Consider the following 57,671-nt stretch of genomic DNA (forward strand, 5'->3'; position numbering starts at 1 on the left):
GTAACGCAATAAAACTGTCTAACATTTCTTTTGCTGTATCTTGATTTTGATTCGCTCGTTTAAGTGCTAGCTGCCAGTCGATAGAGGGAAAGACGATTTCACCGGGCTCAACATTGTGGCACCACGAATTGATAAGCGTAATAAGTAGCTCAACCTCAATAGGCTTAGGTAAGTAATCGTCCATGCCAGAGGCAAGCAGTCTTTCTTGCTCTTCTTTAAACGCGTGGGCTGTCACTGCCACTATTGGGGTACCCATATTCAACGGTGATTTACGAATTTCTCGGGTGGCCTGCAGTCCGTCCATGCCTGGCATCTGAACGTCCATGAGAATTAAGTCAAACTCTTGAGTCTGGCACTGATTGACGGCGTCTTGTCCACTGATCGTTGTGGTTAGCTCGACAGGAGAATGATCGAGCCACGTATGCAGCAGTTTAAGATTCATTTCCATGTCATCAACGGCAAGAATTTTAGCTTTTGGTAGCGTGCCTATTTTCTCTTGCATCGCATTTTTAGCTGGCGTTGTATGGTGGTGCACCAGGCTATCTAACTTGGTAAGCGTCATCGGCATACGCGCTTGTGAATGGAAATGTTGCGACAGGCTTGGGTATTGCGCAAAAGGTTCAGGGCCGGAATACCAAAGTATGCGCTTTTGCGCAGGGAATTGTACAAAACGACTTAAATAGGTATCCCGCAATCCCATCTTACTTACCGGCACAGTTGCCATGAAAAAGTCGTACTGGCCTTTAAGTGACATCAAATAATCTAGTGATTCAACAGAGGTAACCTGCGCACCCAAAATCGATAACATGCTTGCACTTGAGCGGCGTGTTGCAGGTACCGGATCGAAAATAACCACGTTCTTACCTTTCCAGTCTTCACTACTAGTTAACGCATATTTCTGGCTTAACTGGTTCATACGTAGTGAGACGTTAAACGTAGAGCCTTGGCCTAATACACTTTTTAGCGTTAGATCACCGTTCATTAAGCGAACCAGCTCTCGACTGATCACGAGACCTAATCCAGTGCCTTGGTAATTACGGTTAAGGGCGTCGTCTACTTGCGAGAAGGCGTTAAATAGCTTTTTTCTGTCCTGTCGGCTTATTCCGATACCTGTGTCTTCAACGGTAATATTTACTTCGTGAATACCATGAGGAAGCGAGCGTCCGCCCACCGAAAACGTAATGGTACCGCTGGACGTGAATTTAAGTGCATTACTTAACAAGTTATTGAGCACTTGCTTAATACGAAACACATCGCCAATGAGCTTTTCAGGGAGCGGGTGCAAATCAAATACAAATTCGATGCGCTTGCTGTGGGAAGATTTAGCCATGATAGTGACCATTTCTTCGAGCAGCTTATTGGGCGAGAAAGGCTGATTATTAATTTGCAGTTTACCGGCCTCAATCTTAGAAAAATCGAGGATATCGTTAACGATTGTTAGCAGGTTATCCGCAGCCGTGTTAACAATTCTGACTTGCTCTTGCTGGTCAGTGGGCAGCGACGCATTGTTCAACTCTTTGCTGAACCCCAAGATAGCATTAAGAGGTGTGCGAATTTCATGGCTCATGTTGGCCAGAAATTGAGATTTAACGTTACTGGCTTTTATCGCATCTTTGCGCGCGATATCTAAACGGGCATTCTGCTCTTCAATGAGCTCCATATTGTTGCGCAAATCATTTGTTGCTTGCTCAACTTCGCTTTCCAGCTGGCCTCTGCTTTTCTCCATTAATGCAAAGGAAAAGAGCCCTGCTTCTAAGAAAACACCCACCTGAAAACAATAGGTGGTGAAGTCGTTGGAAGGTAAAATTCCGATAAGGCTTAACATACCTATAATTGCGCCGGTGGCGAGCATACTCCATGCAAATATGAAGTAACGCGCGGGCTTAAACTTATTGAAAAATGCTTCGATCCCGGCGTAGATATAACTCAATATCGCCACAAGACCCACGCCGTATACTAGGTTGTTCTTCCAAATAGAAGGAAGCAGATCGACGAAGCACACCAGCCCTGTTAACGCTTGGCAAACCAACAATAAGTTAATGACAGGATGTGCCGTGGGAGAGTGCTTTTCCGTTTCCAAAAACGTCTTGGTAAAAAAGCCTGAGCTTATACCAATAATTACGAATATCAGCTCGGAATGCCCAACCAGCCAAGAGGGGATCCCCTGACTAAACAGCAAGTGCGTATGGCCGCCCCACACAAACTGCCACAAAATAACCGCAGCGATATAGCCAACATAGGCAATCAGACTCTTTTCCCGCACGCCAAAAAATAGAGCAAGATTATAAATAGCGAGAATAAGCAATCCGCCGTAGAAAAAGCCCCAGAGCAAGCTGTCCATTTGGAAGTAGCTGCTATGTAGCGGTTCGGCTTGAATTCGAAGTGGTGCAATTAGGCTAGATGAGCGACTTTCAATGCGTATGTAAAGGTCGACAGGATCGCTATCAGGCAGCTCAACACGAAAGGTTGGAACACGAAAACGCTGTTCTTTTTGAGCTTTCCCCTGATGGCTTTGCTTTATTACCTTGCCGTTTTGCACCAAATAAAAATCAACACTGTCGAGTTGGCTGAAATTTATTGAGAACACCCAGTGTTTATCGTTTGAAACATTGGCAACAGAAGTGAGTAGCCACATGCCATTATTACGAAACCCAAAGTTAGGGTTGTCATGGGGATGCATAAGGAAGTCATTGCGTCTTCGTGATACATCGCTGATAGTAAGCTGATAATCGGTTTCAAATAAAAAATACAGAGAGTCTGATAAATCTAGCGTACTTTCTTCATCGAAGAGCTGCTCGATATGCTGCGCGCTGGCATTCGAAGGCAGGTAACTGCCTACAACAAGAAATAAAAAAAAGAATACGCGAAAGATAGCCATGATTATCTGTACTTACGTTACCGTTTGATTAGGGGCTTTATTATTTTTTAGTTTTACTCGTAAGAGTGAAAATTGAACGGCAAATTTCACCCAATGCTATTTAACCACTCTCTTTGAAGAATAACAAAACAAACCCTCACCCCATACAATGAGTAAGACCCAAAAGTCGCGACAATTGGTTTCAAGGATTGCACACAAATGCGGTTTACCCCACAATAGCCTTTAACGCTCGCGAGCTTTCACTAAGTGGTGCGCTAAATTGACCACAATAGACAGCCTAACTAGCACGAGCGCATTGGTATTAATAACAAAACGAAAAAACTATCATGAGTGACGAGATCATCATTAATCGCGATGGGGTAGAGCAACTTCCTCTTCGACGTTTCACCGAAGACGCTTATCTAAACTATTCCATGTACGTCATCATGGACCGTGCACTTCCACATATTTCGGATGGCTTAAAGCCTGTTCAGCGACGCATCATTTATGCGATGTCAGACCTAGGGTTAAATGCAAACGCCAAATATAAAAAATCGGCGAGAACCGTAGGTGATGTGCTGGGTAAGTTTCACCCTCACGGCGATTCTGCCTGTTATGAGGCGATGGTGCTCATGGCTCAGCCTTTCTCTTATCGCTACCCTTTAGTAGATGGTCAAGGTAACTGGGGTGCGCCGGATGATCCGAAATCGTTTGCTGCCATGCGTTATACGGAAGCTAAGCTCTCGCGCTTCTCTGAGGTGCTGCTGAATGAACTTGGACAAGGTACGGTAGATTGGGTACCTAATTTTGACGGTACGCTAAACGAGCCTAGCGTGCTTCCAGCTCGCTTGCCACATATCCTATTAAATGGCGTGACAGGGATTGCCGTTGGCATGGCGACGGATATTCCTCCTCACAACGTGAGAGAGTTGGCCAACGCGTGTGCCATGTTGTTAGACAACAGCAAAGCCGAGCTTAGCGATGTGCTAGAACACGTTAATGGACCTGACTATCCTACCGAAGCTGAAATTATTACGCCAAAGTCTGATATTCAAAAACTGTACGAGACTGGGCGTGGTTCTATAAAAATGCGCGCGGTGTATATGGAAGAAAACGGTGATGTTGTTATTACCGCTCTACCTCACCAAGCGTCTGGTGCCAAGATACTAGAGCAAATTGCCGCGCAAATGCAGGCGAAAAAGTTACCTATGGTAAGCGATCTTCGAGACGAATCGGATCATGAAAATCCAACTCGTTTGGTGATTACGCCTCGCTCAAATCGCATTGATGTAACTCAGCTGATGCAGCATTTATTTGCAACTACCGACCTAGAGAAAAACTACCGGGTCAACTTGAACATGATTGGCCTGGACGGTCGCCCTCAGGTGAAAGATTTACGTACGATTTTGTCTGAATGGTTGCAGTACCGAAAAGATACCGTGACGCGCCGCTTGCAATACCGTTTAGATAAAGTGTTAGCGCGTTTGCATATTTTAGAAGGTTTATTAATTGCGTTTTTGAATATCGATGAAGTTATCGAAATTATTCGCACGTACGACAAACCAAAACCAGAATTAATGGCGCGATTCGGTTTAAGTGACACACAAGCGGAAGCTATTCTGGAATTGAAGCTTCGTCACTTAGCCAAGTTAGAAGAAATGAAGATTAAAGGCGAGCAAGATGAACTTGCAGAAGAGCGCGACAAGCTTCAGCAGCTTCTAGGCTCAGATCGCCGCCTTAAAACCCTCATTAAGAAAGAAATCCTTGCAGACGCTGAAAAGTACGGTGACGACAGACGCTCACCTATTGTTGAGCGTGGTGAAGCTAAAGCGCTGTCTGAAAAAGAGCTGGTACCTGCTGAGTCTGTAACTGTTGTGCTGTCAGAAAAAGGCTGGGCACGCTGTGCAAAAGGTCATGATATCGATGCGGAAGGTTTAAGCTACAAAGCTGGTGATGCCTATTTATCCAGCGCCGAAGGCAAGAGCAATCAGCCTGCCGTGTTTATGGACAGTTCAGGTCGTACTTTCTCTTGTGACGCTCACGGGTTGCCGTCTGCACGAAGTCAAGGGGAGCCGCTAACCGGGCGCTTCAGCATAGTTGGTGGCGAGTCATTCCAACACGTCATTATGGCGCAAGACGAAAGCAAATTCTTAGTAGGTTCTGATGCAGGTTACGGCTTCGTCGGCACATTTAAAGATATGGTGAGTAAGAACAAGGCGGGTAAAGCCTACTTATCATTGCCTACTGCGGCGAAAGTCATGAAACCAACACCGGTTACAAATCCAGACTCCGACTGGTGCCTAAGTATTTCTAATGAAGGTCGCATGCTCATGTTCCCACTACGCGACTTACCAAGTTTAGGTAAAGGGAAGGGGAACAAGCTTATCAATATTCCTTCTGCAAAATCGCAATCTCGAGAAGAGTACGTGAAGGTGCTTGCTGTTGTACCTGATGGTGCCGCAATTAAAGTGGGAGCCGGTAAGCGCAACATGACACTGACGGCTGACGACCTTACCCACTATCAGGGAGAAAGAGGCCGAAGAGGGAATAAATTACCGCGAGGACTACAGCGGGTTGATACGGTTGAAGTTGTCTTACCCAGCAAGGACGAAACATCTGAAGATTTGTCATAAAGTTTAAGTTGTTCTTATGCTTAGGTGAACTACACTCAAAAAGGGATTAGATGAGGAATTTACATGCTAGGCATAGTTTTTACATCGTTAATCGATATGCTCGAGGAGAAAGTTTCTCCTGAGTTTGCTGACGATGTCATCATGGAAGCTGGGTTAGAAAACGACGGCGCTTATACCGCAGTGGGCTATTACCCGTTTGAACAAATGCAACGCCTGTTAGGTGTGCTGGTGGAGAAAACGGGTAAGTCAGCTAACGAGCTACTCTACGATTTTGGCTATTACTTATTTGGTAAGTTAGGTGCAGTACATGGCGACGTGCTAGCCAATACAGAAGGCATGTTGGATATGCTGGAGCACTTGGACGGCGACATTCATGTTCAGGTTAAGAAGCTCTACCCAGACGCCGACCTACCCCGATTTACGGTGATATCCAGAACCGATAACACCATGCGCTTACAGTATTATTCTGAAAGAGAATTATATCCTTTAGCAGAAGGCTTGATGGACGCAGCCGCAGCTCATTACAACTGCACCCTGGAAAGGGAAACCCATCAACTAGATACGCCTCATACCTACGAATTTAGTATATCTCTCGTTTAACGGAGGCATGTTATGTCAGATGGAACAACGCATAGCACGCCTTCTGGTAGCGACCGTGCTGCGTTACTTGAAAGGCGTTTAAAGCGAGAGCGAAATGCGAGAGAGCAAGCCGAAGCTTTGCTGAGAGAAAAGACGCAAAGTTTGTATGCTACGCTTCAAAAAAGCCAAAGTGCACAGAAAGATTTGGAACTTGCACTATGGGCGTCGCAGGAGTCTTTTTGGAATTGGTAGGCAGAGAATGACATTATGGAATTTCGCTCATTCTCACTACATTCTGAAAGTGTATCTACCTGGTCAGGCACCTTAATTGAGCTTCTAGAGCGGGTACATGAGGACGATTTAGACGGTCTGCAGTTTCACTGGAGCATGGCGCTACACGGCAATCGTGACCGTATAGAGTTTTCTTTTCGCTTAAAGCTCGACAGCGATTTTCAGTGGGTAAGGCTGCGCGGGCGCGTGCTGAAGCGCGGAAAAGCGGGTGAAGCGCTTCATATTGTTGGCACCACAAAAGACATTACTCAGCAGCGCAAAGCCGAACAATCGTTTCACTTAATGGCCTCTGCTTTTGCGAGCTCACGTGAGCCCATGTTAGTACTCTCACCTGATCTTGTTATCACAGAATGTAACGATGCATATATTCAGCTGATTGCTGCGCCTTTCAAAGAGCAATGCATTGGTTTGGATTTCAACCAAATATTCATTGCTGAGAAAGTCGATAAAGTGCAGTTGGCGCTTGATAAACAAATTCGCTTCGAGTCGAAAGTGAAGACGCAAAACGGTGAAATTAAGGTTGTCGATATCTCGGTGGCTTTGTTTGAGACCTACCAGCAAACGTCATCTTATTTGATTGCCACAATGCGCGACATCAGCGATAGAAAACGCAACGAAGCCAAACTACGTCAACTGGCATTGCACGATGAGTTAACCGGCCTTTCCAATCGCAATTCGCTGCGTGAGTCCATCTCCGGGTTAGTACAAAAAGAACAGCACTTTGTTTTGGTCTTTATTGATCTGGACGGGTTCAAAGCAATTAACGATAACGCAGGGCATGAAAGAGGGGATATTGAGCTTCAGCGCGTAGGAGCGCTCCTTACTGCCATATTCGGCCCAATAGGGGAAGTCGGCAGGTGGGGTGGTGATGAGTTTATTGCCGTATTGCCTAATCAGAATGTTGAGGAAATTGCTGAACGTTCTGAGCGGCTTATCAGCCAGATAGAAGAAGACGCCATAACCGTAAAAACTTCGGAGCTTAGGCTGTCTGCCAGTATTGGCATTGCTGAATTTCCAGAACATAGTGATAACCTAGAAAGCCTGGTGCAGTGTGCCGACGCCGCAATGTACCGTGCGAAAGAGCTGGGTAAAGGGCAGGCGTTTATTTACGAGTCAGGTCTCTATGAGAGCATGACCCAGCAGGTCAGTATGGTGAATGACTTGCGCAGAACGGTAGAGAACCACCTTCTCGATTTCTATATTCAGGGTAAATACGATCTAAACGGTGAGTTAAAAGGCGGTGAAGTACTGTGTCGCTGGATTTCAGGCTTGCACGGTGTTGTATCGCCAGCAGTGTTTATTCCCATAGCAGAAGAGCACAAGCTGGACAGCGCCATTGGTCTTCAAGCGCTGGAAGCGGCATGTGATTACATTTCAATAATGGAATCGCAGCAGGGTGATGCCATTCCTTTGTCTGTGAATATCAGCGCTAATCAGATGCTTGACCCAGAATTTCCAAATCAGGCAATGTCTATCTGTATGGATAATGATGTGTCTCCCGAATTTATTGAGCTAGAGCTCACTGAGTCGGTCTTTATTCGCGATGAAAAATCAGCACTTAGAGCATTAAACACGTTGAGAGATCATGGGTTTAGACTGTCTCTGGATGATTTTGGCAGTGGCTTTTCATCTCTTAGCTACTTGCGAAGTTTCCAGTTTGAAGTGGTTAAGGTGGATAAAAGCTTAATTCAGGGTATTCACCAAGATAGCAAAGCCAATGCGCTATTTAATGGTTTGATAGCGATGTTAAAGAGTTTGCAAATAGATGTGGTGGCTGAAGGCGTAGAGTTGGAGTCTTATTTGCCTTTCATGGAGCAGGCCGACATTCAGCTAATGCAGGGGTTTTACTTTGATAAACCAATGCCTTACGATCAATTCTTGGCAAGGCATACTACAGAGCCTAATCGGTAATGTCTTCAGCTAAGCATAAACAAAAAAAGCCCTATCGGGCTTTTCTTAATGACTAAGCAAGCTCGTTACTTAGCATTGGTGCTTTCAAAGATTTTATCTGCCGATGCGGCAACAAAGCCTTTGTAAAGCTTACCATCAGGCATTTCATAGCGTTGTGCAAACTCGTAGAAGCAGCTTGGAATTGCCACAGTTTCGTCGCTAAACGCTACGTCAGCACGGTCAGCCATCGTTGATGATTGCGCTAAAAATACGTCTGGCCCACCTTTAATTTCGCCACCTGAGGTGTTCAGCACAAAGCCTGCTTCTTTAAGCAATGTGTTTACGTCGGTAAGCTCGTCAGTACGGGTTAAGTGATTAACACTTACCGTAAAGTGGTTAGCACGGAAGCCCCATGCTGCCATCCACGCCGCGTATTCTGATTCGTTAAGCAGTGTGTCGTATTCTGCTTTAGTAACGTCCCAATGTTTACCCGAGTACAAGAAGTTATCTGCATCCACTACAGACTCAGGCATTTGATCAACCATCTTCTTGATAATTGCTTGAGCAGTTTCAGAAAGCTCATTTACACGAAGCTCACTAATAAATACTTTTGGTTTAGTATCGTCAGGGTGCTCGAAATGCTTTGCAGTAAGCTTTTTCGCTTCAAAGTCATAGTCGCCTTTAGCTTCATAACCCAATGCTAAGAAGTGCGCAGCAAGCTTGTCTAAGCGGGTTTTATCAAGAGCAAAAGTTCGAAAAGCTACATGGTCGTTAACGATGTCGTTCGTGTTTTCTTCACCCGCTAAAAGTGCATGAATTTTGTGCGCTGAGGGAGTGATGGTAACGTAATCGTCCCACATGTTGCTAAACAACGTATCGATGTTGCTATGCATGGTGGTAGGGTCCTTTCTGTCGTTGACTATTTTTAAACGAATAGTTCGTATAGGGTTGGTACTAAACTGGCCGACACAAAAATCATGTCGGCCTTTTTATAACGTGAAAAGCTTGGGTTACATCGACAAGCCTGGGCTTAATTTGCCCGGCATAGTAACTTTATCAAGCTCAACTGAAGCAACTGGGTATGCACAGTAGTCGGCTGCATAAAACGCACTTGCTCTGTGGTTACCGCTGTCGCCCACGCCACCAAATGGCGCTGCGCTGCTTGCACCTGTAATAGGTCTATTCCAGTTTACGATGCCCGCGCGAATGCGTGCGAAGAAGTAGCGATAATCTTCTTCGTTGTCGCCTAGAAGACCTGCTGATAAGCCAAAGCTGGTGTTATTTGCTTCTGCGATAGCTGCGTCAAAATCGCTGTAACGAATCACTTTAAGTAGTGGACCAAAGTGTTCTTCGTCAGGCAGTGAAGCAAGCATGTCAGTTACATCAATGATGCCTGGCGTAGCAAAACCTTTGCTCTCGTCTTTTTGTTCAAGGCGAACTAGTACTTTACCACCAAGGTTTTCAAGCTCTTGCTGTGCTTTTACCATCAGTGCAGCGGCATTGCTTGAGATCATTGCGCCCATAAATGGTTGATCTTCAGCGTCATAATCACCTACCTTAATATTCTTGGTCACTTCGATTAAGCGAGCAAGGATTGCATCACCCTGTGCATCGGCTGGTAAGAATAGGCGACGTGCACACGTACAGCGCTGACCGGACGTAATGAAAGCAGATTGAACGATGTCATGTACGGCAGCATCAACATCAGCCACATCTTTAACAATGAGTGGGTTGTTACCACCCATTTCAAGAGCCAGAATTTTACCTGGGTGACCTGCGAACTGCTCGTGCAAGATTTTTCCTGTACGCGAGCTACCCGTAAAGAAAAGACCGTCGATATCGTTATGCGACGCCAAAGCCTTGCCAGTTTCAACTTCACCTTGTACTAGGTTAAGTACGCCCGCTGGCAGGCCAGCAGCATCCCATAGTTTCACCATTTCTTGTGCAACCATAGGCGTCAAATCGCTTGGTTTAAATACAACCGTGTTTCCTGCAATAAGGGCTGGAACAATATGTCCGTTTGGCAGGTGGCCAGGGAAGTTGTATGGGCCAAATACAGCAACAACGCCGTGAGGCTTGTGTCGAATGAAGGCTTTACCTACAGGCATTGGGTTTTCAACGTTACCCGTGCGTTCAAAATAGGCTTTTTCAGAAATACCAATTTTGCCCATCATGGCGCCAACTTCAGTGGCAGTTTCCCACTCTGGCTTGCCCGTTTCTTTAGCCATAACTTTGGCAAGGTGCGCTTTAGCTTCTTCTAGCTTAGTGCCATAAACCTTAATAATTTCAAGACGCTCTTCAACGGTTTTCATGCTCCATGCTACAAGTGCAGCACGAGCAGCGTTAATTGCGTCATCAATTTGAGAGGCTGTCGCAGACTTACCTTCCCAAATCACTTCGTTTTTTGCAGGGTCAATTGACGCTAAGTCATGACCTTGTCCGGCAACCCATTCACCGTTGATAAAATGTGTATGTAGCATAGTGGGTGTCCTTTTAATCTCTGAATGTAACGGGGGCGAAGCGTACGTGCTCTCCCTCTTTGACATTCAATGCAGCAGCGGCTTGGCGAGATAGCACGGCAACTTGCTTTTCTTCGCTTACCGTCACCTCGGTGGCAACTGCACGAAAATCAGATACTGATGTATTAATGATGTAGTGCGTTTGCCCTTGGGCAGCAGCGCTATCGTCAATCACTACAGGCAGTTTTAAACTCGACTGAGCCGTGCGGATGTGGCTTAAGTTTGCTTCTACCGTCGGGCCTGCGTCGAAAATGTCTACGTAGCCGCGGCAAGAAAAGCCTTCTTCTTCAAGAAGCTGAAGAGCAGGGCGTGTTTTGTCATGGACTTCGCCAATGACTTCCTGCGCTTCTTTGCTAAGCAGATTTACGTATATCGGGTACTTCGGCATAAGTTCAGCAATAAACACTTTATTACCAATGCCAGTTAAGTAGTCGGCAGTAGGAAAATCCATAGAGAAGAAATGGGTTTCCAACCACTCCCAAAACGGTGAGCGTCCTTCTTCGTCACTCACACCGCGCATTTCAGCAATAACTGTCTCTGAGAAGCGTTCACGGTGCTCCATCATGAACAAGAATCGAACCTTTGAAAGGAAGCGGCCGTTTATGCCGCCGCGGGCTTGTTCGCGAAGAAACAGCGTACATATTTCAGTAACACCGGTGTAGTCATTACAAAACGTTAGAATGTCTACCGTGTTGTGAATGTTAAGCTCGCGCGAGGCGTGCACTACTTTGCTTAGGTGGTAATGATAGAACGCATCGTCTATACCAACAGCCGCTTCAATACCTGTTGTTCCCACTACCTGTCCGGTAGTGGTATCTTCCATTACAAACAAGTATGACTCATCGCCAGGTTCGGTTACGTTTGGTTTGTTAAACGCAGTTTCTGCACGATCAATTTTACGCTGCAGCAACTCGTCGTTGACAGGTAAAGACGTAAAGCCAATACCTGATTCAACGGCGATTTCTTTAAGCGCGTTATAGTCGGCCTTCGTGATAGGGCGAATGATATTCATGTTCGCTACTCGTGTTGTAATTATTCGGCGTTTACAACGGCAGCAACGGCGCGTTCAAAACGTGCAAGACCTTCTTTGATGTCTTCATCAGGAATAACCAGTGAAGGTGCAAAACGAATAACGTTCATGCCAGCAACAAGACACATAAGGTTCTCTTTCGTTGCAGCCATCATGAAGTCACGTGCACGGCCTTGGTATTTCTCATTTAACGCACAACCTAACAGCATGCCTTGACCACGTACTTCTTCAAATACGTTGTACTTTTCATTGATAGCACCTAGTAGTTCACGGAATAGGGCTTCTTTCTTAAGTACACCTTCAAGCACTTCTGGCTGGTTCACGATATCTAACGCTTTTTCCGCAACAGCACAGGCTAGTGGGTTACCACCGTAAGTACTACCGTGGGTACCTGGCTTAAGGTGTGCAGCGATGTCTGCTGTGGTAAGCATGGCACCAATTGGGAAGCCGCCACCAAGAGATTTAGCGGTTGTTAGGATATCAGGTGTTACGCCAAGACCCATATAGGCATAAAGGTGACCAGTACGACCAACACCCGACTGAACTTCGTCAAAAATAAGTAATGCGTTGTGCTTGTCACAAAGCTCGCGAACGCCTTTTACGAAATCTACATCAGGTGGAATAATACCGCCTTCACCCTGAAGCGGTTCCATCATTACCGCGCAGGTTTTGTCAGAAATTAGCGCTTCAAAGGCAGCTAAATCGTTGTAGTCACAGTGGTCAACAGCGCCTGGCTTAGGACCAAAACCGTCAGAGTAAGCAGCTTGACCACCTACTGTTACGGTAAAGAAGGTACGGCCGTGGAAACCTTTGTTGAAAGCGATGATTTGATTTTTGTCTTCACCGTGCTTGTCCAGCGCCCAGCGACGAGCTAGCTTCAATGCTGCTTCGTTCGCTTCTGCGCCTGAGTTTGCGAAGTAAACTCTATCTGAAAACGTTGCGTCATTTAGCTTTTTAGCTAAACGAAGGGCTGGCTCGTTAGTGAAAACGTTGCTTAAGTGCCAAAGCTTGCTGCCTTGTTCATTAAGAGCTTTCACAAGCTCTGGGTGACAGTGACCTAAAACGTTAACTGCAATACCGCCTGCAAAGTCGATGTACTCAGCTCCATCTTGGTCCCATACGCGTGAACCTTCACCTCGAACAGGTACCATACCTGCTGGGTTATAGTTAGGAACCATTACATCATCAAATGTAGCGCGAGTTACGTTCATCTTTGTTACCTCTGCGTTGGGCGCCAATCACACTGTGTGATTTGGCCTATCGAATCTATGAGCACATTTTAGTACTACTTTGGTCGATAAGCGTTAATTGGGCGCGTAAAAACTAATCGGATTTGTTCAACAGTATGCCATTTTTTTTAACATTTGTCTTCTATGCAAAAGGCTGCAGCCCTTTATTTATAAGGACTGTGGCTTAATTTGCAGGAAAAGTGAATAACTATTAACTACTGGGCTATATCAATTAGTAATAATCAATTTTTGCGCTGAGAAAAGGGCTGCATACGGGTTTTAATGCACTGTGAAGCAATAAGAAAGGGGGGATAGGACTGGAAGCCTTACCTGTTTAATGTCGCTAAAAACGGGCAAGGCATTGAGCAACCGTCAATAATTTGGGGCATCATGCACATGAAATGAAAAAGGTGCATAACGAGTGCATGAATATCCACTAAAAAATTAATTATTCTCTTCGTTTTTCACCAAAGGAAGGGTGAAAATATCAATGGTTTTGAGTTTTTCGAGTGCACCTGCAGGGTAGCGTTGCTCCATGAAAAGCGGCTTTACTTCTTTCATTTCAACAAGCTTTAACTGATGTAACATCCGAATTTGTGTGTAGGTTCGGGCTTGATGAAGTACCTTACTGAGCGTTTTAGGCTGTGCGGGAACTTTATCGGCACACGCTCGCATCGGTTCTGCAATAGGCAAGCGCATTAAATGCATCCACTCCAGAATATCCGCGCTGACTGCATCTGCGAATTCTTGCTGTAGAGCAATAAGGTGGTTGGCTGAAGGAGCCACTTTGAGTAGCGCTTCATGTCGCTTTTGCTCTTTGTCTTTCTGGCATTCTTGCAACAGGTGTAGCTGAATTTTATCGAACAGTTTGAAGTAAAGTCTTGTTACGACACAACGCCCCAAATTACTGAGCATCGCAAGGGTATAAGCCTGGTTTTTGTTTAAATCCGTAAGTGCTGCAAGGCGTTTCGCCGTTATGGCAACGCCAGTCGTATAAGGCGTAAGCTTTTGTTTAATTAGCGGGTAAGGGTCGGTAATCTGAGGCATAGCGCGCTTTAAAATGAGCGACGGTATCAATGTGCGTAGGTTTTCAATACCCAAAAAGCTCAATGCTGTGCGCAGTGTCTCTACCACAATAATACGCCCACGGGAGTCTTTGCGTCTAAATTGTGGAGTATTCACCACAACGATTAGTTCATCATAAAGCCATGGCATGGTTGCGGCAATTGGCTCTAGTTTCGAAACCGAGCATGCTTTCACGGAAAGTGCATCAAGAAGCTCGCCGATATTTTCGGGCAAGTTAAGTACGTTTTGAACGAGCTCGTCGGTATAGCTTAGCTGCTCTGTTAATTCACCTAGAAGGATCTCGTGAAGATGGTGACTCACTGATTCAAGGTATGACGCTTCGGTTTTCTCTTGAAGGCGCTTGTTTTCAATCGCCACTTTTTCAACGTGCAGTAGCAGCCTGCGCGCATCACCTTGCTCCGATTGCTCGAAGCTTACTTCTCCCACCTTGCACCTTCCTAGCATTTCCAGCACTCGCTCTGGCGATATGATCATATTTTCAAAACGATCATCTATCGTGGGCGGTGTGGTTGCCCCCATTGTCATATTAAAAGCACTCCTGCTCATAACTTTTTGGTGAACGGCAATATTATCGTACATCAGGGGCCTTTATTACTTTCGCTACGGTAATGATAAAAATGGTAGATACTGCTTGAAAGCAAGCCTTATTTACCCTGCAACTGTTGATATTGCGTGTGCGATGCTTCGTATAATCTTTATTCAGCGCATTGGCTAAAACGAATAATGAAAAGTTAAACGAAAAATCAGTGAATTGCGAGTAATTCTGGCCTTCAAGCGTAACCTTTTACGCTATAAAAGCGTATCGGCATCAAACTCGTATACTTAAATTGATTTAAACTGAAGAAATGCATCCAGTACGCTATGACCGTGTTCGGTAAGCAGTGACTCGGGGTGGTACTGCACGCCCCAAATAGGGTGATGATTATGGGAAATTGCCATGATTTCCTTTGTGCCCTTTGCGGTTTCACACCATGCATCAACACTCAGTGAGGCAGGTAGCGATGCGGGATCTAAAACCAATGAGTGGTAGCGCGTCACGTTAAACGGGTTAGGTAAGCCTTTGAACAGGCCACTATTGCGGTGTGTTAGGGGTGAAATTTTTCCATGCTTAATCTCTTGTGCACCTACTACCTTGGCACCAAACACTTGACCTATAGCTTGATGACCCAGGCATACACCTAAAATAGGAATCTTGCCTGCAAAATGTTCAATCGCAGATAAGCTGATGCCCGCTTCGTTAGGCGTGCATGGTCCCGGTGAAATAACTAACTGTGAAGGCGCTAAGCGAGATATGTCGTCTAAGGTCAGTGCGTTATTTCGCACCACTTCAACGTCGACGCTGAGCTCAGTGAAATACCGAGCGAGGTTATGAGTGAACGAATCGAAGTTATCAATTAACAGCAACACAGCAGTGCTAGTCCTTGGTATTTCTAAGTTGCGAAGGTTTTAGCCATGAAGGATTAAATGAACCCTTCATGGCGTGTAGCAAGATGTTGGAATTCGGCTGTTATGGCTTTGGAATAAAGCCGACCGCTTTGTATACTTTAGCCAAAGTTTCAGCCGCTCGCGCTGACGCTTTCTCAGCACCCTGACGCATTACGTCGTCAAGATATGCTCTGTCTGCGCGAATTTCAGCATAGCGGGCCTGAATGGGTTCAAGTAGAGCAACCACAGCGTCTGCAACATCACCTTTAAGGTGGCCATACATTTTGTCGGTATATTCAGGCTCAAGCTCTTTAATTGATTTACCCGTCGCAAGCGAAAGTAGGGTCAGTAAGTTAGACACGCCTGGTTTTTCAGTTGGGTTAAAGTAGATATTAGCTTGCTCGTCAGAGTCGGTCACGGCACGTTTGATTTTCTTGGCTAACTTCTTAGGATCTTCTAATAAGCCGATGAAGTTATTCGGGTTGTTGTCAGACTTAGACATCTTCTTTTCAGGCTCTTGAAGGCTCATGATGCGCGCGCCAAAGTCTGGGATATACGGGTCAGGTAGACGAAATACATCGCCGTATAGATTGTTAACACGTGTAGCAATGTCACGAGTCAATTCAAGGTGCTGCTTCTGATCTTCACCTACCGGTACTTTATCTGCTTGGTATAGCAAAATATCTGCTGCTTGGAGTACAGGGTAGCTGTATAAGCCTACATTAATGTTATTTTCGTTCTTCGCAGACTTATCTTTGAATTGAGTCATGCGATTAAGCTCACCCATTTGGGCGTAACAATTCAATACCCAAGATAGCTGTGCATGTTCAGGCACATGGGATTGCAAAAACAGAGTACTTTTTTGTGGATCAATACCGCAAGCAAGGTAAAGAGAAAGGCCGTCTAGACAAGCTTCAGCAAGCTGCTTAGGGTCTTGTCGTACAGTAATAGCATGCAAATCCACTATCATATATAAGCAGTCGTGGTCGTCTTGCATGGAAACCCACTGTTTAAGTGCACCCATGTAATTGCCAAGGGTAAGTTGTCCTGAAGGCTGACAGCCACTTAATACAACGGGTTTATTACTCATTTCTTTTTACCTGTAATACGTTAAATACTGTGAAAATAAAGCTTCAAAAATTATGCTTTAGACATTGACGCTAGTTCATTGCGCATTTGCTCAATGACATCGCTGTAGTCGGGTTGAGAAAAAATAGCCGAACCAGCCACAAACATATCCGCGCCCGCTTCCGCTATTTCGCGAATGTTATCGACTTTTACGCCACCGTCAATTTCAATTCGAATATCGTAGCCGCTTTCTAATACACGCTGTTTCACTGCGCGCACTTTATCTAAGGTGCTAGGAATAAACTTTTGACCACCAAACCCTGGGTTAACCGACATAATAAGAATGTGGTGCAGTTTGTCCATGACGTGGTCAAGATAATGTAGTGGCGTTGCTGGGTTAAATACGAGCCCCGGCTTGCAACCTGCATCGATAATAAGCTGCAGAGAGCGGTCTATGTGCTCAGACGCTTCTGGGTGAAAACTAATATAGCTAGCCCCTGCATTCGCGAATTTTTCAATTAAATCATCGACGGGTTTCACCATTAGGTGCACATCAATGGGAGCGGTAATACCGTAGTTTCTTAAGGCCTCGCAAATCATTGGCCCAAACGTAAGATTGGGTACATAGTGGTTATCCATTACATCGAAATGCACCACATCAGCGCCAGCCTCTAATACCTTTTCTACGTCTTCGCCAAGTCGAGCGAAATCGGCCGATAATATTGATGGAGCAATTAGGAATGGTTTCATTGCATGTCCTTTCATTCTAAAAACAACAAGGTGCGTTGCCACTTACGTTTCACCTTTGCGAAAGTTTACCCAAATCCGTGCTTCTTTACTATGCAAAGGGTTAATCAGCGTTAATTTCGCGGAAATTTAAGATAAACGGACTTTGTCAGAGCATTGCCCAATTTTGGTGAGCGCGCGTTATGTTGGTGCATTTTTATGCAGCGTTTTTTTGTTTCGGTGACAGCGGATGGATTTTTTAAGAGAAATAATGCTCTAAATTTCAATTGGTTAATTTATTTTTTGCGAGTTTTTTTGATGAACCATAAATGGGCATCAACTTTGCGTTATCCAGTCCAAAAAAGAAAACACAGACAGAAAAAACGAATTACAACAAGTTTGAATTTGACTGGAGAACACACATGAAAACATCTACAAAAAGAACAATACTTGCCGCTGCTATTTCTTCAGCGTGTCTGTTAACAGCCATGCCTAGCTATGCAGAAGGTTCATTCACTGCTAACGCTAGTGCAACCAGTAACTACATCTGGCGTGGTCTAACACAAACAACTAACGAAGCCGCAGTACAGGGTGGTATCGATTACGCGCATGAAAGTGGTTTTTATGCGGGTACGTGGGCGTCTAACGTGAACTACGGTGCAGGTGACGAATATTCATATGAGCACGATATGTACTTCGGTTTTTCAGGTGAGTCTGACGGTATTGCGTACGACTTTGGCTACCTTTACTACAACTACGATGACGAAGCGAACTTCGACTTTGCAGAAGTTTATGGGTCTGTAGGTATGGGTGGGTTAAGCCTTACGGTATACCTTTTAGCGCACACTGAAGCTGACGAAGGCGAAGATCAGGACTTTGGTTTTGCTCAAGCGTCTTATACGTCTCTTGGTTACACTACAGAAATCCTGAATGGCACTGAGCTTGGTTTCCATGTGGGTTATCACGAGGGTGACTTCGCTGAAGCGTTTAATGGCGTGGAAGGTTATATGGACTATGGTATTTCAATAGCAAAAGACGGCTTTAGCTTCGCCATCACCGGTACCGACCTTGACGACATGGGCGGTGACGACGAATTTGATAACGACGCCGTTAAATTTACCGTAGCGTATTCAGTAGACTTCGAGCTATAAACTACTTTGTAGGGGCCATTGGAAGGCCTTTGTCATAACGTTGAGTACTAAAAGCCTAATGTGTTTTCGTTAGGCTTTTCATTTTTTACAAGCAACGCATTTTTAACTTGTTCGTAACCTGCTTTTGATTATAATGAGATTAATTTTTAAACGAGTGTAAGGAGTATTCAGGATGAAAGTTCTTCCATTTTTTGCGATTTGTGGAGCGGTAGCGCTTGTTAGCGTTGCGGTTACAAGTACGCCAAATTCACACTCGTCAGTATGCGAATTCCAACCCGTTACGGAGTTCAACCCCAAGTTGCCCGCAAGCCATATTCAAAACCAATGTGCCCGTCATCAAGAGGGTGTTGAGGAAGTAAGTTGGCTGTCATGGATAGCGGGGAAATCATCCTCTTTCCAATTCCACTTTTTAGACCTACTTGAGTTGATGCACAGCGACGAAGGTAATCGAGATTTCACCTCACCTGCTAACGATACTTAGGGGAAAATTATGCAGTCTGGTACTGGTTTTTGGTCAGTTCTAGGTAGTGTAGTTGCTAGTCTATTTGGTGTTCAGAGCCATAAAAACTACGAACGTGACTTTACTAAAGGCACTTTTATCAGCTTCGCCGTCATTGGCGTAATCTTGGTTGTGCTGTTTGTTGTTACGCTTTTTATGTTCGTTAAATGGTATACGGGCTATAGCGCATAGCAATTGCGTGAATACACATTAAAATCGTATGTGGGTAAGGCGGTCGATGCGCTACCTATAAGACGTTTTTTAGGCTCCACACACTAAACTGAAGGGCGGTGAAACGTCTTCTTTTTTCGAGTCTTTCGCTTTGGTGCGATGTTAGCTGGAGGGAAATAAGCCAAAATTTCATCCACAGGCTGTCGCTTTGCACCGTTTTGACTTATCGAACGCTTAACTGACAGCATACTGAAATCTGCCCCGTGATAAAGCGACCGAGTTAGCGGTAAGTCGTGATTTGAGATGAGGACGGGTATGCCTCGCTTTTTTGACGCGCGGGTGGCGAGCTCAGCCAGCTTCTCTTGAGATTCTTGTCCGAAGCTTCGCGCGGCATAGCTGGTAAACGCTGCAGTCTTGCTGATAGGAGCATACGGTGGGTCACAATAAATAACATTGCCACGCCTAGCTCTAGAAAAAATCTTTTCAAAAGGAAGACAAGTAAACGTCGCTTTTTGCGATTTTTCCGAAAACACAAACATCTCGTCTTCTGGAAAGTACGGCTTTTTATAGCGGCCGAAAGGTACGTTAAAACGCCCTTGAAGGCTGTAGCGGCATAAACCGTTGTACCCATGTCGGTTTAAATAAAGAAAAAGAATCGCTCGGTAGTATTCATCTTGCGTTGCGTTGAACTCTTCGCGCAAGTCATAGTACATCTTTTCTTCATTGCGACTTCCATCAAAAAACGCGCGTGCATCGTTAATCAGTGCATCGGGCTGCGCTTTAAGGAAATTGTATAAGTTGATGAGATCAGGATTGATGTCATTGAGCAGGTAGCGTTTGTATTGCGTATTCAGAAATACAGATCCGGCACCAACAAACGGTTCAATGAGTTTATTGGCTTGCGGTAATCTGGCCTGAATATGCTCAACCAAGCTGTATTTGCCACCGGCCCATTTTAAAAAAGCCCGGTTTTTTTTCTGCATCATGCTTAAACGTTACTACCTAGACGGAATGAAGACGGTGGTTTTTCCGTGCGCCGCCGTTCCAAGGGAAAGGGTCGTCTTTATACTTTTATGCTGATCAGTATCAGATATCACCACACTAAAGGTAGATTGTAACTTTCATCAGTAAAACGGACAACCAACAAGTGTCGCAAGAACGGAATTTTGCTCATTTACTGGAAATATTATGACCACACGGTTGTGAAATGACTTAATTTTGCGCTTTGCTCATCTCTGAGAGGATTTGGTTTCCTCGCTTTATAAAAGCATTTTGTTTACCTGGATATTCGGGTAAATTTGTTCGTGCTTGTTGCGCTTGAGATAACGACGTGTAGATTTGCTTGTTAACTACTACAAACCAGTCGCCACCATAGCGCGTCGTTTTATAAATTCGCGTTTGCTCAGTTAGATTGTTTTCTCGTAGGAACTCACTGAGAACAGACTCATTTTTCATCGCTAACAACTGTATAGCGTAGTCATTTTCCCCAATCCAGCCTTCTTGACTCGATTCACTGGCCACTGTGGTTGGCGCTACATTATCGTTGACGCCGTCCGAGTTTGATTTGGCACCTTGAGCAGGTTGTTGATCACGTAGCGCACCGTTGCTAACCACCTCTGAACCATTGGAGTCAGTGGTATTATCTCCAATCGGGGCATTCTCAAACTGGTTACTGTCTGCCTGTTCTGAAGATGGCGTAACTTCAGGTAAGGATGAAACCGCATTTTCCCAATTGGTAATCAACGGACCGTTATCTGACGATTCATCAATTAACGAGCCACCAACGTCTGCACTATCATCATTGGGCGCGGAAACAAGTTCTACGTTGCCTATTTGGTTGGTTGCTTGAGTTGCTGAGTTTGATGCTGTTGTTTTGCTTTCATCGGTTTCACCATTGCCTATAAGCTTGTTATAAGCAGAGCCGGGCTCAACCTGGGTTCTTTCAGGTTCTGGCGAAGGTTGACTAATAGGCGCAAAAATCGATGCTAATTTATCACCGTATTGCCAGTAAATAAGGCCAGAAAACGTAGCAAGGAACACGCATATAACAGCGATATAAAACCACTTAGACTTTAACGGGTTGATAAAAGTTTGCGTATTTTCACGCTGTCTATTTTCTAAATGAGCCTGAAAAGCCTCGCGACGTGAAGCAATCATTTTGTCGAGCTCTGACTCGAAGCTAGGCTGTTCGCTAATGACTGACTGGCTGCTAATTATTAGTGGGGTTTCTGTATTTTTTGCAGGAAGCCACTGCTTGGCGCGCTCAGCCCATTCGTTATTCGCGAACAAAAGCACATTTAAATGCTGTTTGTTACCAGCGAACCGACTTTGCAACACCAAGTCCCATAGTTCTTGCAGTAGTGCATCAGGAAGATTGTGGGCTTGGGTGATGGCTATAAGAATTGGACCTTCGTGACTATTAAGGTCGGAAAGTAGTTCGTTTAGAGGCCTAACGAAGCTACCCACCACTTGACCAAGAAGCTGCCGACAAAGTTGTCGACGGTAGTCAGAGGGCTCCATATTTTCTTGCGTAGTTAAATACGCAATCTCGGTATCATCGTGCTGCTGGAAGACAAAGGCTTCAAGGGTCTTTTGTTGTTGAGCAATAGACTCACCACTGACAAAAATCAGCTGAGAAGAGTAATTGACCAAATATTCCAAACGTTCATGCAGTTCACTTTGCATGGGAGTTTGCCCTTATTCACCGTTGCTTTAAAAACTGTCCTGCAACGCATTTCTTCATGATTCCAACTAACGTAGGGAAGTCAAGATAGACGCGTTGCCTGGTTCTCGCGAGGGCTAATGACTAAGAAAGGATGTCAGTAAGAATGGCGTCCGTGACGTCCTTGGTAACAACCGCTTTGCCTATGCCTTGAGGAAGTACAAATCGAATACTGCCAGCTTCCACTTTTTTATCGCGTTTCATATGCTTAACGTAGTCATTCTTTGTCATACTATTTGGGCCTGCAACCGGTAAAGCAAATGCTTCAAATAGCGACGATACGCGTCGTGTTTCTGACGCTTCAAACCACGTTAATGCTTCAGCAGCTTTACAAGCAATTATAGTACCAGCGGCTACCGCTTCGCCATGCAGCCAGTTACCGTAGCCTTGCTCGGCTTCAATAGCGTGACCGAACGTGTGGCCTAAGTTAAGAATGGCGCGTAAACCACCTTCACGTTCATCTTTTGCTACCACGTCTGCTTTGATTTCGCAGCAGCGAGAAATAGCTTGGGTAAGAATTTCAGTATCAAGCGACGTAAGTGCATCTACATTACTTTCAAGCCATTCAAAAAACGGTGCGTCGTAAATGATACCGTATTTGATGACCTCTGCCATGCCAGCAGCAAACTCTCTCGCGGGTAATGTAGCGAGGGTATCAGTATCAATGGCCACATAAACCGGTTGGTAAAAAGCGCCAATCATGTTTTTGCCGAGAGGATGATTTACCGCGGTTTTTCCACCTACTGATGAGTCGACTTGAGAAAGCAAAGTCGTAGGAACTTGAATGAAGGGCACACCGCGTTGGTAAGTTGCCGCAACAAAGCCAGTAAGATCACCAATTACACCACCGCCAAGTGCGATAAGTGTCGTATCTCTTGCAGCGTTTAGCTCAAGAAGGCGTGTCATAACCACTTCGAATTGAGCAAGATTTTTGTGTTGCTCGCCGTCCGGCAAAATAATGGTTTCAACTTGAACATTACCACACGCCGCTTTAGCGGTTTCTAAATACAGTGGGGCAACAGTTTCGTTGGTAACAATGACGGCAAGTGGGCCTTTTATATAGGCACTAAAAAGGCCAGGTTGCGAAAGCAGCCCAGCCTCTATCTGTATAGGATAGCTACGTTCTCCAAGTTCCACAGTTAAGGTTGACATTGGCGTAGCACCTCCTATTACATATTTAATTTATAAACCAATTTTACTGATAATCTGATTCGCTACAGCACGCGCACTTTGGTCGTCTGTATCAACAATGTAATCAGCAACTTCTTCGTAAAGCGGGTTGCGCATTTCTGCAAGATCGCGAAGTACTTGTTCTGGATCTTCGTTTTGTAGCAAAGGACGACGTTTGTCACGTTGTGTACGGGCAACTTGCTTATCGATTGTCGTTTGTAGGTAAACAACGATGCCGCGGGCAGATAAACGATTACGCACAGCTTTAGTTACAATAGAACCGCCGCCAGTAGCAAGTACAATACCTTGCTTATCTGTCAAATCGTTAATGACGTTTTCTTCGCGTTTACGGAAACCGTCTTCGCCTTCAAGGTCGAAGATCCAGGCAATGTCTGCACCCGTGCGGCGCTCAATTTCCTGATCCGAATCAAAAAAGTCTAGGTGAAGTTCGTCTGCCAGATGTCTACCGATGGTACTTTTGCCAGCACCCATTGGGCCAACTAAAAAGATATTACGTTTTTCAGCCATATTTGCTTATATCACAACTTAATCATGTTAGGGGCAGTGCACTGTTGCCTTACCAGCCTACCCATTGACTCGTGCCTATTTAGTGTCCAATAAGCACCACTCCTTAAACCTCGCTTAAATTTCGAGGCGGGGATTATCTCAGTTTCATGCAAGGCGTTGCAAGTTTTGTTACTAACAAATAGCGTATACCTGTAAATTTAGTTACAAAAAAAGGCTGAAAACCAAAAAAAGCGCACAAAAATGCGCTTTTTTGAAGGCTAAAAATGAGGATTATGGTCTTTCAGTGACTATCTTGGGTGTCACAAAGATAAGTAGTTCTCGTTTTTGCTGAAGTTGTGACGAGTTTCTGAAAAGGGCACCAACGACAGGCAAATCACCAAACAAAGGCACTTTCGACACGCCATCAGAACTGGTTTGTTGGAATATGCCACCTAATACGATGGTTTCGCCGTTTTCTACCAATACCTGCGTTTTAATTTCTTGGGTATCGATGGCTACGGCCTCACCAGTAGACGTAGAAACGGTTTCGCCACGGGTATCTTGCGTAACAACTAAATCCAAAATAATGCGATTATCAGGCGTAATATGTGGCGTAACTTTCAGTGACAAAACGGCTTTTTTGAACTCTACTGAAGTCGCACCGCTAGACGTTGCTTGTACGTAAGGTATTTCCGTACCTTGTTCAATGTAAGCTTCATGCTGGTTAGCAACCGTAATACGAGGACTCGCAATAATTTCGCCTTTGTTTTCAGATTCTAGTGCGGAAAGCTCAAGGTCTAATATGGTGCCATCAACCAAGCTCGCAATTTGAAAGCCAATGCTACCCGCGGCGCTGGTCACAGGCAGGTTCACATTAAGGCGATTATCAATGCTAGGCACTATGCCGCCGGCAATGGTGTCTGCGCCCTCAAGGCTTCCCGACACACCATTATCGTCTTGACGGTCGCTGAAACCCCAACGAACGCCAAGCTGCTCGCCTACATCGTCAAGCACAGTAACCATACGGCTTTCAATCAGCACTTGCTTTACTGGAATATCTAACGCATTGATGGTTTTTCTTGCTTCATCAATAGAGGCTAACGTGTCGCGAATAAGTAAAGTGTTGGTTCGTTCATCTACTGTAACACCCCCTCGCTCAGATAAGATCCCGCCCTCTGTCGACTTTAAGATCGTGGCCAAGGCAGCAGCTTTTGCATAGTTAACAGGAATATTAACCGTATGAAGAGGCGCTAAGTCTGAAACTTGCTTTTTAGATTGAAGGGCTTGGGTTTCACGAGCCGATAGTTCTTCAGCCGGTGCAATTAATAAAATGTTGCCCTCTAAGCGTTTATCCAGACCTTTAACACGCAAAATCATGTCGAGAGCTTGATCCCACGGAACGCCCGACAAGCTTATCGTTACGTTTCCTGTTACGGTGTCGGTGGTCACTAAGTTAAACCCATTAACCTGCGCAATAATTTGTAAAACTTGTCTCACAGGAACATCTTGAAAATCGAGCGAAATGGGGTCGCCTGTGTATTTCTTTTCCGCTTCCAAGGCGTCTTGCTGCGCGCTGTCCATTGGCGTTATCGCCATACGAATTACGCCGTCTTTTACCGTATTTTGAACCGTAACTGGGCCCGAATAATTAACCTCAATTCGCGCGCCATCTTTATCTTCGAATGTCTCGATGGTAGAAACCAACGTGCCGAAATCAGCCACATTAAGTTCTACCAATTGGTCTTCGCCTAACTTGGTGTTTGGTAATGTAAGGGATACTTTTCCTTGTGACTCAATAAGCTGAAGCTTTGGCGCTTGGCCCTCAAAACTCACCAGTGTTACAGCGGTATTGTTAGCTGCTTGAGTAAAGTCGATGTTTGTGACCGTGGTGGTAACGGTTGATGCATTTCGTTTAGTATCAGGGTCGACTAACAAAGGCTCTTGGGCTTTTACTGGCGAAACAAATACGGTTAATGAAAATATTGCAGCCACAGCGAAAGCCAGCCAATACCATCTAGGCACTCTACGATTCAGAGATTTGTTAAATATGTATCGTTCGGCCATGCTTACTCTCCCGCCTTCGATGCTGTAGTCATTGTTGTTGTTTTCCTTTGCCAGCAGCCCGCACCATCAGGTAATAACTGTTCAATAGTAATTGAGTCGGTGCTAATTTGCGTAATTTTGCCATAAAACAAGCCGATACGACTCCCTACTTTAGCTTTATGTAATACGCCATCGTTACTTTTCAATAATGCCCACTGCACTCCTTTAACGGCAAAGTTGCCAGTCAGTGCGAGGGCGTCCACGCCATAGGCTTCCAATGCTTCTTTAGGGCGCTGGAAGTTTGGCTGTAAACAGTTTTCTACCCGCGCTTTTGCTACTGGAGCTGCGTTGTTCTTAGGGCGATCGAACGGGCTTCTTAAAGCGCTTGCCGAATAGCTAAAAGGTGGGTGAGTCTTGAATTCTGGATACGGTTCAATTTGTGGCTGAGCACGCTCTTTAACACTCTGTGTATAGGCATGCAGATCGTCGAGTTTAGGTGAACAGCCTGTTACTAACAATATGATTAAAAGAGATAAAAACGAACGAATCATTGTTCATCTCCTTCAATGTCTGTCGAGTTTTCCGAACGATAAGTTTTCGCCTGCAGCTTCAGCGACAGACCATTTGCTTCACGCTTTATGTCAAAATCGTGAAGTGTAACGATACGAGGTAAATCTGCGACTTTGGAAACGAATTCGCCAAAGTTGTGATAGCCACCGCTTACTTCCATTTCGATAGGTAGTTCGGTGTAAAACTCTTTTGGTACTTCTTGTTGCCAGTTAAGCAACTCAAACGTGAGGCCCGATGCGGTACCAACGTAAGTGATATCGTCAAGCAAACCCGGTGTTTCGTTGCTGGTTGGAAGACTTTTCAGCATAGACGAGAAGTCTTCTTTAATTTGCGCGAGTTGGGCTTGGTAAGCTTCTAAATTAGCCGCAATGCGGTACTTTGCTTCGAACTGTAACTTTAGTTCTTGTTCTTTTAATTCAGCCGCATCTTTAATCGGTAATTTGGGGCTTATTAGCATGTAGTAGCTCAACGCACCTACCAATATTGCGACAAACGCCGCCACAACAATGCGAACTTCGTTTGGCCAAATAGCGATTTGTTCAAAGTCGAGTTCGTTGAGTTCTTTTAGTTTTGAAACATCAAACTTCATGGTTATTGCGCCTCACTACTTTCTATTTCTAGCGGAGCAACATTGGGGTTTATCGAAAACGTAAGCGTAAAGTTGCTAATCGCTCTCGCTGCACTGCTGTCAGATTTAATGGTAGAAAGCTCTGCGGCAACGAACACTTTCGAGTTGTCCAGCGCGCGCATAAAGTCGGAAAGACGATTGTTCGAATCACTAGTCCCTTCAATCTCAATACGGTTATTGCTTCTGGTCATAAACTCGAAGGCCACACCGGGAGGAACGAGTTTAGCAAGTTCATCAAATACTATAGGAGCCACATTGCGACTTGCTTGCAGTTGCTCAATTAATGCCATGCGCTGCTCAATGGCATTTTTACTGTCTTTAACCTTTTTTATCTCTGCAATTTGCGCATCTAAAACCGCGATTTCCCGTTCAAGGTATTGATTACGCGAGTTTTGATTACTTATTTGCTGGTCGATAGCTTGACCAATGAACCAAAAAATCAATCCTACAATGGCGGCAACAGCAAGTAGCCCTGCCAAGTATTGTTGTTTTTGATGTTGGCGCTGCTTCTCTCGCCAAGGTAGTAAATTTACATGTGCCATGGCGTAAAGCTCCGGCTCGCTAGACCCGCTGCAATCGCAAGCTGTGGTGCAATTTTGCTAAGTCTCGTGGCATCAAGTTTAGGGTTTATCGACATGTTGCTAAACGGATTGAAGCAATCAACCTCTAGGCCTAAGTCTTGTTTTAAAATGTCGACTAACGGTTCAATAGTAGCGGCACCGCCGCTAAACAGTATTTTGGTGGGGCGCTCTGCATGTAGCGTGCTCATATACATTTGTAATGCACGGTTGATATTTTGCTGTAGGTTAGCGGCAAATATAGGAAGCGTATCTTCCACCCAATTTCCAGACAGCGTGCCATCAAGTAGCTGACGCTCTGCGGTTTCACGCTCAACCATATGAATGGCGCTAATATCGTTAATTAGCTGATTTAAGCCAAAGGCGTGCTCTTTGGTGTAGATGACGTCGCCGTTTTTTATTACGCATATTTGAAGAAGCGAGGCGCCCACATTAATACAGCAAAGTGGCATGTCTTCGGTATGAGGCGTATGGAAAAAGTCCATGGCATTGCCGATGGCATAATTTTCCATATCAACAATTTTGGGTTCAAAGTTAGCTTCTCTTGCAAGCAGCAAGCGACTGTCTACCAAATCTTTATGCGCAGCGGTAAGTAATACATTTACTTTTCCAGTGTGCGTTGCGCTCGGCCCCATTTCTTCAAAATCCAAATATACTTCTTCAAGCGGATAGGGAATGAGACTGTCGGCTTCGATCTCAATTTGATTTTCTAAATCGTAATCGCTTTGCTCTGGGTCCATATAGACGATTTTACTGATCACTGACGTACCAGCCACCGCAACATTTGCCAGCTTTAATTTTGTTTTTAGCGACTTTCGAATTTTCTTGAGAGCAATGCTTACTGACTCATAGTCTTTAATATCACGCTCAGAGAAAGCGATTTTGTTAATTGGCTCACAGGCATACCCTTGAAGGACGAACCCGTCTTTCGATTGCTCTAACCACACCGCTTTTATTTGACGCGTGCCTATATCTAAGCCCACAATGGGCGGCAGCTTTTTCTTAAACAGCGATTTCATGTGCAAGTGTCCAGTTTCAAAGGTAGTTGCTCTAAAGTACAATGTTACTCTAATAGTCTTATGCGTATGGTTCTAGAGATAACACATACGTATAAAATATACGTCATTTCAACAAAATGTCTTGGTATCCGTTACAGTGAAGTACATCAAACCACTTATTTTATTTAGTTTTCTATCAGGCCTTCTTGGTTTTGCAGCACTGGTAGGTATTTACTTTTATATCAAACCTGACCTACCAAGTGTTACTGTACTTAAGGATGTACGCCTGCAAACACCCATGCAGATATACACCAAAGACGGAAAACTTATTTCGCAGTATGGAGTTAAACGGCGGATCCCCGTAAAACTTGAGGAAGTCCCGCAAGAATTAATTAACGCCATACTCGCTACCGAAGACAGTCGCTTCTACGAACACCACGGTATTGACCCCATTGGTATAATGCGTGCTGCAGTAAGTTTAGTCCTTACTGGCGAAAAGCGTCAGGGAGCAAGTACGTTAACCATGCAGCTAGCACGAGGGTTTTTCCTTAGTCGGGAGAAAACCTATATCAGAAAGATCAAAGAGATCTTTATAGCACTGCACATGGAGCAAGAGCTTTCTAAGCAGGAAATTCTTGAGCTGTACCTCAACAAAATCGAATTGGGCCATAGAGCGTTTGGTTTTGGGGCGGCCGCCCAAGTGTACTATGGCAAACCGCTTAACGAACTCTCTTTAGCTCAAATTGCTACTATTGCCGGTCTTCCAAAAGCGCCATCAGTGCTTAACCCTATCAGCGGGCCGCAACGTTCTGTCGAACGCAGACGCGTGGTCTTACTTCGTATGCTTGACGAAGAGTACATCACTAAAGCGCAGTTCGATGAAGCTGCGAATGCGCCAGTTTCAGCGAAGAAGCACGGTGCTGAAATTGAAGTGGATGCGCCTTATTTGGCCGACACCATTTATAACGAAATGGTAGAGATTTATGGAAAAGAAGAGGCAGAAACCGGCGGATACCAAGTTTTTGCGACTGCAACGTCAGATCTTCAATTAGCTGCTCAGCGTGCGGTGGTTCGAAATCTTCATGACTATGATGAGCGTCATGGCTATAAAGGCGCCCTTGGCTACTTATGGAATATTCCTAAGCCAGAAGGAAAGGATGACGCGATTCCACAACTTTCATTGAGCTATGACATAAGTGATAAGACAACACGAGAAGAGTGGGATAACGAATCAATCATGCGCGTGCTTGAAGAGATTCCTCACATTAAACCTCTTTTGCCATCGGTTGTTACGAAAGTAAATGAGCAGTCGATAGAAGTGTTGTCTGTAGATGGCAAATCAATAACAGTCGAGTGGGATGGACTAGATTGGGCCCGACGCTACATTACAGACTTTAGGCAGGGTAGTGACCCCAAAAGCGCTTCAGATGTGACTCAAGAAGGGGCGGTCATTTATATCAGACAGCAAGAAGGGCAGTGGCGCATTTCGCAAATCCCTGAGGTGAGCGGAGCGTTTATCGCACTTAATCCGAAAAACGGTGCGGTTGAAGCGGTTGTTGGTGGCTACAGCTTTTATCAAAGCCAGTTTAACCGAGCAACACAGGCCAAGCGCCAAGTGGGCTCGAACATCAAGCCTTTCGTTTATTCTGCTGCATTAGACAGTGGCTATACCCTTGCATCCATTATCAATGACGCTCCCATTAACCAATGGAATGCGGCGACGGGTGTAGCTTGGCGACCGCAAAACTCGCCAGCTGAGTACGACGGCCCAATTAGAATGCGTAAAGCCCTTGGGAAATCGAAAAACGTGGTATCGGTTCGACTATTGCGTGGTGTTGGTCTTAGAGAAACGGCCGATTACTTAACGCGCTTCGGTTTTAATAAAGACGATATCCCACTTGATGAAACCGTATCCCTTGGGTCGAGTTCACATACGCCGCTTGAAGTAGTAAGAGGTATGTCGGTCATTGCGAACGGTGGCTACTTAGTAAACCCTCATTTCATCAGCAAAGTGCTTGATGAAAACGGCGATGAGCTTTGGAAAGCAAACCCAGTTTGGGCGTGCAATCGTTGTGAAAATCAAAGCGATCCAGAAATACTACCTGAAGACGAAGAAGCCGATATTGAAGCCTTACTTGCCGCTGAACTAAATCAAGATATTTTACTTGGCGACGTCGATGATGACGAAGCTGCAGAAAAAGTGATTGCGCCTCAGGTTATTACTGCTCAAAACGCTTTCTTAGTGGCAGAAATGATGCGAACGGCTGTGAGAGCAAACGGAAATTGGAGCAAGAAAACCTATTGGTTAGGCACCGGCTGGCGTGCTCGTAATATTCTTCAGCGTACTGACATAGCTGGGAAAACGGGTACAACGAATGACTCGCGAGACACGTGGTTCAGTGGTTTCCACAAAGATTTGGTGGCCACCACATGGGTAGGCTTCGACAACATGGGGCGTCAGTTAGGGCGAGCTACGCGAAACCAAAACCTTATTAATAAGAATGCTGAGAAATTCAACTGGATAGGCAACGCCATGATCGGCATTGAAGATGGAGCTAAAGCTGCTGAGCCAGCGTGGATCAGATTTATGCAACATGCTCTAGAAAATAAACCACATACGCCAATGCCCGTACCAGAGAATATAGTGCGTGTTCGCATTGATCGTACCAGTGGAAAGTTGACCAGACGAACAGACCATACGACACTATTCGAATATTTCCTGCAGGGAACCGAGCCAACGACTTATGTTCGCGATGACGAAGTGTTGGATCCGGCCACGCAGGATACGACTACTGCGCCTGAGCCAGAAGAAATATTCTAATTACTAAGAGGCACGTTGCACGCGTGCCGCTTCAGGCTTAGGTGATGTATTTGCCTGAACACATTATCGGAAAACCAATGTCAGAAGATTCACAGCGATATCTTTATATTCCTCATGCCGGCCCTTCATTGCTGGAAACCCCCCTACTGAATAAAGGCAGTGCCTTCACTGCACGGGAACGTGCGGCGTTTAACCTGACGGGTCTAGTGCCACCAAGGTATGAAACCATCGAAGAGCAGGTTGAACGTGCTTACATGCAATACAGTAGCTTTGACGAAGCACTAAACAAGCATATTTATCTGCGCGCAATTCAAGACAATAACGAAACCTTGTTTTACCGCCTGATTCAAAAGCACATCGATGAGATGATGCCCATCATTTACACCCCTACTGTAGGTGATGCATGTGAGCAGTTTTCAGATATCTATCGCAGTTCGCGTGGCTTGTTTGTGTCGTATGAAGAACGTCACCAGCTTGATGACATTGTTCGCAATGCAACGAAGCGTAAAGTGAAAGTGATTGTTGTGACTGACGGTGAACGCATCTTAGGCTTGGGAGACCAAGGTATTGGCGGAATGGGCATTCCTATCGGTAAACTTTCGCTTTACACAGCGTGTGGTGGAATTAGTCCAGCATACACATTGCCCGTAATGTTAGATGTAGGTACTAACAACGAAAAGCTGCTAGCCGACCCAATGTATATGGGGGCGCGCCATCCGCGTATTGGACAGGAAGAATACGACGAATTTGTTGATATGTTCATTAACGCTGTGAAGCGACGCTGGCCCGATGTAATGATTCAGTTTGAAGATTTTGCGCAGCCAAATGCTATGCCGTTATTAAACCGCTATCGCAACGACGTGTGTTGTTTTAACGACGATATACAAGGCACTGCTGCCGTTACCCTTGGTACTATTTTGGCGGCATGTAAAACCAAGCAGCAAAAGCTACGCGACATGAAGGTGGTGTTCGTGGGGGCGGGTTCGGCAGGCTGTGGTATTGCTGAAATGCTCATTCAACAAATGGTATTTGAGGGCCTGACTGACGAACAAGCACGTAAGCAAGTGTTCATGATTGACCGTTTTGGTTTGGTAACCGAAGGCATGGAAGGTCTACGCGACTTCCAACAAAAGCTTCAGCAGAAAAATGCTGACTTGGCTGATTGGACGTTCAGTGGAGATTATGCGTCACTACTTGATGTTATGCACTGCGCGCAGCCAGACGTACTTATTGGTGTTTCAGGTCAGCCAGGCTTGTTCACTGAACAAGTTATCCGTGCCATGAAGCAAGGCTGTGAGCTGCCAATCATCTTCCCGTTAAGTAACCCCTCACGACAAGTTGAAGCGCGTCCTGAGCAAGTGATTGAATGGACAGAAGGTGAAGTGATTATTGCTACAGGTAGTCCGTTCAAGCCTGTAGAGTACGATGGCAAAATATTTCCTATCGCTCAATGCAACAACTCTTACATCTTCCCGGGCATTGGCCTTGGTGTTGTTGCATCTAAAGCGAAGCTTATTAGTGACGAAATGCTGATGGCCGCAAGTAACGCACTTGCTTCAGCGTCGCCATTAGTCAACACAGGTCAGGGGTCACTATTGCCACCCCTTTCTGCCATTGCAGAAATTAGCAGAGAGATTGCTTTTGAAGTGGGTAGAGTAGCGATGGAGCAGGGGCTTGCCCTTGAAATATCTGGCGACGCATTGCGCGCCAGCATTGAGCGTAACTTCTGGAAAGCAGAGTACCGCCCTTACAAGCGGGTAAGCATCTAGTATCCGTTAACGTTATAAGAAAGCAGGCTTAGCCTGCTTTTTTGTACTTGTGAACAACGCTTTCACCATGACTTACAACCCAAAAGCTGAAGTAAGCCACCGTCTAACTGCTCGAACTTCATCCATTTCACGGCCGTACTCCAACCAAATGTAATATGGTGTTGCCTATGCGCAACATTTCCTTGCTCTGATATACAACTTACTCTTAATGGTTTTTAATAAGCTTTTGTTATATAGGTTAATTTTTCATTGGCACAATCATTGATAACACATTCCCTGATACTCAAAAAAGGAAAGGTAGGTGTTAGAGATGAAAAAAATGAAAAACAACTCAAACTTTTTAGGTTCTAGATTCGTTAAACGTTCGTTTTCTACATCATTGGTTATGGCTGCGCTTGCCACGCTTAGCGCGTGTGGAGGCTCAGATGATAAGATCGAAGACCAGCCCACGCCCACCATGAGTACCTTTTCCCTTTCAGTTTCTGACGCCCCTGTAGATGACGCCAGTGAAGTAGTGGTGTATTTCGATGAAGTTGAATTAATTGGCAATGAATCACCAATCACGTTCTCAGTTGAAGATGAAAATGGTGATCCTCGAAGCATCGACTTGTTGTCGCTACCGGGCGAGCAGTTTGAAGTTATCGTAGAAGATACTGAAATCCCAGTAGGTGACTACGACCAACTTCGTCTTAGTGTGACGGAAGATTCTTACATAGTAACTAACGAGGGAACTTACCCTATTCGCGTGCCAAGTGGCGAACTGAAACTTGATGGTTTTACTGCACAACCTAACTTTGACGCAGCCTACACCGTTGAATTCGATTTAAGAAAAAGCTTAGTCGATCCAGTAGGTCAAGAGGTTATTATGCTAAAACCTCGCGGTGTTCGCTTAGTGTTAAATGATGACGTGGGTACGCTTAACGGCACAGTAGATAGCACGCTAGTGATGGACGAGAAATGCGCTGTAAAAACCGACATGTTTGTTGGCAATGCAGTTTATATCTACGAAGGTGAACAAAACCTTCTCGATGCCCTTGGTGATGACGCTGATGCAGGCGTGGATGATACCGAGTTGCGCCCTTTCACTGTTGTACCTGTAATGTACAGCGAGTCAGATGAAACATTCAATTTTACAGCGGGCTTCATGCCTCAGGGCGAGTATTCACTAAGCTTTTCATGCACAGCACTATTTGACGAGCCTGAAACGGACGAGGACGCCGAAGACGGTTTCTTTTTACAAACTATTGATGTTGCCACAGTTGTAGCAGGGGACACCACAACGGTAACCATCGAATAGTTCCAGTTTGCGGGCAACGGACTGCTCGCCTTTTATTCATAAAGCCGCGCTCTTGATATAGCTAAAGCGCGGCTTTTTTATGTCAATAAACGTATATCGCCGTTTATTAGTCGACACCGTTGAGCTATAAGTCTTTAAAAGCTGTTCTTAGTAGCTATGTATTGCACTAACCTTAACGATAAAGTCATTTAAAGGAATTGCTATGTCGACAGAAAGTAACTACACACCACCAGAAGTTTGGACTCAGGCTGAGGATGATGGCAACAAGTGGGCCAGCATTAATCGTCCTGTGTCGGGCGCTACCCATGAGAAAGCTCGTTCCAATGGCGAGCATGGTTTGCAGCTATACTCGTTAGCCACACCTAATGGTCAGAAAGTTACCATCATGCTTGAAGAGTTGCTGGCTGCTGGCGTGAGCGAAGCAGAATACGACGCTTGGCTGATAAACATTGGTGAGGGCGATCAGTTCTCTTCTGGGTTTGTTGACGTTAACCCGAATAGTAAAATTCCTGCCATGGTCGACACGACAACGTCGCCAGAAACTAAGCTGTTCGAATCAGCTTCAATCCTAGTTTACTTGGCGGAAAAATTCGGTAAATTTATTCCTCAAGACGCTCAGGCCAAGGCGGAATGTTATAACTGGCTGTTCTGGCAGGTGGGGTCAGCGCCTTACTTGGGCGGTGGTTTTGGGCACTTCTACAGCTATGCGCCATATCCAATGGAATATCCTATCAATCGCTTTACCATGGAAACTAAGCGTCAGTTAGATGTGCTAGACAAACACTTAGCAAACAATGAGTTCATGGCTGGCAGCGAGTACAGTATCGCTGATATAGCTATCTGGCCATGGTATGGCAACCTAGTGCTAGGTAATTTGTACAATGCAGCAACGTTCCTTCAGGTACACGAGTACACCAATTTAGTTCGATGGGCTAAGCAGCTAGAGCAGCGAGAAGGGGTTAAACGTGGCCGTATTGTCAATAAGACCTGGGGCGACGATGGTCAGTTAGAAAACCGCCACAGCGCAAAAGATATCGACGACGCACTCGCCAAAGCCTAAATAATGGGGGCAGAGTACATTTAATTTGGGGTCAGAGTACATTACTTTGGTTAATCGCCTTTTTAGCATCAGAATGGCTAACGAAAGGCATCAACATAAAACGGGGTCAGAACCTACTCTGGCCCGATAGCTTAAAAAAGTACTCTGACCCCAATTTTCAGATGAGCTCTGCAACACTCTTTAAATAGGCTTTTTGAAGTGGTGTGAAATCCCACTCATTCAAAGCTTCATTAAATTCAAAATTGCCCACACGACCTCGCCAGCGTTCAGTGGGTACTGCTGGCCAATTTTTTATGTACACCAGCTTTCCATGAAGGCAGTGCAACACTTCAATTTGTGGTGATTTGGTATCGGCGTAAGTTACTTTCTCAGAGACAATAGCGCCTTCTTCACAATCTTGGTCGAAAAACACAAAGCCGCGATAGCTGCCGCTTTCTGTAATAGTAATGAGCGATGCATATTCTTTGCTCTTAGATACTTTTCTCAGCGCAGGCAAATAGCCATCGACTCGTTTTATTTGAAGCCCCTGTGATTTGTTGTGCCACTGCCATCCTGAGCTGCCCATAAAAGAAAGCTCGTTATTTTTATCGTTGAAATGGCTTAATGTTTCAAAGGTTTTCCAAGACGCAAAAGTGATAATGCACAGCATTAAAAAACCAGTAATGAAGATGAGTGGCTTTGCCATGTCTCAAGCCCTTTGCATTAGACAAACGTTTGTCTCTTTAGTTACAGACAAAGATCTAAGCTAGACTTTCATTGCAAAAAAGTAATACGCAGAGAGACAAATGTGCTGTGGCCTTAAAGCGTCCTGGTGCTGGCTTAATAACAGGAGAGACGCCGCTTAACGCTTACCTGACATTAAATACAGCGACATAAAAAGCCTCGCGCATTCGCTGTTTCGATAACACCATATCAATGTACTCTAAACAGAAAACTGATTTTGGACAATGATTCAGTAATTACGATTATAACTATCTATTTTGTTCGTTTTAATTGTTTTATTAAATCAGTGATTATTTGTTTAAACGAAAAGCGTGATTAACACCATTTCTTTAATCACACACTGACACCCAATTTTAGTAAGACTAAAAATCGGTGAGAAATAAACAGAAGGAATTCGCAATGAGTAAGTGTCCATTTTCAGGTGCAGCTATAAAACCTACTACGCTAACGTCTAGCAATGGTGCGCCCGTTGCCAATGACAATCAGAGTCGAACAGCGGGGCCACGCGGGCCGGTTACGTTCGACAACCATTATTTGTTTGAGAAGCTTGCGCACTTCAACCGCGAGCGAATTCCAGAGCGTGTAGTTCACGCAAGGGGCAGTGCTGCATATGGCACCTTTACGCTAACTAAGAGCTTATCTGACTACACTATTGCAGACTTTCTAAAAAAAGAGGGGCAAAAAACCGACGTGTTTTTGCGCTTTTCTACCGTAGGTGGTGGTCAGGATTCAAGTGACTATGCCCGTGATCCTCGTGGTTTCTCAGTGAAGTTTTATACCGAAAAGGGAAACTGGGACATGGTAGGAAATAATACTCCGGTATTCTTCTTACGAGATGGCATCAAGTTTCCTGACTTCATTCACAGTCAAAAGAAAAACCCGCGTACGAATTTGCCGGATCCGCAGGCCGTGTATGAGTTTTGGGCGAACAACCCTCAGTCATTACACCAATCGACAATCTTGATGTCTGATCGCGGTATTCCACTTTCATATCGCCATGTGAATGGCTATAGCTCTCATACGTTGAGTTTCTGGAATAACGCAGGCGAACGCTATTGGGTGAAATGGCACTTTAAAACTAACCAAGGTATTAAAACGCTAACTAGCGAAGAGGCGGCAAAGATGCCTGCTTATGGCGCTCAGCAAGACTTGGTCGAAAGCATTGATAACGGCGAATTTCCATCGTGGACCGTAAATGTGCAGATTATGAATGAAGAGGAAGCGCGTAATTACCACATTAATCCGTTTGACCTAACGAAGGTGTGGCCGCACAGCGACTTTCCATTAATTGAAGTAGGGCAGTTGGAGTTAAACCGTAATGTTGATAACTACTTTGCAGAAACTGAGCAAGCCGCGTTCGCGCCGAGCAATTTGGTACCGGGTATTGGTGCGTCGCCAGACAGAATGCTTCAAGCGCGACTAATTGGATATCAAGATGCGCACAGATACCGCATTGGTGCAAACTACAACCAAATACCGGTAAACGCGCCTCGTTGTCCAGTGCACAACTATCAACGAGATGGAGCCTTTGCGGGAATTAACCCAGCACTTGCAGGAAGTGGAGCCAACTTCTATCCAAATAATCGCGCGCGAGTTGGTGAACCGGCTGAAGCACCAGAGGTTCAAGAGCCGCCTATGCCGCTAGAGCAAGACGCATGGTTAGATATTTACGATAACCGTGACGAAGATAACTACTCACAGGCCGGTGACCTTTACCGCATTATGAGTGAAGATCAAAAACAGCAGCTGGTGAATAATATTGCTGACGGCCTAAGCCAAGCAACGCAAGACGTTCAAGAAGCGATGTTCGTGCAATACGACCTAGCTGATAGCGACTATGGCGAACGGGTAAGAAAGGCGGTAGCCAGCAAATAGAGTAAATGGGGTCAGAGTACTTTATTAAAATGTACTCTGACCCCTTTTTTACTGGGTAGCGACTAGGGCGTAAACGTGCAAGCGAATGGCCTGAAGTGCGCGTTCTTTCCAGTTACTGTCAGCTAGGCGGTTGCTGATGTTATGCTGACTTAAAGTGATATAACCATGACTTAGCGCCCACAACTGCATAGCCATGTTCTGTTTGTCATCAGTAGAAAGGTCTTTTTTAATTAGCGTCGTGGTGAGTGTAGTGAAGGTGTTGAAAGCTTTTTCACTTACTTTAGCGGAGTCATCACACGGCGTATAACCCTTTAAATTTGAAGAGAAAATAAGCTGGTAGTGAGCCGCATGGGCTTCTGAAAACGTTAAAATACGCTCGCAGCCGTTAATGACTTTCTCTGCTGGAGTATTGCCATCTGATGCCAATATTTCACGCTCTATCAATTCAAACCCTTCAATATAAAGCGCATCTAAAATACCCTGCTTACCTTTAAAGTGACTATAGATACCAATTGTGGACATACCGGCGCCTTTAGCGATGGCGCGAACACTCAGTGCGTTAGTGCCGCCTTTTAGAAATAGCGCAGAAGCGGCATCTAAGATTTTTTCTCGCGTATCTTTTTTCATTTAGTCATCATTTGTATGTTGCGCAATACAACAACGGTATGAAAAGTGATTTATAACGTTGTTATACTTCTTGTTTTACGTTTAACCTGCTGGTTAACAGGTCTTTTATAACAACACTATAGACGACAAATGATGTATTTACCTTTTCTCTAAGTAAGTATTGTTAGCACACAGAATCACGTTGTCACGATGCCGCAACAACACGTTGACTCACACATACTGATTAAAATAATTGGTGACCTTAGGCCATAAATGCTGACATTTACGGGAGAAAAACTTCATGTGACCTATTTCTTTTACGTTGTAGGCCTGTGGATCTAGCTCCTCAACTTCTGCTTCCATATTGGGGAAAACGCTAATCATATCGTGAACGTTATGAATATTAGCAATATCGTCGTCATTGGCGAGCAGCCATTTAGAAGGTATCTGAATGGTGTCGTAGTGATGCTCGTTAACATCACTGCCAAAGCCTGTTTTTACGTAGCCTTTACCGTTACACCATTTTTGCCACTGACGGGCCACTTTTTTAGGTAGTGGCTCTCCCATGCCGACCCACTGAGATTTAGTATGGCCGAACAGTAAATTACTCACGGGAATGTAGAAATTCATGAAGAAATGGGCTTTTAGCAAATAGCTTTTACGCATGTTTCTGAGACTGCCCGAAGAGCTACCAAAATTACAAAAGGCAGTAAGGTCGTGCACATTATGCATTAAACCCAGCAGCTGACCACCAGCACTATGACCGACAAGAAAGTAGGGGACGTTAGGGAAATGAATTTTCAATGTCTCTAGCACCGCTGGCATATCTTGCTCGCCCCATGTTACCAACGACGCATCGCTTTCTTTAACGCTGCTTTTTACCGAACCGCCAATACCTCTGTTATCGAAGGTGATAACACCAAAGCCTTGTTCACATAAATAGGCGGCAAAAGCGCTGTAGAATTGCCGTTTTATACCTGTTGCAGGGCCAATCATAACTGCAGCTTTAGCGGGGGAATGTGGAGTGAAAAGTGAAGCTGCTAGATGAGTACCATCTTCACAGGTTACTTGAATGTCCTTTGTCATCGTCTTGCTCACAAGGCATACCTTAGTTTTCGTTACGCTTCTGGTCATACCAGTAAAGCGCCGATTGTTAAGATTTGCAATAGTACGACTATTTCAATTTCTGATAATTACACATGTTGAACGCAAGTCGCGATTTTCATGTTTTTATGCGCGTGCTTTTGCCGTCTTAACCCAATGCTCAATAGGAGCCGGTTTTCCAAATAAATATCCTTGGAAAATATTGAAACCCATGTCTTTAAGTACACGCAGCTGCGCCTGTGTTTCTACCCCTTCGGCAATGGTCTGCATGTCTAGACTCTTAGCGAGGTCTAGAGTCATCTTAACAATCTTGCGATGTCGTTCAGACGTTTCTACTCTTTCTACAAACTCTCTATCTACCTTTATAACGCTAGCAGACATATCAATAAGCTGGGAAAGTGATGCGTGACCAGTGCCGAAGTCGTCAATAATAATGGTTGCTCCTACATTGGCTAACGACGTTAGGCGTCGCTTAGTCTCGTAATGGCTGGCTAATACAGACGTCTCTGTTAGCTCTAATTTAAGGCGTGCTCCAAGCTCAGGGCTCTCTGAGAAGCGACGTAATAGCTTTTCATAAAAGAGGTCGCTAAGTAATTCTGGCCCCGATAAGTTAATCGCTAGGGGGACCTTGGGTAGGTTGCTAGGCCACTTGTCTAAAAGTGCCAAGGTGCCATCGATAATTTTTTGTGTGAACAGTACTTCCCATTTGTTTTCTTCCACCAAAGGCAGAAACTGAAAGGGTTGAAGAACGGTACCAGACTTTGGCTCTTTCAATCTTGCCAGCACTTCGTAGCCCACCGTAACGCCATGGAGCGACACCTGAGGCTGCAAATACAAAGCAAGACACCCATTATCAAGAAGGGCCTTTACCTTATCTTTTTGTTGCGTATTTTCTCGAATAGTTTTCACCGTATTGATACTAAATGAGATGTACGGCGCGAATTCATCGCTTTGGCTTAGCGCTATTGCGCAGCACTCGGCGGCCGCATCTAAACTAATTTCACGACTGGCATGATAATGCCCCGCTCGCCATTTCAGCATATGCTCTACAGTGCCTCGCGCTGAGTTGATAACCATGCTGGTGGGCAATCGACGCTCAAGATAATGTTCTATACTTTGTGTTGAAAGATGTTTGCCGTTTACGGTAAATAAGAATTTAGCGCCAGGGAATTGATATACCGAGACATCATTTGTAAATTCGCTTTGTAAAAGTGACGCTACGCTTAAAAGCAGCTGATCACCTTGACTGTAACCGTATTGCAGGTTTACTTCTCTGAGGTTAGCCAGTTTCAGCAGAACAATATGTCGATTTAAAATACTCTCGCTCGACTCCGCTATTTTCCAAAAGTGATGGTTTTTCAGTCCCGTTAGTTCATTAAAATAGTGCTTCTCATACTGCTGCTTCTTGAATGCATCAAACTCCATCAAGCTTTTCTTATTGGCGGATATATCATGGCAGTGGATAAGTTGTTTTTTGTGATGCTCAAGGCTAGCAGGTTGAAGCTTAAATTCTCGTTCGGGTGCGTTAAAAATGGAAGCGTGTTGATTTACGCCCTTTGTAATGGGGTGAGATAAAGAGAAGAGATCTTGAATATATTCACTCTCTGGCCGGTACTTTTTGACTAGCGCTCTTGCAGCCTTGTTAGCCTGAATTATGCGCCCTTGTTCGTCACAAAAGAAAGACGGTGTACCACCATTGTTAAAAATTTCCTGATAACGGCTAACAAGTTTATTAAGCTTTTTGCTTTGTAATAAATTGTGCTCAGACTGTTTTTCTAATGACGACATGACCCGCAGTACAGCCATTGGAATGCAGAAATTGAAAAACAGGAAAATTAACGATGCTAAATACGTGTGGGTATCCGGCAATGTAATATCAATGCCGAACAAAGGAGATACTTGCGTATTGTTCAGCAGTGAATAATACGGAATGAGATTGAATAGCATGGTCGCAATGGATGCTTTCACCCCATACAAAACTCGAACAATAATAGGCAGCGTAAACAGCAAAAGTAAGCCATAACGCGCCGATTCTAAGTCTATTGTGAAGAAGAGTATGCACAGGGAAGCTCCAACTACCGCTAAGACTAAGCAAGCAGAAGCGATCTTTATATGCTTCAAGCCTATCGAAAGTGTGGCGAAGAGAAAGGCAGTGAAGCCCAGCGTTAAGTACATAACATAATAAAGTTCCTGTACATACGCAGTATATGAAGAGTGCGCCACGATGGCCGAGGTAAGGACAACGCCAATGAGCAGAATAGTGCGCAGCACACTGAGGCGCCACACGTCAGCATCGGTGGTTCTTAGGTTATCTTCATCAACTAAAAGATAGTGTTTTAAAATTCTTATTGTTCGAGAAATCACTAGTAAACCGCTGACGTTTAAATAAGTTCAATACTAGAGTGTTGCAAATAATTCACCGGAGTGAATGGTTTAATATAACCCTTTGCTAATGTTAGTGGTAGCAATAAACATAGTCATAACACTAATATATTCAATATGATAAAAAAAGGAGAGGGAAGTTTCCTTACTAATTAACAATAAGGAAACGTCTTAATTGATTGAGCTTAGTGCGCAGGGCCTTATACCGATAAAGTGAATACTTTAGAATTACGCTGGAAATTATATAGCTCTTTCTTCACGGCAGGTAGCGCACTTATGTCAGCAGGTTCAAACCCTTGCTCTAAAAACCAGTGTGCGGTAACTGTGGTCAGTACAAAAATGCTGTTAATACCGGCTTCTTTAGCACGGGCGCGCACTTCATCTAAAATCCGTTCGCCACGGTTTTTGCCTCGATAGTCTTGATGGGTTGCCACGCAGGCTAACTCGGCACAGCCGTCTTCAGGGTATAAATACAAGGCTGCACAGGCGATGATCATGCCGTCGCGCACTATCACTATAAACTGGTTAATTTCGTTCTCTAGACGCTCACGAGAACGCTTTACCAATACGCCACTTTCTTCTAGTGGTTTTATCAGCTTTAAGATACCGCCCACATCTTCGATGGTCGCTGCACGCAGTTGTTCATAATGATGTTCCATTACTAGCGAGCCCGTACCGTCGCGAGTGAACAGCTCTTGAAGCAAGGCACCGTCCTTTTCAAAGCTGATGCAGTGGGCACGAGGCACGCCGGCAGCAACGCTGGTGGTAAGGGCACTTAACACCGTATCTTCGGTGGTAATGTCGCCTGCCATGATAAGCTGTTCTAATTGAGGGCGTTCAATGGTGCGAAGTAAACGACCTTCGCGGTTGTATACACCATCAAAATTCGAAAATACGATCAGCTTGTCAGCTTTAAGGGCTATAGCCGCCTGCGTAGCTACATCTTCGTGAGACAAGTTAAACACTTCTCCTGTTGATGAATAGCCCATAGGCGATAGCAGCACAATTGAGCCATCGTTTAAGTGGTCGTTAATGCCGGTCGTATCAATACGGCGCACTAAACCAGTGTTTTCAAAATCAACGCCGCCTCGCACGCCCATTGGTTTGGCAACGACTAAGTTGCCAGAGCACACGCGTATTTGCGAGCCATGCATAGGCGAGTTTGGAAGCCCCATAGTCAATAAGGCTTCTACCTGAGAGCGTACCGAGCCGGCGGCATCTTTAACGCACTCAAGGGTTTGTTTGTCGGTAATGCGTACACCGCTGTCAAAGCGACCTTCGATGTTGCGAAGGGCAACGCGCTGATCAATCTGTGGGCGGGCACCGTGCACTACGACCACGCGCACGCCTAAGCTGTTAAGCAGGGCAATGTCGTGAATAATATTAGGGAAATTAGGATGTTCGATGGCTTCGCCACCGAACATCAATACGAAGGTCTTTCCCTGGTGAGCATTAATATAGGGCAGTGAACTGCGAAACAGTTTTATGCCGTCATGATGCGCTAATACCATCTAAGCAGTTCCTTGTCGCTACCCTTGCTTATCCAAGTCTTCCAGCTCTTGATACAGTGCTTTCGTCACGGTTTCTTTGCTGGTGCCGCCCAAGATATTGCGTTGATTCACGCCGTACTCTAGCTGTAGTACCGGGTATACGTCGTCTTCAATTTTATCGCAAATAGCCTGCATGTCGCTTAGTGGTAAATCTTCAATGGCACAGCCTTTGTCGATGGCCTGAAGCACAACGCGTCCTGCAATATCGTGGCCTGTTCTAAACGGTACACCTTTACCTACCAGATAATCGGCAAGCTCAGTGGCGTTAGAGAACCCTTGGGTTGCCGCAACGCGGCAGCGCTCTTCGTTTAACTGCAGTGAATCAAGCACTTCGCTGGCAATACATAAACAAATATGCCACTGGTTCACGGTGTCGATAGCGCCTTCTTTGTCTTCTTGCATGTCTTTGTTGTACGCAAGAGGAAGGCCTTTCATGGTAACCAATAGTGCCTGCAAAGAACCAAACACACGGCCACATTTGCCGCGCATTAACTCTAGTGCATCTGGGTTTTTCTTCTGCGGCATAAGCGATGAACCAGAGGTTACACTATCGCCAAGCTGTAAGAATCCTGCTTCGCCAGAGTTATAGAAAATCATGTCTTCGGCAAGACGTGACAAGTGCATCATGCTAGTGCTGGCTACAAATAAAAGCTCTAGCACAAAGTCTCTGTCAGACACTGCGTCTAGGCTGTTTAGGCATGGAGAATCAAAACCCAGTTCTTCAGCAATGGCGTGACGGTCTACAGGGAAAGTAGTACCTGCCAATGCGCCTGAACCTAAAGGGCACTGGTTCATGCGTACTTTCAAGTCGTCTAAACGGCTTAAGTCACGCTTTAGCATTTCAACGTAAGCCAAGCACCAGTGTGCAAAGTGAATAGGCTGTGCACGCTGTAAGTGGGTGTAACCTGGGATTATCGCTTCTTGATGACGGCTAGCGGCATTAAGAAGCGACTTTATTACACCTAAAACATCAGCGCGAAGTGAGGCAATATGTTCACGTACCCACAGACGAAAGTCGGTGGCAACCTGATCGTTTCGGCTACGCCCGGTATGAAGCTTACGACCAATGTCGCCAAGCTTCTCTATAAGCGCAGCTTCAACAAAGCTGTGAATGTCTTCTTCGCTAGAGGCGTTAAAGTCTAATTCACCTGCATCAGCTTTCGCTTTTAACTCGCTCAATGCAGACTCAAGCTGGGCTTGTTCATCAACGGTCAATACGCCTGCTTTTTGCAGCGCACGCGACCAACTGATAGAGCCTTGAATATCTTGGCTTGCCATAACTTGGTCAAACGGCAGCGAGTCGTTAACCTGTTTAAACATACTACTTGCACCGGATTCAAACCGGCCACCCCACAACGCCATGTGATGCTCCTTAAATGCTGTTCTGATTTAAGCTTTACTTTTGTAGGTAAAGCTTATTGTTCACCTTGTTTTTTCAGTGCTTCAATACGGCTTGAAAGGCTGAACAGGCGGATAAAGCCTTCAGCGTGCTTCTGGTCGTAAACATCGTCAGCACCAAAGGTGGCAAAGTCTTCAGAGTAAAGGCTGTTCGGCGATTTACGCTGGGTAACCGTAGCTTGGCCTTTATAAAGCTTAACCACGATATCGCCTGTCACTTTCTTAGCAAAAGACGCAGCGCCAGCAAGCAATGCATCGTTAAGGGCAGTGAACCAACGGCCGTCGTACATCACGTGTGAGAACTCAAGACCAATCTGCTCACGGTATTTAAGCGCAGCTTTATCTAGCACCATAGTTTCTAGGGCTTTATACGCTTTAAGCAGTACGGTGCCTCCTGGGGTTTCATAACAGCCGCGTGACTTCATACCTACAAGGCGGTTCTCAACAATGTCGATACGTCCAACACCATGCGCCGCAGCAACAGTATTAAGTTTAACTAGCGCTTGATACGGCGAGAGTGCCTCACCATCAACATGAGTCAGTTTACCTTCGTCAAAAGACAGGGTTACGCGCTCTGGAGTATCAGGTGCATCTTCAGGATCAACGGTCATGGTCCACACTTGCTTGGTAGGCTCTTGCCATGGATCTTCAAGCTCGCCACCTTCGTGTGAAATGTGCCATGCGTTTGCATCGCGGCTGTAAATTTTGGTTGCTGACGCCGTGGTTGGAATATTGCGCTCAGCTAGATAAGCCAATAAGTCTTCACGGCTTACCATGTCCCACTCACGCCATGGCGCGATTACCGTAAGGTCTGGGGCTAGAGCAGCAAAGGTACTTTCAAAGCGGACCTGGTCGTTACCTTTACCCGTACAGCCGTGGCATAGTGCGTCGGCACCTACTTTGCGCGCAATCTCAACTTGCGCTTTGGCGATAACCGGACGTGCCATTGACGTACCCAGTAGATATTCACCTTCGTAAACCGCACCGGTAGTGATAGTTGGGAAGATATATTCGCTTACGAACTCTTCTTTCAAATCAACAATGTGGCATTCGCTTGCGCCAGATGCGATAGCTTTTTCATGAAGACCTTCTAGTTCTTCATCACCTTGACCCACATCTGCTGCAAATGCGACAACTTCACAGCTATAGTTTTCTTTAAGCCATGGAATGATGGCTGATGTATCAAGCCCGCCTGAATAGGCCAGCACGATTTTTTTAACGTTTTGCATCTAAATAATCCTTCTAAGCGTCTTTTTAGGCGTCTTTTTAAGCGTTAAGTAATTGGGTAAGAATGGCGTTTTGGCCATGCATTCTATTTTCGGCTTGCTGCATTAATAGCGATTTATCGCTATCAATCAACGAGCCCGTAATTTCTAAATCGCGATGGGCAGGTTGGCAGTGCATAACGTAGCTAGCACCGGTTGCTTCCATCAACGCTTCGTTCACCTGATAAGGCATGAACTTTTCTTTGATCACTTCAAGTGGCGTCTCGTCACCCATTGAAAGCCATGTATCTGCATAGATAACGTCTGCGCCGTTAGCAGCACTAAGCTCTGTGCTTTCAACAATCGATACACCCGTTTTCTCGGCAATCGCTTTGGCTTGCGCCACAATTTCAGGTGCCGCTTCGTGCCCCTCTGGCGTGACTACAACTTGGTTGCAACCTAGAAGCGCCCCAACAATTAACAGAGAATGAGTTACATTGTTGCCGTCGCCTACATAGGCCATGGTAAGACCTTCGGTTTTGCCGAAGCGTTCAAACATTGTAAGGTAGTCGGCAAGGCCTTGGCATGGGTGGTACTTATCGCACAGCGCGTTGATAACCGGCACGTTTGCCGCCTTAGAAAAGGTTTCTAGCGTATCGTGAGAAAATACGCGAGCGACTATGGCGTCAGCCCAGCACGCAAGGTTAGCGGCGGTGTCTACTGCGTCTTCACGGCCGGCTAATTTGCCCGACTGCACATCTAAATACACCATGTGGCCGCCAAGCTTGTTGATACCAATATCGAAGCTAACGCGGGTTCGCAAAGACGGCTTTTCAAACAGGGCAACAATTGACTTCCCCGCAAGCACGTTGCTGTAACTTGCTGGGGCTTGTTTAATTTCTACAGCCAATTGCAGCAAGTTTTTCATTGCGTCGGGTGTCCAGTCTGCAAAGGTTAGTAGGTCCTGTTTCATTGTACTTCTCCGGCATTGCCTTTCGTAAAGTCTGTGTGGGGTAAATCAGCGTTTTTTGACGGTGTATTTGTCAGGGCTGAGGGCAGTATTTGCGTGCCCGTTTTCTTATTTAAAATGTCGTTGATGTCGGCGGCCCAACTCGCGATGTAAACTGCGCGGCCTAAATTCTCTGCAGACGCGAGTGCCGCATCCACTTTTACTTTCATCCCGTCGGTGATAACGCCTTCATCTGCGTACTTCGATATGCTTGCTGCGTTAAGTTCGCTAATAAGCAATTTGTCGCCATCAAGCACACCGTCAACATTGGAAAGGAGTAAAAGTTCAGCGTTAAGAAGCTCGGCAATAACCGTTGCGGCTTGGTCGGCGTTTACATTTAGTAATCTGCCTTGTGGGCTTGAACCAATAGAACTGATAACCGGTAGTGTTGACTGGGCTAATACGCTTTTTAGAAATGATGCGTCTGCTGTCGACGGCACGCCCACGGCACCATACTGGTCAGCTAGAGGTTCACACACCACCATATTACCGTCTAACAACGACAAACCAACAGGGGTTAAGCCTGAAGCCAAAGCCGCTGCGCATAGCTGCTTATTGGCAGAGCCTGCGAGGGCTCCACAGATATAAGGCATATGTTCATCGGGCGTAACCCGAAGGCCATCTATTTTTGTGCTTTGAAGACCAAGACTCGCCATTAGCGTTTCCACTAATGGTCCGCCTCCGTGAACCACTACGACGGGGCGTGTGGCCTGCACGTCTTTTACGCTTAGAAATAAACGTGTAATTGCGGCGGTGTCGTCGAGTAATGCACCGCCAACTTTAATTACAATTGGTGAAACACTCATAGTACTAACCCTGTCTCTACTGGTTGTTTCGTCATTATGTTAAGGCACTGTATTGCCTGAGAGGCAGCACCTTTCATTACGTTGTCGATTGCAGCGGTAATCACTGCGTATCCAGATGCTTCATCTAATTTCCAGTGCAGATCAACAAATGGGGTATGAGCAACGTCATCAATTTTTGGAAAACTCTTGCGCAAACGCACAATGGGTTTATCAGCATAGGCGTCAGTGTACGCTTGTTCAAGTTGTGCGCTGGTGGTACCAGCTTTAACCTTAACGGTTACGGTCGCCAAAATTCCTCTTTTAAAATTACCTAAGTGCGGCGTAAAGATAACGGGGGTACCCAAGTAAGCTTCAATTTCAGGGGTATGGCGGTGACCTAGCACGCCATATGCCTGCAGGCTAACTTCAAAAAAACTTGTGGTTAGGCTGGCTTTCCTACCTGCACCCGATACGCCGGAAACAGCGTTAATTACAGGGCGTACGCTTTCATCTAGTAAATTGTTGTGAGCAAGAGGTTTAAGTGCACTAAGGCTCGCAGTGGGATAGCAACCCGGCACAGCGATAACGTCGGCAGAGGCAATTTGCGCTTCGTGCCACTCGGCAAGGCCGTAAACAGCTTGAGCCAAGCTTTGCTCTTGCGTATGTGGAAAGCCGTAGAACTGTTCGAAGACATTCGTGTCTTTTAGCCTGAATGCACCCGACAAATCGAGCACTTTGGCTTTGCCCGAAGATAGGACAGGCATCCAGTCGTGGCTCGCCTCGTGAGGAGTGGCAAGAAAGATAAAATCGACACCGTCAGCCATTTCTTTTAATGCCGCATCCGAAATAGGCGTCAGTGTGGCATTAACGTGAGCCAAGTTGCCGTGAAGCTCTGCAATATTTTTACTCGCATCGCTACTATTCTCAGATACGTAAGTCCCCGCTAATGCAAGTTTAGGGTGCTGAATAACTAACTGAACAAGTTGTGCCCCTGTGTAACCACTGGCACCAATAATCGAAACGCTGTACATAATCAAAAATTCAATAAAAGGAGAAAAAAAACACTTTTTACCTTTGTAAACTGGTTGGGCGTAAATCCTTGCCTAACCGCTACCACATTACAAAGGTAAAAAGTGTGCTACCGCAAAAGCATAGAAAGGCGCACGCATCGTCGTACGCTATGCATCGTGTAGCCAGCCAGGGGAGAGGTAAACTCTTTATCGTTGCCAGTGGTTGAACCAACAACGCGAGTTGGTTGTGTCATCATCAATTCCTATCAAGTCGCAACTCAAAATTATGAGTTGGATGCTTTAACCGTCGACTAGTGTATCTAATCTGAATTTTTATGCAATAAAAATGTATAAATATTTTATTGGGTGGTTGCGGCGACTACGCCACAAAAAATATAACTAATAATATATTTATAGTTGTGACAGTAAGTTGACAAGTTACGCAATAGAACTGAATATTTATACTCACTGTATGGCATGGTTGAGTGGAAATGTTTACCAGTAATGCACGTCGTTCATCATTAATGCGTGATATGACTAGTTACAGTGTCTAACCATGCAAAGCTGGTAAATTGTTACCGTATGTCGACAGTGGCCGTGAGTATTGGTTGTTAGGATTAACTCGGAAAATAAAATGGGCAAACTTACCTTGGCGCTTGTTGCGCACGATCATAAAAAGCCTGAGCTACTTGCTTGGGTTAAGCAGCACATTGATGTGCTCAAACAGTGTAATTTAGTGGGAACAGGCACAACAGGCGGTTTAATTGCCAATGAAACGGGGCTAGAAGTTACGCGCTACAAAAGTGGCCCGCTTGGTGGCGACCAGCAGATAGGAGCACTTATCGCTGAGAACAAGCTAGATGCACTTTTCTTTTTCTGGGATCCGCTAAACCCAGCGCCTCACGACCCTGATGTTAAAGCGCTGCTACGACTGTGTTCGGTATGGAATGTGCCAGTCGCCTGCACACCCGCCACAGCTGACCTAGTAATAACGTCGCCGCTTTTTCTGTCACCCGACTACAAGCCAGTTAAACCGAATTTTTAAGATTGGTTAAATCAACGGCCTTGTAGTTTGGTGGGCAGAAGCTGGTCTTTAGGTTAATTGAAACCTCGTTGAACGAACTGGTAGGCAGCATCTGCTGCCTTGTTGGTTATTCCGGCGGTTATATCATCAGTCTGAATAGATGCGGTGGCATCACTCGCCTGCGTTTGTGGCGCACCTGAAATGTTAGCACTTACCTTACTGTCGATGCTTGGATTGCTAAAAACTGACGCGAGTAAAGACTGCCCCATCGACCACATATTGTTTGAGATGCTTTGTCCTGTCACATTCTCTACGGTCAAATCGATAGCGTTATACATTAATCCGCCTATTCCGCCATATAAAAAACTTCCCGCCAAGCTTGCTGCCGCGGCCGTGTGATTTGACGTGGTTGCTTCATAAATATCCGAAACTATGGGTAGGTGATTTGCAATATTTAACGCATCAAATCCGTCTTTAAGATCAAGCCCATCGTCTCCGAAAGCGCCGGAATACAAATTATCGAAGAGTGTTGGAGTAGTATCACTTTGATTATTGGTGGCCGTGTTGCTATCACCATTTCCCAGAACGCTAGTAGTAGCATTTACGGGCGTTTCATTGTTGGTAGCTAGCGATTGAAATACATTGTTTTGCAATGTATTTAACAGCGTGCCTTGCATGGTGGCAATTGCATCATCCGATAAAACCCCATTGACGCTACTCGTACCAGAAAGCAAAGATAATGCGCCTTGAACATCGCTGGCTGTGCCGGTAAGCATATTAGATTGTGTTGAGAGATTAGCTTCGCCTGATATTTTGCTGTCGATTGCATCAGCTTCATTCGGTTGATTCTCTATTGCGAGTAACGATGCGAACAAAGACGGCAAAGACTGGCCGCTGGTTGCCGCTTCATTGGCTACTTCTGTTGAATTTGACGATTTATTTTCAATGTCAGCAGTATGTAAACCAAATTTTGAAAGTAGTGCGCTGACGCCATTTTCAGCAGTGTTAGTTGTTGTATTTTCTAAGGCCATAACATCCCCTACCCGCAGGCATATATTTGATTTGTAAAGGTTTTGCAAATAAGTCAAGTGAACGAGATTTCTTTTAATTTGTTCGTTTACACTTGCTCCTGTTAGGTCATGGATGGCACTTAATTTACACACTGCATAAAAATTAACACTGAGCAATGTCATGAAAGTTCGATGCCATATACACACACTAATCGCAATCTTTACACTTGGTGGTTGTGCCCAAACACTTACTGACGAAGAACAAGTGGTTCAAAGTAGTCCTACCAACCCAAATGTGTCGCAACGCGCTGTAAAGCCTGTTGAGGAAGAGCCGTCGCCTGGCGATCCCCGTTACTCACCCCCTAGGATGGAGCCAACGTCGACCTTGCATGTACCCACGGGTTCGCTATTTAATCCTGAACATTCTGTAGGGCTTTATGAACGCCACGCAAGCTTCAAAGTGGGCGACATGATTCTAGTTAAGCTTGAAGAACAGACGCAGTCGGAGAAGTCGCTCGATTTTAATACAGACAAAAACACATCCTTTGATTTGTCTCCCGTCACACTAAAAGTGGGGGGAATTCGAATTGACGAAGATGACGTTGAGGTGGAGCACGAACAGGACAGTGAGTTCGCCAGCTCTGCTAAAACTAAGCAGTCAAATTCGATGAGTGGCAGCATTACCGTGTATGTTACGGGAATAACGCCAGCAGGGAATTTACTGGTAACGGGTGAAAAGTGGATAACGATGAACAGAGGAAAAGAGTACATTCGCTTTTCAGGAGAGGTCAGAAAAAAAGATGTGGATGAAAGTAATACCGTATTGTCTTCAAAAGTCGGCAACGCGTTAATTGAGTATAGCGGTACGGGTGAGCTGCAAGATAATCAGCAGCGAACGGTGATTGGCAAGCTGTTTTCAATATTTGGATAAGCGCGATGAAAGGCACTATTTTGCCAAGCTTACGCATCAGTCTTACTGCTTTGCTGGTACTACTTCCTTCTTTGGTTACACAGCACGCACGGGCTCAATGGGTACAGGGTGAAGCTACAATGGCACTCGCTGGCGCAGAACTTAGCGACGTGAGAACCAGCGCCATACAAAATGCCATTGCTGACGCGGCTTTTCGCAGTGGCAGTACCATTTCCGCGCAGGATATCACGGTAGACGGGCTACTCCTTTCCAGCAAAGCCGAAATTCGTTCTCAGGGCAGAGTTCAAAGAGTAGAGATCATAAGCGAAACACTCAAAGACGACGCGCTTACAGTGGTGGTGAATGTAAACATTACGCCTCTGTTCAATTGCACTAACAACGGACTTGCCCATCGCATTTTAGTGACAGAATTTCCTTTAACATCACCCCAACAGGCCGCGACTGGCATGCTCTATTCATTTGGCAGTCACGTGTCTCAACGATTTGCTCAGCAACTCAACGGTCTTTATCAAAGTGGAGATGTAAGCCAGATTCCTGTTTCTCTTATTAACGCTAACACCTGGTTAACCTCCAGTCTGTCAGACATTGATTTAACGGCTATGTCGACCTTTCTGCGAAGTGAATATGGGCAGCAGTTCGTGGTATTCGGGTTTGTAAAGGACATTTCTCTTTTCGAACAGGTGTCGCAGGCTACCTCGGTATTTGAAACTGATGGTGTCGCGCTTCGCCGGAATTTTACCGTTCAGGTTTACGTGCTCGACACTTTCAAAGCCAAGGTGATTTTTAATGATAGCTATCACAGCGAGGCCGATTGGCCCTTTTCTCAACATTATTCGGTGGATATGAGCAACAGCTTGTTGTGGCGCAGTGATTTTGGGCGCATGGTCCTCAATACGGTACACGCTGCTATTACTGACATTCACGCGGCACTTCAGTGCGAAACGACTTATGCGCAGGTCATTGATATCTCGCCTGACTACATTGCTATAGATCTGGGTAAAAATAGTGGGTTAGCCGTGGGCGATGAGTTTTCATTGGTTAAGCAACGGGCGCTGCCTGCGTTGGGCTTATCAAGAAAGCCGGGACTGTTTTCAACGAAGACTTTGACTTTGCAGGTGTACGAAGTTTCTGATGACGTCAGCTTGCTTAAAGCGGAGTCAGGTAGTGATAGCGTACATATTGGTGATTTTGTCACGCCGTTAACTCTCTCGGCGAAACGTAGTTTAAAAGAAAGTCAGCAGGTTGAAAGCCAGCCATAAAAAAGGCTGGCCAAGGCCAGCACTTTTTACGGTGGGTTAGGGTGTTACTGAATACTAAGAACGCAGTAAGTCACGTAGCTTTCGACCTTCTTCGCGCTGCGCTTTTAACTCAGCTTGCTGTTCAGGCGTTAGTACTGCAAACATGGCCTGGCGCTGTTTGGCCTTTTCAACACCAGCACTGACAAGGTCGTCTTTGTACTGGGCAACAAGAGCGTTCCAAGAGTCTTGTGAGAAAGACGAGCTTCTAATCAGATCGCGCTGGGCTTCCTTGAAGCTTCGCAACGTTTCTCTATTGGCTTTGGATGTATCCTTGAATGATTCACGAAGTTCAGCAAGATTTGCCAGCTGATCATCGGTCAGGTCAATGCCTTTAAACGGCGTGCCATCCCGCTGGTGATCTCTGTCGCCTCTTTCACCTTTACCGTGACCACGGAATTTTTTGCCTTTGCCTTCATCATCCATACGTTTTGCAAATTGTGACTTTTGCTCGTCAGACGCGTTGCGTCGCTTATCGCCTCTCGCCGCTCTTTTTTGATCTCTACTTTCTTCGCGTGCCAAGACTTTCGCTTGCTGCTCTTCACTTAGCACGTTAAAAATATTGTGGCGTAGTTGCGCAAGCGCAAAGTGTTTCGACTCACGCTCTTCAAGTTGAGTTTGTATAAAGGTGCTGATTTGTGCCTCAGAAGCAGTTTCAAAATCGAAACTTGGCTTCTCACTATCGTGATTTTCAGGTCGAGGGTTAGCGTCTTTAAATGCGCTTATGAGTGTTTTTATCTCTTCGCGTTGTGCGTCGCTTAAGCTTAAACCGCGAAGGTGTTTAACAATTTCTTTAACCGGTTCGTGGTGACGCATACCAGGGCCTGCTGGCTGAGCCAACGCAAGTCCACCTAAGCTAATCGCCGCTACAGTTGCACTAGCAATTAATAACTTTTTCATTGTCGTCTCCTTTTTGTTCGGACACGTTAATCCTAGCGTGATAAATACAAAAAGCAGTCAACACACTGTAAAGCTTCTGTAAAGGTGATGCCGTTTTGTAATTGTAAAGGTCTGAAAAGATATAGTATGCGTTTGTCAGTGTTTTTCGTTTAATTTAGACAAGACTCACCACAAGCGCAGGTTGAAGTTTATAAAAATTACAGGCACTTTCATGAATCAAAGGTCAGCAGTTCCAACCGTTAAAGAGTTTAATACCATGAGTTCAGATTTTCATTTGCAGTCTATCCTTGTTATTGATGATGACCTTGAGCTAACTGAAATGCTCTCCACGTACCTGTCGAGTATGGGTTATCAAGTGCAAGTGCGTAACGACGGCGAAGAAGGGTTATCTGAAGCTGTATCTGGACGACATTACGATCTTATTTTATTGGATGTGATGATGCCAAAGATGGATGGCTTCGATGTGTTGAAAAAACTTCGTGTCAGCCATAGCACGCCTGTACTTATGTTGACAGCAAGAGGCGATGATTACGACCGCATTTTAGGTCTGGAAATGGGCGCCGATGATTATTTACCGAAACCGTTTAACCATCGTGAGCTGGTGGCGCGAATAAAAGCGATTGTGCGTCGTCATAATCTTTCCTCAACGGGAGGAGCGGTGGAACAAGATTTATTTGTGAATGGCATCTTTTTAAGCCCAAGTAGCCAGCTCGCTAAAGTAGACGATGTGGAATTAACGCTAACCACAACTGAGTTTTTAATTTTGCGCTTACTAATGCTAAATGCCGCTCAGCGGGTAACGAAAGAAGAAATAAGCTTAAAGATACTCGGCAAGCCACTGCAAGCTTTTGACAGAAGCATTGATATGCATGTTAGCAATCTGCGAAAGAAAATCAGTGCAGTAGCCGTAGATGAAAAAATAAAAACCATCCGCGGAGTAGGGTACATGTTAATTGTTGGAAGCCATTAATGGTAAAACTGTTACGCAGCATCAGCCCAACGCGGGCCATCATGGGCCGTTTGTTTCTGTGGTTTTGGGCCACGTTCATTGTTACATCGCTTTTGGCCATTTGGGGAAGTCGCCTCTTTTTTGAAGACCTTCAAGTTGTGCAAATAAAGCCTCGCGAAATAGAAGATTTAAATCAAGCCATTGAGCGGATGCAGCGTGGGCGCTTTCAGGACCTACCGTTACATGAGACGCTAGATCGCAATTCACGTGGCGTGAGAGGTCGACTGGTTGCGGTAGATATTCGCGACAACCGCCTTATTTCAGGTGGAGGCCCTCCGCTTCGTGACAACGATAAAGAAGATTTACTGCGTTTGGTAAATCAAACCTCCCCGATTGCAGTAAAGCGCGGCGCATTCAAAATTCTCGGCCCGGTTTTCTTCGAGCGAGACAATTCACGCTTTGCGCTTTTTGCGGTAAAGCTAGATATGCCCGAAAAGCAAACTCCTCCGGTTCTGCTGTTTTTGGCGATTGCACTTATTACTACCACGCTTTTGAGCTGGCTATTTGCTAAAACGCTGACCAACCCTATTTTGCACATTCAGGGTTCAGCAAAACGTTTAGCAAGCGGCGACTGGCAAACGCGGGTGGGCAAGGCTGCCAAGCGTCAGGATGAGTTAGGTCAGTTGGCGCGCGATTTCAATAAAATGGCTGAACAGCTCGAATCAATGTGGGGCGCACAAAAGCGATTATTGGCCGATGTGTCTCACGAACTTCGTTCACCCCTAGCGCGACTGCAAATGGCGCTAGGTCTTGCCCATCAGCAAAATGTAGACCCTGCCACGTTATCTCGTGTTGAGCGAGAGGCTGATCGTATGGAAGCGCTGGTAAGCCAATTACTTACTCTTAGTCGTGCTGAAGCTGGCGAAGCCAACATGCAAAAACACGCTTTGTCTTTAGTACTCAACGATGTGCTTACCGACGCTAACTTTGAAGTGGCAAACAAAAACAAGCAGTTAAAAATTGACGATATACCCAAAAAGACGGTAGTCATTGACAGCATGATGTTTTGTCGCGCTGTCGAGAATGTTCTTCGCAATGCCATACGCCATAGCAAACTCGTCACGCATATTGCGTTTAGCGAAGATGCGCAGCATTGGTGTATTCACATTACAGATGACGGCGACGGGTTAACCATTGAGGAATGTGAGCGTATATTTTCTCCGTTTTACAGGGCAACTCTTGCCAGAGAGCGTGAGTCAGGAGGCGTAGGCTTGGGCTTATCCATTGCAAAAGCGGCAGTTGAGTTGCATCATGGTCGCATAATCGCTGAACCTGCTGAGCGCGGTGGGCTACGAGTTACTATGTCATTTCCGAAGTTATGATTGGGAACGTTGATAGCACTCCGTAGCCTAACAAAGAGCGCAATTTGACTGTAATAGGGTATTTATGAACTGGACGTTCACGTCTGAAAATAACTTAGCCAGCACTTTTGCCACGTATATCAATCCCTTCTGGCAAAACAGTGTTACTCAGGGCCACTTCTCTGGGAAAGACAATATCAAGGTACGCTTTGCGCACTGTATCCCAGAATCGCCGCGAGCTACCATTGTAATATGCTCTGGTCGAATCGAATCTTATTTAAAGTACAAAGAGTTCATTTACGATCTCTATCAAAATGGTTTCGCCGTATTCATCTTAGATCACAGAGGCCAAGGCTTGTCAGACAGGATGACCCGTGACCCTCAGCATGGTTATGTTGCCGATTTTGACGACTACGTTGATGACTTCGTTATGTTCGTAGAAACTATTGTAAAGCCACTGCAGCAAGGCCCGTTACAGCTGGTATGCCATTCGATGGGGGGGGCCATTGGTGCACTCACGCTGCTGCGTCTTCCGAACTTGTTTTCAAAAGCCGTTTTAGCTTCACCCATGTTTGGCATTAAACCCGCTCTGCCCAATTGGTTGGCAAATGGCTTAATTCGCACAGGCCTTGCGGTAAACAGGATGAAAAAGAAAGATGCGGGGTACTTTTTTGGTCAAACCCCGTATATCGCGTTTCCTTTTTCACTTAATAAGCTCACCCACAGCAAAACCCGCTATGCCCTGTTTCGTGAGCTGTATGACGAAGAACAGGATATTCAACTTGGTGGCGTGACTACAGAGTGGTTGGCAGCGGCACATCAGGCTATGAACAAAATTGAAAGTAGCGCACGCGCTATTACAACGCCCTCGCTTATATTAAGTGCAGACGATGATGCGATTATTGATAATAACCGTCAGCGCCGCGTGGCTCAGCTTATGCCAAATGCAAAACTGGAAATAGTGCCCCGCGCTTACCATGAGCTATTCACCGAGTCTGACGACATTCGCGAGCGCTCTGTGGCGCGTATTCTCGACTTTTTGACAGAAGACTCGTCTACATAAGTGCAGCCAAAGCTAACATTTAGTTAGGTAATCATACTTAAGAGCAGCGCTTTCTATTTCACAGGTAATAAAAGTGTGTGCAAGGGTGATGAAGAATGGCGTTTCGGTATAAAATAAACGAGTTGTTAACTGTGAAGGTAATTTAAAAAAGCATGCTCGATATCGTACTCTATC

General features: G+C 45.3%; 49 protein-coding genes (2 of these 49 cut by a window edge). 19 read left to right on the top strand and 30 right to left on the bottom strand.

The features are described from left to right. Positions 1-2,878, bottom strand: partial view of a hybrid sensor histidine kinase/response regulator gene (locus ACFI6L_RS12980; protein WP_462574156.1) — the 5' portion only. Its footprint begins 251 nt before the window's first position; 2,878 of the gene's 3,129 nt are visible here — the first part of the coding sequence; the start codon lies at positions 2,876-2,878; its stop codon lies beyond the left edge, outside the window. Positions 2,879-3,204: 326 nt separating this feature from the next. Here ACFI6L_RS12980 and parC point away from each other — a divergent pair, with 326 nt between their 5' ends. The 4 genes from parC to ACFI6L_RS13000 all read left to right on the top strand — a co-directional run bounded on the left by parC (position 3,205) and on the right by ACFI6L_RS13000 (position 8,271). Beyond that, positions 3,205-5,490: a DNA topoisomerase IV subunit A gene (parC, locus tag ACFI6L_RS12985; protein WP_014975471.1), complete on the top strand. Its 2,286-nt coding sequence runs from the start codon at positions 3,205-3,207 to the stop codon at positions 5,488-5,490. A gap of 63 nt (positions 5,491-5,553) precedes the next feature. Beyond that, positions 5,554-6,090, top strand: coding sequence for a heme NO-binding domain-containing protein (locus ACFI6L_RS12990; protein WP_014948016.1), 537 nt, complete (start codon positions 5,554-5,556; stop codon positions 6,088-6,090). A 12-nt stretch (positions 6,091-6,102) separates the two neighbouring features. Beyond that, the gene (locus ACFI6L_RS12995; RefSeq protein ID WP_462574157.1) at positions 6,103-6,321 is read left to right on the top strand and encodes a hypothetical protein; all 219 of its coding nucleotides are present in this window, start codon (positions 6,103-6,105) and stop codon (positions 6,319-6,321) included. 15 nt (positions 6,322-6,336) lie between these two features. Beyond that, complete coding sequence (locus ACFI6L_RS13000) at positions 6,337-8,271, top strand: putative bifunctional diguanylate cyclase/phosphodiesterase (protein ID WP_462574158.1); 1,935 nt, start codon at positions 6,337-6,339, stop codon at positions 8,269-8,271. 65 nt (positions 8,272-8,336) lie between these two features. Here ACFI6L_RS13000 and ACFI6L_RS13005 read toward each other — a convergent pair whose 3' ends face one another. From ACFI6L_RS13005 to rpe, 8 genes are all read right to left on the bottom strand, one after another. Beyond that, positions 8,337-9,143, bottom strand: coding sequence for a DUF1338 domain-containing protein (locus tag ACFI6L_RS13005; protein ID WP_039217670.1), 807 nt, complete (start codon positions 9,141-9,143; stop codon positions 8,337-8,339). Positions 9,144-9,260: 117 nt separating this feature from the next. Beyond that, positions 9,261-10,730: a succinylglutamate-semialdehyde dehydrogenase gene (astD, locus tag ACFI6L_RS13010; RefSeq protein ID WP_462574159.1), complete on the bottom strand. Its 1,470-nt coding sequence runs from the start codon at positions 10,728-10,730 to the stop codon at positions 9,261-9,263. 13 nt (positions 10,731-10,743) lie between these two features. Beyond that, on the bottom strand, positions 10,744-11,781 hold the full coding sequence (gene astA / locus ACFI6L_RS13015; RefSeq protein ID WP_462574160.1) for an arginine N-succinyltransferase: 1,038 nt from the start codon (positions 11,779-11,781) through the stop codon (positions 10,744-10,746). Positions 11,782-11,801: 20 nt separating this feature from the next. Beyond that, positions 11,802-13,010 carry an aspartate aminotransferase family protein gene (locus ACFI6L_RS13020; RefSeq protein WP_014978113.1) on the bottom strand — a complete coding sequence of 403 codons (1,209 nt, stop codon included), beginning with the start codon at positions 13,008-13,010 and terminating at the stop codon, positions 11,802-11,804. Between the two features lie 462 nt (positions 13,011-13,472). Next, positions 13,473-14,639 (bottom strand): HDOD domain-containing protein, encoded by a 1,167-nt coding sequence (locus ACFI6L_RS13025; protein WP_462574161.1) that lies wholly within the window; start codon positions 14,637-14,639, stop codon positions 13,473-13,475. A gap of 297 nt (positions 14,640-14,936) precedes the next feature. Beyond that, positions 14,937-15,521 (bottom strand): anthranilate synthase component II, encoded by a 585-nt coding sequence (locus ACFI6L_RS13030; protein WP_014975476.1) that lies wholly within the window; start codon positions 15,519-15,521, stop codon positions 14,937-14,939. A 100-nt stretch (positions 15,522-15,621) separates the two neighbouring features. Then, entirely contained in the window at positions 15,622-16,629 is a 1,008-nt protein-coding gene (gene trpS / locus ACFI6L_RS13035) for a tryptophan--tRNA ligase (RefSeq protein WP_039225099.1), read from the bottom strand. A 50-nt stretch (positions 16,630-16,679) separates the two neighbouring features. Then, positions 16,680-17,357 carry a ribulose-phosphate 3-epimerase gene (gene rpe / locus ACFI6L_RS13040; protein ID WP_371343041.1) on the bottom strand — a complete coding sequence of 226 codons (678 nt, stop codon included), beginning with the start codon at positions 17,355-17,357 and terminating at the stop codon, positions 16,680-16,682. 305 nt (positions 17,358-17,662) lie between these two features. On the opposite strand from rpe, the gene ACFI6L_RS13045 reads away from it, so the two are divergent. From ACFI6L_RS13045 to ACFI6L_RS13055, 3 genes are all read left to right on the top strand, one after another. Next, positions 17,663-18,484 (top strand): TorF family putative porin, encoded by an 822-nt coding sequence (locus tag ACFI6L_RS13045; protein ID WP_131137951.1) that lies wholly within the window; start codon positions 17,663-17,665, stop codon positions 18,482-18,484. 172 nt (positions 18,485-18,656) lie between these two features. Continuing rightward, the gene (locus ACFI6L_RS13050; RefSeq protein ID WP_014948027.1) at positions 18,657-18,965 is read left to right on the top strand and encodes a hypothetical protein; all 309 of its coding nucleotides are present in this window, start codon (positions 18,657-18,659) and stop codon (positions 18,963-18,965) included. A 9-nt stretch (positions 18,966-18,974) separates the two neighbouring features. Further along, a complete protein-coding gene (locus ACFI6L_RS13055) occupies positions 18,975-19,175 on the top strand; it encodes a DUF2970 domain-containing protein (RefSeq protein WP_014948028.1) in 201 nt (66 codons plus the stop codon). A gap of 83 nt (positions 19,176-19,258) precedes the next feature. Here the strand turns inward: ACFI6L_RS13055 and ACFI6L_RS13060 are convergent, their stop codons facing one another. The 9 genes from ACFI6L_RS13060 to pilM form a co-directional block, all read right to left on the bottom strand. Further along, positions 19,259-20,140 carry a Dam family site-specific DNA-(adenine-N6)-methyltransferase gene (locus ACFI6L_RS13060; protein ID WP_462574162.1) on the bottom strand — a complete coding sequence of 294 codons (882 nt, stop codon included), beginning with the start codon at positions 20,138-20,140 and terminating at the stop codon, positions 19,259-19,261. Positions 20,141-20,366: 226 nt separating this feature from the next. Next, the gene (locus ACFI6L_RS13065; RefSeq protein ID WP_462574163.1) at positions 20,367-21,839 is read right to left on the bottom strand and encodes an SPOR domain-containing protein; all 1,473 of its coding nucleotides are present in this window, start codon (positions 21,837-21,839) and stop codon (positions 20,367-20,369) included. Positions 21,840-21,960: 121 nt separating this feature from the next. Continuing rightward, positions 21,961-23,028: a 3-dehydroquinate synthase gene (gene aroB, locus ACFI6L_RS13070; RefSeq protein WP_014948031.1), complete on the bottom strand. Its 1,068-nt coding sequence runs from the start codon at positions 23,026-23,028 to the stop codon at positions 21,961-21,963. A gap of 30 nt (positions 23,029-23,058) precedes the next feature. Continuing rightward, positions 23,059-23,574 carry a shikimate kinase AroK gene (gene aroK / locus ACFI6L_RS13075; protein ID WP_014948032.1) on the bottom strand — a complete coding sequence of 172 codons (516 nt, stop codon included), beginning with the start codon at positions 23,572-23,574 and terminating at the stop codon, positions 23,059-23,061. Positions 23,575-23,844: 270 nt separating this feature from the next. Next, entirely contained in the window at positions 23,845-25,617 is a 1,773-nt protein-coding gene (locus tag ACFI6L_RS13080) for a type IV pilus secretin PilQ (RefSeq protein ID WP_061094069.1), read from the bottom strand. 2 nt (positions 25,618-25,619) lie between these two features. Beyond that, positions 25,620-26,147: a pilus assembly protein PilP gene (locus ACFI6L_RS13085; protein WP_014948034.1), complete on the bottom strand. Its 528-nt coding sequence runs from the start codon at positions 26,145-26,147 to the stop codon at positions 25,620-25,622. Next, entirely contained in the window at positions 26,144-26,755 is a 612-nt protein-coding gene (locus tag ACFI6L_RS13090; protein ID WP_014948035.1) for a type IV pilus inner membrane component PilO, read from the bottom strand. The genes ACFI6L_RS13085 and ACFI6L_RS13090 overlap by 4 nt, the downstream gene beginning before the upstream one ends. A 2-nt stretch (positions 26,756-26,757) precedes the next feature. Further along, positions 26,758-27,336 carry a PilN domain-containing protein gene (locus ACFI6L_RS13095; RefSeq protein WP_061094070.1) on the bottom strand — a complete coding sequence of 193 codons (579 nt, stop codon included), beginning with the start codon at positions 27,334-27,336 and terminating at the stop codon, positions 26,758-26,760. Continuing rightward, a complete protein-coding gene (gene pilM / locus ACFI6L_RS13100) occupies positions 27,324-28,391 on the bottom strand; it encodes a type IV pilus assembly protein PilM (RefSeq protein ID WP_049588773.1) in 1,068 nt (355 codons plus the stop codon). The genes ACFI6L_RS13095 and pilM overlap by 13 nt, the downstream gene beginning before the upstream one ends. 136 nt (positions 28,392-28,527) lie before the next feature. Between pilM and ACFI6L_RS13105 the strand changes: the two genes are divergently transcribed. The 4 genes from ACFI6L_RS13105 (at position 28,528) to yghU (ending at position 35,317) form a co-directional block, all read left to right on the top strand. After that, complete coding sequence (locus ACFI6L_RS13105) at positions 28,528-31,191, top strand: penicillin-binding protein 1A (RefSeq protein WP_061439230.1); 2,664 nt, start codon at positions 28,528-28,530, stop codon at positions 31,189-31,191. 77 nt (positions 31,192-31,268) lie between these two features. Then, the gene (locus tag ACFI6L_RS13110) at positions 31,269-32,960 is read left to right on the top strand and encodes an NAD-dependent malic enzyme (RefSeq protein ID WP_278344201.1); all 1,692 of its coding nucleotides are present in this window, start codon (positions 31,269-31,271) and stop codon (positions 32,958-32,960) included. Positions 32,961-33,270: 310 nt separating this feature from the next. Further along, positions 33,271-34,257 carry a DUF4382 domain-containing protein gene (locus ACFI6L_RS13115; protein WP_239239569.1) on the top strand — a complete coding sequence of 329 codons (987 nt, stop codon included), beginning with the start codon at positions 33,271-33,273 and terminating at the stop codon, positions 34,255-34,257. A gap of 202 nt (positions 34,258-34,459) precedes the next feature. Next, positions 34,460-35,317, top strand: a complete 858-nt coding sequence (gene yghU, locus ACFI6L_RS13120; protein WP_462574165.1) for a glutathione-dependent disulfide-bond oxidoreductase — start codon at positions 34,460-34,462, stop codon at positions 35,315-35,317. A gap of 157 nt (positions 35,318-35,474) precedes the next feature. Here the strand turns inward: yghU and ACFI6L_RS13125 are convergent, their stop codons facing one another. Then, positions 35,475-36,002 carry a hypothetical protein gene (locus ACFI6L_RS13125; protein WP_014948042.1) on the bottom strand — a complete coding sequence of 176 codons (528 nt, stop codon included), beginning with the start codon at positions 36,000-36,002 and terminating at the stop codon, positions 35,475-35,477. A 437-nt stretch (positions 36,003-36,439) separates the two neighbouring features. Here ACFI6L_RS13125 and ACFI6L_RS13130 point away from each other — a divergent pair, with 437 nt between their 5' ends. Beyond that, positions 36,440-37,915: a catalase gene (locus ACFI6L_RS13130; protein WP_462574166.1), complete on the top strand. Its 1,476-nt coding sequence runs from the start codon at positions 36,440-36,442 to the stop codon at positions 37,913-37,915. Positions 37,916-37,963: 48 nt separating this feature from the next. Here the strand turns inward: ACFI6L_RS13130 and ACFI6L_RS13135 are convergent, their stop codons facing one another. The 9 genes from ACFI6L_RS13135 to argC form a co-directional block, all read right to left on the bottom strand. Next, positions 37,964-38,542, bottom strand: a complete 579-nt coding sequence (locus ACFI6L_RS13135) for a TetR/AcrR family transcriptional regulator (RefSeq protein WP_278346981.1) — start codon at positions 38,540-38,542, stop codon at positions 37,964-37,966. Between the two features lie 210 nt (positions 38,543-38,752). Continuing rightward, positions 38,753-39,607, bottom strand: a complete 855-nt coding sequence (locus tag ACFI6L_RS13140) for an alpha/beta hydrolase family protein (protein WP_014948047.1) — start codon at positions 39,605-39,607, stop codon at positions 38,753-38,755. A 144-nt stretch (positions 39,608-39,751) separates the two neighbouring features. After that, positions 39,752-41,989, bottom strand: a complete 2,238-nt coding sequence (locus tag ACFI6L_RS13145; protein WP_462574167.1) for a bifunctional diguanylate cyclase/phosphodiesterase — start codon at positions 41,987-41,989, stop codon at positions 39,752-39,754. A 218-nt stretch (positions 41,990-42,207) separates the two neighbouring features. Further along, on the bottom strand, positions 42,208-43,518 hold the full coding sequence (gene argA / locus ACFI6L_RS13150; RefSeq protein WP_239244625.1) for an amino-acid N-acetyltransferase: 1,311 nt from the start codon (positions 43,516-43,518) through the stop codon (positions 42,208-42,210). Positions 43,519-43,536: 18 nt separating this feature from the next. Beyond that, the gene (argH, locus tag ACFI6L_RS13155; RefSeq protein ID WP_014948049.1) at positions 43,537-44,919 is read right to left on the bottom strand and encodes an argininosuccinate lyase; all 1,383 of its coding nucleotides are present in this window, start codon (positions 44,917-44,919) and stop codon (positions 43,537-43,539) included. Positions 44,920-44,972: 53 nt separating this feature from the next. Then, positions 44,973-46,184, bottom strand: coding sequence for an argininosuccinate synthase (locus tag ACFI6L_RS13160; protein WP_462574168.1), 1,212 nt, complete (start codon positions 46,182-46,184; stop codon positions 44,973-44,975). A 37-nt stretch (positions 46,185-46,221) separates the two neighbouring features. Further along, positions 46,222-47,133 carry an ornithine carbamoyltransferase gene (locus tag ACFI6L_RS13165; protein WP_014948051.1) on the bottom strand — a complete coding sequence of 304 codons (912 nt, stop codon included), beginning with the start codon at positions 47,131-47,133 and terminating at the stop codon, positions 46,222-46,224. Beyond that, the gene (gene argB / locus ACFI6L_RS13170) at positions 47,130-47,975 is read right to left on the bottom strand and encodes an acetylglutamate kinase (RefSeq protein ID WP_462574169.1); all 846 of its coding nucleotides are present in this window, start codon (positions 47,973-47,975) and stop codon (positions 47,130-47,132) included. Before argB ends, ACFI6L_RS13165 begins: the two co-directional genes overlap by 4 nt. Beyond that, entirely contained in the window at positions 47,972-48,985 is a 1,014-nt protein-coding gene (gene argC / locus ACFI6L_RS13175; protein WP_014948053.1) for an N-acetyl-gamma-glutamyl-phosphate reductase, read from the bottom strand. Before argC ends, argB begins: the two co-directional genes overlap by 4 nt. A gap of 613 nt (positions 48,986-49,598) precedes the next feature. Between argC and ACFI6L_RS13180 the strand changes: the two genes are divergently transcribed. Beyond that, the gene (locus ACFI6L_RS13180; protein ID WP_014948054.1) at positions 49,599-50,009 is read left to right on the top strand and encodes a methylglyoxal synthase; all 411 of its coding nucleotides are present in this window, start codon (positions 49,599-49,601) and stop codon (positions 50,007-50,009) included. Between the two features lie 53 nt (positions 50,010-50,062). On the opposite strand, the gene ACFI6L_RS13185 is transcribed toward ACFI6L_RS13180, so the two are convergent. Beyond that, positions 50,063-51,019, bottom strand: a complete 957-nt coding sequence (locus ACFI6L_RS13185; RefSeq protein WP_462574170.1) for a hypothetical protein — start codon at positions 51,017-51,019, stop codon at positions 50,063-50,065. Positions 51,020-51,179: 160 nt separating this feature from the next. Here ACFI6L_RS13185 and ACFI6L_RS13190 point away from each other — a divergent pair, with 160 nt between their 5' ends. After that, on the top strand, positions 51,180-51,929 hold the full coding sequence (locus ACFI6L_RS13190) for a flagellar basal body L-ring protein FlgH (RefSeq protein ID WP_014948056.1): 750 nt from the start codon (positions 51,180-51,182) through the stop codon (positions 51,927-51,929). Positions 51,930-51,934: 5 nt separating this feature from the next. Continuing rightward, entirely contained in the window at positions 51,935-53,188 is a 1,254-nt protein-coding gene (locus tag ACFI6L_RS13195; protein ID WP_462574171.1) for a flagellar assembly protein T N-terminal domain-containing protein, read from the top strand. A 54-nt stretch (positions 53,189-53,242) separates the two neighbouring features. Here the strand turns inward: ACFI6L_RS13195 and ACFI6L_RS13200 are convergent, their stop codons facing one another. Beyond that, positions 53,243-54,124 (bottom strand): Spy/CpxP family protein refolding chaperone, encoded by an 882-nt coding sequence (locus tag ACFI6L_RS13200; RefSeq protein WP_039225068.1) that lies wholly within the window; start codon positions 54,122-54,124, stop codon positions 53,243-53,245. A 256-nt stretch (positions 54,125-54,380) separates the two neighbouring features. On the opposite strand from ACFI6L_RS13200, the gene ACFI6L_RS13205 reads away from it, so the two are divergent. The 4 genes from ACFI6L_RS13205 to trmL all read left to right on the top strand — a co-directional run. After that, on the top strand, positions 54,381-55,094 hold the full coding sequence (locus tag ACFI6L_RS13205; protein WP_039225152.1) for a response regulator transcription factor: 714 nt from the start codon (positions 54,381-54,383) through the stop codon (positions 55,092-55,094). After that, a complete protein-coding gene (locus tag ACFI6L_RS13210) occupies positions 55,094-56,455 on the top strand; it encodes an ATP-binding protein (RefSeq protein WP_069943631.1) in 1,362 nt (453 codons plus the stop codon). The genes ACFI6L_RS13205 and ACFI6L_RS13210 overlap by 1 nt, the downstream gene beginning before the upstream one ends. A gap of 64 nt (positions 56,456-56,519) precedes the next feature. After that, positions 56,520-57,497: an alpha/beta fold hydrolase gene (locus ACFI6L_RS13215; protein WP_014948061.1), complete on the top strand. Its 978-nt coding sequence runs from the start codon at positions 56,520-56,522 to the stop codon at positions 57,495-57,497. 152 nt (positions 57,498-57,649) lie between these two features. Then, positions 57,650-57,671, top strand: partial view of a tRNA (uridine(34)/cytosine(34)/5-carboxymethylaminomethyluridine(34)-2'-O)-methyltransferase TrmL gene (gene trmL / locus ACFI6L_RS13220; protein ID WP_069943632.1) — the start only. The gene runs 443 nt beyond the window's last position; only the first 22 of its 465 coding nucleotides appear in the window; its start codon is at positions 57,650-57,652; its stop codon lies off the right edge, out of view.

The sequence above is a fragment of the Alteromonas sp. G4i35 genome, from assembly GCF_054960375.1.

Bases quoted from the DNA above. Each gene is read 5' to 3' on its own strand.
- parC (WP_014975471.1), top strand. From the start codon at position 3,205: ATGAGTGACGAGATCATCATTAATCGCGATGGGGTAGAGCAACTTCCT.
- ACFI6L_RS12990 (WP_014948016.1), top strand. From the start codon at position 5,554: ATGCTAGGCATAGTTTTTACATCGTTAATCGATATGCTCGAGGAGAAA.
- ACFI6L_RS12995 (WP_462574157.1), top strand. From the start codon at position 6,103: ATGTCAGATGGAACAACGCATAGCACGCCTTCTGGTAGCGACCGTGCT.
- ACFI6L_RS13000 (WP_462574158.1), top strand. From the start codon at position 6,337: ATGGAATTTCGCTCATTCTCACTACATTCTGAAAGTGTATCTACCTGG.
- ACFI6L_RS13005 (WP_039217670.1), bottom strand. From the start codon at position 9,143: ATGCATAGCAACATCGATACGTTGTTTAGCAACATGTGGGACGATTAC.
- astD (WP_462574159.1), bottom strand. From the start codon at position 10,730: ATGCTACATACACATTTTATCAACGGTGAATGGGTTGCCGGACAAGGT.
- astA (WP_462574160.1), bottom strand. From the start codon at position 11,781: ATGAATATCATTCGCCCTATCACGAAGGCCGACTATAACGCGCTTAAA.
- ACFI6L_RS13020 (WP_014978113.1), bottom strand. From the start codon at position 13,010: ATGAACGTAACTCGCGCTACATTTGATGATGTAATGGTTCCTAACTAT.
- ACFI6L_RS13025 (WP_462574161.1), bottom strand. From the start codon at position 14,639: ATGACAATGGGGGCAACCACACCGCCCACGATAGATGATCGTTTTGAA.
- trpS (WP_039225099.1), bottom strand. From the start codon at position 16,629: ATGAGTAATAAACCCGTTGTATTAAGTGGCTGTCAGCCTTCAGGACAA.
- rpe (WP_371343041.1), bottom strand. From the start codon at position 17,357: ATGAAACCATTCCTAATTGCTCCATCAATATTATCGGCCGATTTCGCT.
- ACFI6L_RS13045 (WP_131137951.1), top strand. From the start codon at position 17,663: ATGGGCATCAACTTTGCGTTATCCAGTCCAAAAAAGAAAACACAGACA.
- ACFI6L_RS13050 (WP_014948027.1), top strand. From the start codon at position 18,657: ATGAAAGTTCTTCCATTTTTTGCGATTTGTGGAGCGGTAGCGCTTGTT.
- ACFI6L_RS13055 (WP_014948028.1), top strand. From the start codon at position 18,975: ATGCAGTCTGGTACTGGTTTTTGGTCAGTTCTAGGTAGTGTAGTTGCT.
- ACFI6L_RS13060 (WP_462574162.1), bottom strand. From the start codon at position 20,140: ATGATGCAGAAAAAAAACCGGGCTTTTTTAAAATGGGCCGGTGGCAAA.
- ACFI6L_RS13065 (WP_462574163.1), bottom strand. From the start codon at position 21,839: ATGCAAAGTGAACTGCATGAACGTTTGGAATATTTGGTCAATTACTCT.
- aroB (WP_014948031.1), bottom strand. From the start codon at position 23,028: ATGTCAACCTTAACTGTGGAACTTGGAGAACGTAGCTATCCTATACAG.
- aroK (WP_014948032.1), bottom strand. From the start codon at position 23,574: ATGGCTGAAAAACGTAATATCTTTTTAGTTGGCCCAATGGGTGCTGGC.
- ACFI6L_RS13080 (WP_061094069.1), bottom strand. From the start codon at position 25,617: ATGGCCGAACGATACATATTTAACAAATCTCTGAATCGTAGAGTGCCT.
- ACFI6L_RS13085 (WP_014948034.1), bottom strand. From the start codon at position 26,147: ATGATTCGTTCGTTTTTATCTCTTTTAATCATATTGTTAGTAACAGGC.
- ACFI6L_RS13090 (WP_014948035.1), bottom strand. From the start codon at position 26,755: ATGAAGTTTGATGTTTCAAAACTAAAAGAACTCAACGAACTCGACTTT.
- ACFI6L_RS13095 (WP_061094070.1), bottom strand. From the start codon at position 27,336: ATGGCACATGTAAATTTACTACCTTGGCGAGAGAAGCAGCGCCAACAT.
- pilM (WP_049588773.1), bottom strand. From the start codon at position 28,391: ATGAAATCGCTGTTTAAGAAAAAGCTGCCGCCCATTGTGGGCTTAGAT.
- ACFI6L_RS13110 (WP_278344201.1), top strand. From the start codon at position 31,269: ATGTCAGAAGATTCACAGCGATATCTTTATATTCCTCATGCCGGCCCT.
- ACFI6L_RS13115 (WP_239239569.1), top strand. From the start codon at position 33,271: ATGAAAAAAATGAAAAACAACTCAAACTTTTTAGGTTCTAGATTCGTT.
- yghU (WP_462574165.1), top strand. From the start codon at position 34,460: ATGTCGACAGAAAGTAACTACACACCACCAGAAGTTTGGACTCAGGCT.
- ACFI6L_RS13125 (WP_014948042.1), bottom strand. From the start codon at position 36,002: ATGGCAAAGCCACTCATCTTCATTACTGGTTTTTTAATGCTGTGCATT.
- ACFI6L_RS13130 (WP_462574166.1), top strand. From the start codon at position 36,440: ATGAGTAAGTGTCCATTTTCAGGTGCAGCTATAAAACCTACTACGCTA.
- ACFI6L_RS13135 (WP_278346981.1), bottom strand. From the start codon at position 38,542: ATGAAAAAAGATACGCGAGAAAAAATCTTAGATGCCGCTTCTGCGCTA.
- ACFI6L_RS13140 (WP_014948047.1), bottom strand. From the start codon at position 39,607: ATGACAAAGGACATTCAAGTAACCTGTGAAGATGGTACTCATCTAGCA.
- argA (WP_239244625.1), bottom strand. From the start codon at position 43,518: ATGGTATTAGCGCATCATGACGGCATAAAACTGTTTCGCAGTTCACTG.
- argH (WP_014948049.1), bottom strand. From the start codon at position 44,919: ATGGCGTTGTGGGGTGGCCGGTTTGAATCCGGTGCAAGTAGTATGTTT.
- ACFI6L_RS13160 (WP_462574168.1), bottom strand. From the start codon at position 46,184: ATGCAAAACGTTAAAAAAATCGTGCTGGCCTATTCAGGCGGGCTTGAT.
- ACFI6L_RS13165 (WP_014948051.1), bottom strand. From the start codon at position 47,133: ATGAAACAGGACCTACTAACCTTTGCAGACTGGACACCCGACGCAATG.
- argB (WP_462574169.1), bottom strand. From the start codon at position 47,975: ATGAGTGTTTCACCAATTGTAATTAAAGTTGGCGGTGCATTACTCGAC.
- argC (WP_014948053.1), bottom strand. From the start codon at position 48,985: ATGTACAGCGTTTCGATTATTGGTGCCAGTGGTTACACAGGGGCACAA.
- ACFI6L_RS13180 (WP_014948054.1), top strand. From the start codon at position 49,599: ATGGGCAAACTTACCTTGGCGCTTGTTGCGCACGATCATAAAAAGCCT.
- ACFI6L_RS13185 (WP_462574170.1), bottom strand. From the start codon at position 51,019: ATGGCCTTAGAAAATACAACAACTAACACTGCTGAAAATGGCGTCAGC.
- ACFI6L_RS13190 (WP_014948056.1), top strand. From the start codon at position 51,180: ATGAAAGTTCGATGCCATATACACACACTAATCGCAATCTTTACACTT.
- ACFI6L_RS13195 (WP_462574171.1), top strand. From the start codon at position 51,935: ATGAAAGGCACTATTTTGCCAAGCTTACGCATCAGTCTTACTGCTTTG.
- ACFI6L_RS13200 (WP_039225068.1), bottom strand. From the start codon at position 54,124: ATGAAAAAGTTATTAATTGCTAGTGCAACTGTAGCGGCGATTAGCTTA.
- ACFI6L_RS13205 (WP_039225152.1), top strand. From the start codon at position 54,381: ATGAGTTCAGATTTTCATTTGCAGTCTATCCTTGTTATTGATGATGAC.
- ACFI6L_RS13210 (WP_069943631.1), top strand. From the start codon at position 55,094: ATGGTAAAACTGTTACGCAGCATCAGCCCAACGCGGGCCATCATGGGC.
- ACFI6L_RS13215 (WP_014948061.1), top strand. From the start codon at position 56,520: ATGAACTGGACGTTCACGTCTGAAAATAACTTAGCCAGCACTTTTGCC.